Here is a 57671-nt window from a genome sequence, read left to right on the forward strand (position 1 = left end):
AGGGGGAGCCAATCCCAAAAAGCCAGTCTCAGTTCGGATCGCAGGCTGCAACTCGCCTGCGTGAAGCCGGAATCGCTAGTAATCGCGGATCAGCATGCCGCGGTGAATACGTTCCCGGGCCTTGTACACACCGCCCGTCACACCACGAGAGTTTGCAACACCCGAAGTCGGTGAGGCAACCTTTTAGGAGCCAGCCGCCGAAGGTGGGGCAGATGATTGGGGTGAAGTCGTAACAAGGTATCCCTACCGGAAGGTGGGGATGGATCACCTCCTTTCTAAGGAGCTCATTTCGAGCAAAAACGTTTCAAAGAGTCATGTCTCACACTCTTTAGTTTTCAGGGAATACTGGAAAAATCCCCGCAGACCACGGTCTGCGGGGATTTTTGTTTGCGACGGTTGCATTTTGAAACAAAAAAGGGAAGATACCCCCTGAAACGGGGTATGCTAAAATGAAAAGATGCCGGGAAAATGATTGGAAGATGAGGTGTTTCAAATGGTCAGGAGGGCAAGAAGAGAAAAAAAAGAACAAGAAGAACAGAAAAAAAAGTTATCCCCGCGTCAATATCACGTCACTCAGGAAAATGGAACCGAACCTCCTTTTCAAAATGAATACTGGGATCATGAAGAAGAAGGAATCTATGTGGATGTGGTTTCGGGTGAACCGCTTTTCAGTTCATTGGACAAATTTGATGCCGGATGCGGTTGGCCCAGTTTTACCAAGCCGATTCACGAAGATCAGATTGTGGAAAAGGAAGATTACAGCCACAACATGATCCGTACCGAAGTGAGGAGCCGGGAAGGAGACTCTCATTTGGGGCATGTGTTTAATGACGGGCCGCTGCCGACAGGGCTCCGCTATTGCATCAACTCGGCGGCTTTAAGGTTTATCCCGAAAAAAGATTTGGAAAAAGAAGGTTATGGGGAATATCTGTCCCTGTTTGATAAAAAGGATTCATGACAAAGAGAAAAGCGTTTGCCGGGTCGGCAAACGCTTTTTTTATGGCAGGCATTAAGATTGGGCCAGAAGTTTTTCCAATTCATCCAGTTTCTCCTCAAAAACGTTCAGGGCTTGCTGAATCGGTTCCGGTGAAGTCATGTCGACGCCGGCTTTTTTCAATACTTCAATGGGATAGTCGGAACTTCCGGCTTTCAAGAAGGAAAGATAACGGGAGACGGCCGGTTTTCCTTCGCGCAGAATTTGTCCGGACAATGCCGCCGCGGCACTGAATCCTGTCGCATATTGGTAAACATAATAGTTGTAATAGAAGTGGGGGATGCGTGCCCATTCCAAACCGATTTCCGGATCGCTTATCATGTCGTTGCCGTGATACTTTTTGTTCAAATCATAGTACAACGAGGTGAGCAGTTCCGGTGTCAGCGCTTCTTTTGCCTGCGCTTTTTGATGAATGAGATGTTCAAATTCGGCAAACATGGTTTGGCGGAAAACCGTTGCCCGGAAGCCGTCGAGATAATGGTTCAAGAGATACAGACGCTTTTGTTTGTCGTCGGTTTGTTTGAGCAAATAATCATTGAGCAAGGCTTCATTGCAAGTCGATGCCACTTCCGCAACAAAAATGGAATAGTTGCCATAGACAAACGGTTGGTTTCTGTTGGTGTAATAACTGTGGAGGGAGTGCCCCAGTTCATGTACCAGTGTGAACAAGCTGTCAATGCTGTCCTGCCAGTTCATCAGGATGTAGGGGGCCGTTCCGTAAGCTCCTGAAGAATAGGCGCCGCTTCGTTTTCCTTTGTTCTCATAAACATCGATCCACCGATTGTCAAAAGCCTCTTTCAGGATGGATACATATTCCTCGCCCATGACACTTAACGCATCGAGCACAATTTTTTGTGCATCCGGGTAGGAAATTTTAAAAGAAGATTCTTCCACCAACGGGGTGTAAATGTCGTACATGTGCATTTCTTCCAAGCCCAGTGCTTTTTTGCGGATGCGCATATACCGGTGCAGCAAGGGCAAATTTTGGTTGACGGTATCCACCAATTGATCATAGACGGTTTCAGGTATGCTGTTCCGGCTTAAAGCGGCATGCCGTGCCGAATCATAGCCGCGGACTTCTGCATAAAAATTATTTTTCTTGATGGCCCCGCTTAAGGTGCTGGCAAAAGTGTTTTTATATTTGTCGTATGTGGAGTATACGGCATGAAACGCGTCTTTTCTGACGCGGCGGTCCGGGCTTTCCATCAATTTCGTGTACCGGCCGTGTGTCACTTTGACTTCTTCCCCGTTTTCATCCCGGATCGAGGGAAACTCCAAGTCTGCATTGTTCAGCATGCCGAAGGTGTTGGCGGAGGCCCCCAGGACTTCACCGGCTTGGGCTAGGAGTTTTTCTTCTTTTTCCGATAAAACATAGGGACGCTTTTTGTTTAACTCTTCCAGAGCGTGTTTGTATACCTGCAATTCTTCGTTTTCTTCCAAAAAACGCGTGATTTTCTCTTCGGGGATGGAAAGGATCTCCGGAGTGATGAAGGACAAGGCTCCGGAAACTTCCGTATACAAACTTTTTGCGCGGTCATTGAGGGCTTGATAAAAGGATTGGGTGGTGTCCTGATCAAACCGCATATGCGCATATGTATAAAGTTTGTCAAGTTTGTAGAGCAATTGATCCTGGAATTTCAGCGCTTTTAACAAATCCTCAGCAGACCGTCCGAGCTTCCCTTTGAACCGGCTGATCTCAGGGATCATTTGTTTGATGTTTTGATATTCTTCTTCCCATTTCTCATCGTTTTCAAAAATATCTTCAAGACGCCATTTATATTCATCCGGAATTTCTGAGCGAAGAGGAAGTTTGGATGAGGATTGGGTCATGATTATACCTCCTTAATCAGTTCTGTATTCTCCATTATACTACTCGGCCGGGGAATTCAGAAACCATTCCTTTTATTGGGTTGTGTATAATTTTTTTATTAATTTGCATAATATTGGGGTGATCATCATGAAAGGGAGGTACAAGAAGTGAGCAATCTGGAGCGTTTCAGAAGCCGGAGAAATCTTTACAACCCGGTACATCCTTTGTCACAAATCCATTCGGAAATCAACCGCACATTTGAACGTTTTTTTGAAAATCCGATCTGGAATGAGTCGATGCCAAAAATGCCCGCCATCAACATGAAAGAGGAAGGGAACCAGTATGTCATCGAGGCGGAAATGCCCGGCCTCAGGGATGAAGATGTTGAAATAGAGGTGCACGGCGGACAATTAACGATCAAAGGGGAACGGAAACAAGAATCGAAAAAAGAAGGAGAGCACATGTATATTGAAGAGAGGAGTTATGGTTCGTTTTACCGGACCGTCACCCTTCCGCAGGATGCCAACTTGGATCATATCACAGCCGATTATGAAAACGGGCTTCTCATAATCACGATTCCGAAGGATCCGGAAAAAGAACCGAAGAGAATTAAAATCAACCGGAAACCTTCTTCATGATCGTGCGGGAAAAATGAAAAAAACCAACGGGGCCGTATGGGACACGGCCCTTTTTTTTTGGAAAGAAGCCGGCACCGGGTTCCTCCTAATTTTTCCCGGATGGAGATGTGAGTAATCAGAGAAGGATGATCGCATACTATCACCAAATCCATTTCAATTTCAGGAAGGTGTAAGGATTATGCAAAATGTTGAAAACATGGAAAACGTTCTTTCCTACATTCATTCCGAGCTGAACCGCATTGAAACGATGGCGGGTACATTGGCCACAATTGAACAGGACCATTACCGGAAGCTGACGAATTTCGATCATCGCAAATTGGTGGATATTGCGGTCGAAGAACAGAATGCCGCCCGTCAGTTGGGAACGGTCAAGCAAATGTGCTTGTCGATGGCGCAAAAAATTGAAGAACTTCAAAATTCGTTGGGGCAGGGTGAAGCCAAGGAGCGTGTCCATCGTGCTGAAGTTCATTGAAAGGATGATCCGGTCCGCCATTGACCGGTCTGTCGATCAAGCGTTGACCAGGATGATCCGGGACCAATATACCGAGAATTTGTTTGAAATGGTGCCGGCCTCGAAAAAGGTGGGGGTGACCAACCTCATGGAAATCACCATGAGGGCCAATCAGGGCACACCCATCTCCCGACCCTTGGGAACCCCTGTTCCTATGTCCCCGTGGGAAAAAATCTTGTTCAATCCGGTTCACCTGTTCCGCTTTCCCACTCCGGAAAACGTCGGAATCAACACTTCGGTCACGATTGGACAGCGGGCCAAAAAACCATTGACGATTTCCATTCCGATCATGATTGCAGGCATGTCCTTCGGCGGTGCGTTAAGCAAAAAAACCAAAATTGCCCTCGCCAAAGCTGCCACCAAGGTGGGGACCGCGACCAATTCGGGGGAAGCGGGGCTCATGAAAGAGGAAAGGGAAGCGGCCGGTTTGTTTATCGGACAGTATAACCGGGGCGGATGGATGAACGATCCGAAAAAGTACAAAGCCTTGGATGCGATCGAGATTCAACTGGGGCAGGGGGCCCAAGGATCCGCTTCGCAGCGGACGGCCGCCCATAACATCGGCGAGGACTTCAGGGAAGTTTATGAGTTGCAACCCGGGGAAGATGCGGTGATCCATTCTCGGCTGCCCGGGGTCAATGGCAAGGAAGAGTTTGTCCAACTGGTCCGCAGACTGAAAGAGGAAACCGGGGTGCCGGTGGGACTGAAAATTGCTGCGACGCATCATCTTGAAAAAGAGTTGCAAATCGCCGTGGAAGCCGGAGTGGATTTTGTCACCGTTGACGGAGCCGAAGGCGGAACGCACGGGGGTGCACCCACTTTGCAGGATGATGTCGGATTGCCCACCCTCTTTGCCATTACAAGAGCATCCGAATTTCTTGCCCGAAAAAAGGTGAAACAGGATATTCAACTGATTGCCACAGGAGGATTGGTCACTCCCGGACGAATGCTGAAAGCCATCGCCTTGGGAGCCGATTGTGTGTATATCGGAACGGCGGCCTTGATGGCCTTGGCCAGCGAACAAATGGTCAAATCCGTACCCTTTGAACCTCCCACCAGCTTGTTGGTTTATTCGGGGAAAATGACCGACCAATTGGATGTGGACCAGGCGGCCATGAATCTGGTCCGTTATTTGAATGCTTGCGTGCGGGAAATGGAGCTCGTTTTGATATCGCTTGGAAAAACGGCTGTTGCCGATTTGACCAAATCGGATTTATGTACCATGGATCCTTTTATTGCCAAAGCAACGGGCATTGAGTTGGGCTATGTTGCCCCCGAAGACCAATCCCGCTTTTTTGAAGAAACCAACCCCTTGTTTTCCGTTCCACGGGACCGGGAGTTTGAAACCGGGCCGTTTGTCAGCCATTGAGAGATAAAAAATGCATCCCGGGGATACCGGCTTTTTCTGCCCCGGTCCCCGGGAAGAGGGACAAAAGCGGTTCGTTAAGGAAAAAGGAGCCGGCAAAGGCAATTGCTTCTTTTTTGGTGATTGTGTTATAATCACTTTGGCTATACTTATTGTAGATACATCTTGCGAGTGCAAAGAGTGGGTGGAAGCCCACTCTTTGCGTTTTGTTGCAGGTGTTTGAATTAGCCAAATAAGGAGGGTTGGCTTTGAGCCGACAAATTACAGAAGCCGTACAACAACTTGCCCGGCCGATTGTGGAAAAAGAAGGTTTGGAACTGGTCGATATCGAGTATAAAAAAGAAGGGCCAAATTGGTTTTTGCGCATTTTCATCGACCGGGAAGACGGGGGAGTTGATTTGGATGATTGCACCCGGATCAGTGAGATAGTGGGGGAAAAGCTGGACGAAGAAGACCCGGTGCCAGGGGCGTATATTCTGGAAGTGTCATCACCGGGTGCGGAAAGGCCGCTGACCAAGGAGAAGGATTTCCAAAAAGCTGTCGGTAAAAATGTATATATTACCACGTACGAACCCATTGAAGGCCAAAAAGTGTTTGAAGGGGTTTTGCACCAATTTGACGGTACCACCCTTACGGTCCATGAGAAGAAGAAGACATTTGAGATTCCACTCGAGAAGGTGGCCAAAGCACGATTAAGCGTCGTTTTTTAACGCGAAGGGAGGATTAGGCCGATGAATGCCGAGTTCATCGAGGCCCTTGATCAATTAGAAAAAGAAAAAGGGATCAGTAAAGATATTTTGATTGAAGCGATTGAAGCTGCATTGATATCTGGATATAAGCGCAACTTTCATTCTGCACAAAACGTACGGGTAGATGTGAACAGACAGACCGGACAGGTGCGTGTGTTTGCCCGCAAAACCGTCGTGGATGAAGTCGTCGACTCCCGCTTGGAAATTTCATTGGATGCGGCCCGGGAAATCGACCCCAATTATCAATTGGACGATATTGTGGAGATCGAAGTCACGCCGGCAGACTTTGGCCGGATTGCGGCTCAAACAGCGAAGCAGGTGGTGACGCAACGGATCCGGGAAGCGGAACGGTCAGCCATTTACGAAGATTTTGTTGACCGGGAAGAAGACATTGTCACCGGAATTGTGCAAAGAGCCGACAACCGTTACTATTACGTGGACCTTGGCCGGGTGGAAGCCTTGCTGCCCCACAATGAAGTCATCGCCGGAGAGCGGTTCAGCCACGGGGATCGCGTGAAGGTTTACATTACCCGGGTGGAAAAATCGACGAAAGGTCCGCAGATTTTCTTGTCCCGCACCCATCCCGGACTGTTGAAAAGGTTGTTTGAGTTGGAAGTTCCCGAAATTTATGATGGCGTTGTGGAAATTAAATCGATTGCCCGTGAAGCGGGTCAACGTTCCAAAATTGCCGTGGCTTCGCACAATCCGGATGTGGATCCGGTCGGAGCCTGTGTGGGTCACCGCGGATCCCGCGTGCAAACGGTGGTCAATGAACTGCGCGGTGAAAAAATCGATATCGTCCGTTGGTCTGACCGCATGGATGAATTGATTGCCAATGCGCTCAGCCCGTCCAAAGTGATTTCCGTCACCATTTATGAAGAAGAAAAAATGGCCCGGGTGATTGTTCCCGATCACCAATTGTCTCTGGCGATCGGAAAAGAAGGACAAAACGCACGGCTGGCTGCAAAGCTCACCAATTGGAAGATTGACATCAAAAGCGAATCGGAAGCCGAAGAATTGGAAGAAGAAGCTGAAGATGAAATTTTGGATGAAGTCGAAATTCCGGATGAAGATGCTTTATTCAATACCGATGGCAGTGAAGGGACCGAATAATTTCTTCCAAGGGGAGGGTTTTTGGCATAAGATGAAACGGCGAAAGGTACCGATGCGAAAATGTGTGGCATCACAAGAAATGTTTCCGAAAAAGGAACTGATCCGGATCGTGAGAACGCCGGAAAACGAACTGGTCATCGACCCGACCGGAAAGAAATCCGGGCGCGGAGCGTATTTGTGCGCAAAGATGGAATACATTGATTTGGCACAAAAAAAGAAAGCATTGGATCGCGCCCTCAAAGTGCAAGTTCCAACCGAATTGTATGATCAACTTCGTGATTATGTAAGAGAGCATCAGGGGAATGAATAAGTTTTTGCAACTGCTGGGGCTTGCGATGAGGGCCGGAAAAGTCGTTTCCGGAGAAGAATTGGTGATCCGGGAAATTCGCTCGGGAAAAGCGCAGTTGGTGATTCTGGCCGAAGATGCAAAAAAAAACACGGAAAAAAAGGTCAGTGACAAATGTGATTCTTACAACGTTCCTTTGTTGCGATACGGTGCCCGAAAAGAGTTGGGAAATGCGATTGGAAAAGAGACACGCGTGGTCATTGCAATCACGGACCGGGGGTTTGCCCGGTCATTCATGAAGCTCGGCAGTAAGTAACGGGGGTGAATGGATTTGGCGAAAATGCGTGTATATGAATACGCGAAAAAAGTGAATAAGAGTAGTAAAGAAATATTGCACAGTCTGAAAGACTTAGGCATTCAAGTGAATAACCATATGAGTGTGTTGGATGAAGGAATGATACAAAAATTGGATCAACGTTTAAATCAACAAGAAAAATCTGCAAAAATACAAGATCGTCCGAAAAGCGAAGAAAACAAGAAAGCGACGTCCAACGGAAATCATCGGAATAAACAAGAATCTTCCGCTCACAACAAAAAGCGTGCCTCTTCCGGATCAAACCGCAACAGGGGCGCCCGCGGGCAGGAAGAGCGGAAAGCAAACCATGAGACAAGCCAGCAGGATAAGCGCCAACGCAAAGGAAAGAAAGGAAAGGCCTTCCAGAAAGGAAAAGACGGCGCCCGCCGGGACAATGTGAACCGGAAAGGAAAAGGCCGTCAAAAAGGCGAGAAAAAGAAAGAGGCCAAAGAAAAACAAGCTCCGGTACTGCCAAAGGAAATCACCGTTTCCGGTCCCATGACCGTTGGGGATTTTGCCAAGCTGTTGCGCAGGGAATCTTCCGCTGTCATTAAAAAGCTGATCACGCTTGGAATCATGGCCACCATCAATCAGGAAATTGATGTGGAAACGATGACCATCTTGGCAGAAGAATTTGACGTTACCATCCATGTCAAAGAAGAAGTGGATGAAAGCAACTTTGAAGAGATCGAAGAAACGGACGCACCGGAGGATTTGGTTGAACGCCCGCCGGTGGTTACGATCATGGGACACGTGGACCATGGAAAAACCACGCTGCTTGACAAAATCCGCCAAAGTAAAATCACGGAAGAAGAAGCCGGAGGAATCACACAACACATCGGTGCTTATCAGATCGAAGCCAATGACAAAAAAATCACCTTTTTGGATACGCCGGGGCATGCTGCATTCACCACCATGCGTGCGCGGGGAGCCCAAGTGACGGATATCACGATTTTGGTGGTCGCCGCCGATGACGGCGTCATGCCGCAAACGGTCGAAGCCATCAACCATGCCAAAGCAGCCGATGTCCCGATTATTGTTGCCGTCAACAAGATGGATAAACCCGAGGCAAATCCGGACCGGGTGAAACAACAATTGACCGAATACGGATTGGTTCCGGAAGAATGGGGCGGGGACACCATTTTTGTCCCGGTATCGGCCTTGACAGGAGACGGCATTGACGAATTGCTGGAAATGATTCTGTTGGTGGCCGAAGTTCAGGAACTGAAAGCCAATCCGGATAAACGCGCCCGCGGGGTGGTCATTGAGGCGGAACTGGACAAAGGCCGCGGAGCTGTTGCCACCGTGCTGGTGCAAAACGGTACGCTGCATGTCGGAGATCCGGTGGTGGCCGGAAATTACTTTGGTAAAATTCGTGCCATGATCAACGATCAAGGGCGTCGTGTCAAAACGGCACCGCCATCGACACCGGTCGAAATTCTGGGGCTTTCTGATGTGCCGAATGCCGGCGATGCGTTCATGGTGTTTGAGGATGAGAAAAAAGCGCGTTCCATCGCCGAGAAACGCCAGACGAAACAAAAAGAACAAGAACGCGGAGCCCATTCCCGTGTATCGCTGGATGATTTGTTCAAACAAATTAAAGAAGGCGAAGTCAAAGAATTAAATGTTATTATTAAAGCAGACGTCCATGGTTCTGCAGAAGCCATGAAACACTCGCTTGAAAAAATTGATGTCGAAGGCGCACGCGTAAAAATCATCCATGCGGCTGTCGGAGCCATCACGGAATCGGACATCATTTTGGCTTCTGCCTCAAATGCCATTGTGATCGGGTTTAATGTCCGTCCCGAACCCAATGCCCGGGAGATGGCCAAACAGGAGAAAGTGGACATCCGCTTACACCGGGTCATTTATAAAGCGATTGAGGAAATCGAAGCGGCCATGAAAGGTCTTTTGGATCCCGAATATGAAGAGGTCATGGCAGGCATTGCAGAAGTTCGCCAAATCTTTAAAGTCTCCCGGATCGGAACCATTGCCGGTTGTTATGTCATCGAAGGGAAAGTGGTTCGTGACGGAAAAGCCCGGGTGATTCGTGACGGTGTCGTGATCCATGAAGGTGAAATTGACACGCTGAAACGTTACAAAGATGATGCCAAAGAAGTGGCACAAGGGTATGAATGCGGGATTACCTTGCAAAACTATAATGACATCAAAGAAGGAGACCAAATCGAAGTTTACACCATCCAGGAAGTGGAGCGGAAGTAACGTGCACATCGGTGTACTGGAGTTTAAGGGGCGGGTGATCGCCTCTTTCTCCCTCAAAGACAAACGCAGGGTGATTCAAAGCGTCCAGGCAAAAATCAGGAACCGGTTTAACCTTTCCATTGCAGAAGTGGCGGATCAAGACGATCGTCAGTTTGTTTCGCTTGCAGTCGTGGGGGTCGGAAGCAACCGGATGGTGGTGGAAAAAGAACTGGAACAAGCCCTTCGGCTGCTTGAACAAACGGATGGTTTGGAGATCATTGCGGCAGATATCACATTTTAGGTTGACGAGGAGGTTTGATCCGTGGCACGGATACGTAACAGTCGTGTGGGTGAACAGATCAAAAAGGAATTAAGCCAACTTATCCAGCAAGAGTTAAAAGATCCCCGTATCGGATTTGTGACGGTGACTGGTGTCGAAATGAGCGGAGATCTGCAAATTGCCAAAGTTTACATCAGCGTGATGGGAAGCAAGGAGCAAAAACAAGAAACTTTGACCGGACTGGAAAAAGCCAAAGGTTACCTTCGTTCTGAAATCGGGCATCGTGTTTCGTTGCGTCATGTTCCCGAACTCATTTTTTCGATTGATCAATCCCTTGATTACAGTGAAAACATTGAACGTCTGCTGCGGGATGTTCATGCACGGGAGAATGAGAAACAATGAGCCGTTTTGATGAGCTGCTTGCTTTTTTGGAAAAGGCCGACCGGATTTTGGTGGTATCTCATCTTCACCCGGATGGGGATGCGATCAGTTCCACTTTGGCGATGGGATATATGTTAAAACAATCCGGCAAGCAAGTGACGATGGTCAACGAAGACCCGGTTCCCCGGAAATTTTCTTTTCTGCCCGGAGTGGAAGAGATTCAGCCGGCGGAACAGGTTTCCGGCTCCTTCCAATATGTGATTGCTTTGGATTGCGCCGACAAAGAGCGGATGGGCGCCTGCCGTTTCCTGATCCGGGATGATGCGGTGATCGTCAACCTGGACCATCATGCGACCAATGACCGGTTTGGGGATATCAACATTGTGGTTCCGGAAGCGGCGGCAACCGTGGAAATTATTTTTGATTGGGCGGAAGAAAACAACTTCCCCATTTGCGAACCACTGGCGGCATGCCTTTACACCGGTTTGTTGACCGACACGGGGGGATTCCGCTATTCCAATACTTCCCCGAAAGTGTTGAGACAAGCCGCCAAGTTGGTGGAGACCGGCATCGAAGCGCATAAGATTGCCGACCGGGCTTTGGAAACCGTAACCATGGAGCAGTTAAAATTGCTGCAAGGGGCTTTGTCCACCTTGCAGAAATCAGACGACGGACTCATTGCATGGATGTTTTTAAGCAAAGAGGAAATGGAAAAAGCGGCGAATTCGTACGAAGCTTTGGATGGCATCGTCAATTATGCGCGAAATATTTACGGGGTGGATGTCGGCATTTTGTACCGGGAAGAGGATGACGGAACCATCAAAGTCAGTTTCCGTTCCAGAGAACAGGTTGATGTGGGCCGGGTGGCCAAGGAATTTGGCGGAGGCGGCCATGCCCGTGCGGCGGGATGCAGCATGCCCGGGACACTCCGCGAAGTTCACGAGCGCGTTTTCAAAGCAGTTCAGTCCAGGTTGAAGCAGGGGTGTGAAGTTTAAATGGGGTGCCATGGGATTTTGCCCGTTTTTAAACCAAAAAACTATACATCCCATGATATTGTCGCCATCGTCCGCCGCTTGACAAAGCAAAAAAAGGCTGGTCATACAGGCACGCTGGATCCGGAAGTGGAAGGCGTGCTGCCTGTTTGTCTGGGACAAGCCACCCGGTTGGTGGAATATTTGCAGGACCGCCCCAAGCGTTATCAAGGAACCTTGAAATTGGGGATTGCCACCGAAACGGAAGATCAGACCGGCGCCGTCATTGCAGAGGCCGAACGGGTGGAACCGGTGGAGCCGGCACAAGTGGAGGAGGTTTTCTCCCGGTTTGTCGGGGAGATTACGCAGGTTCCACCCATGTATTCGGCCGTGAAAGTGAACGGACGCCGTTTATATGAGTGGGCCCGCGAAGGAAAGGAGATCGACCGGCCGAAAAGGAAGGTCCACATTTATGAATTAAAATGGACGGGGATGACGCCGGGGGAATATCCGGAAATTCATTTTGAAGTTCTTTGTTCCAAAGGGACTTATATCCGCACCTTGTGTGTGGACATCGGAAAAGCTTTGGGGTATCCGGCGCATATGGCTTCTCTGGTGCGGGTGCAAAGTGGCCCGTTTCACCTGGAAGATTGTTACACGTTGGATGAGTTGAAGCAAATCGGGGAGCAAGATGCTTGGGAAAATCATGTCACCCGGTTGGATGAGGGGATTTCGTTCATGCCCGGCATGATGGTGAATCATGAAGATCTTCAAAAAGTTTATGATGGTTGGAAAATAGAGATTCCTGTTGATGATCAATTGTTCAATGAGAATCAACTGGTTCGTGTGTATACGGACACCGGTGTTTTTTGCGCTGTATACCGGGTGATTGAAAAGGGCTTGGCGAAACCAGAAAAAGTATTTCGGGATGTGGAGTAGATGGAAACGATACATTTAACCTATCCGATGATCGATCAACCAACCGATCAGGAACCGATTGCACTGGCGATTGGTTTTTTTGACGGTGTCCATTTGGGGCATCAAGCCGTGATCCGAAAGGCGATGGATTTGGCCCGGGAACTGAAGGCGGTTCCGGCGGTCATGACTTTTGATCCGCATCCACGGGAAGTGTTGGGGCAAGAGGCGATTCACCGTTATCTGACCCCGTATCCCGACAAGTTGGAGCAGTTTGCCCGTTTGGGGGTCAGGAAAGTTTATGTTGTCCGGTTTGACCGGAATTTCGCTTCTTTGTCAAAAGAAGAATTTGTCACCGACATATTATTGCCGCTTGGTGTCAAAGGCGTGGTGACAGGGTACAATTTTACGTTTGGACACAAAGCGGAGGGGAAAGCAGAAGACCTGACCGAATTGGGAAAAGGGCATTTCGTCACCGAAATCGTCTCTTTGATCCAACAGGATCAGGGAGTGATCAGCAGCACCAGGTTGCGGCGGGCGTTGGCCGAAGGGGATGTCAAAACCGCCCGGGACATCCTGGGGCGCCCGTATTCGCTGCAAGGAGAGGTGGTCCGGGGAGATCAGCGGGGGCGGTTGATGGGGTTTCCCACAGCCAATCTGGACCTGAAGGCTCCGTATTTTGTTCCCGCCCGAGGCGTCTATGTGGTCAAAGCAACCATTGATGAGGTTTCTTCCTATGGCATCATGAATATCGGAGTGCGTCCCACTTTTAAAAGCGATCAACCGAGTGAAAGGTTGGAAGTGCACCTGCTCGGGCAATCCGGCAACTATTACGGCAAGAAATGCAAAGTGGAGTTTTATCATTTCTTGCGCGAAGAGAAAAAGTTTCCGAGCGTGGAGGCGTTAATTCAGCAGATTGAAAAAGACCGGCAAGAAGCAGAGCGTTGGTTGAAGTTATTTGCACAATAAGGCTTGTTGTACTCATCTTTTTCTTATGGTATACTGATTCGGTAACAACCCTGGCTCGGATCACCGATGCCTCGACGGTGTTCTGGGTTATGGGCGATTGAGCAAAAGGAGGATTTTTCGATGGCATTAACCAATGAACGCAAAAGAGAAATCATCAATGAATTTAAAACACACGATAATGACACGGGTTCCCCCGAAGTGCAAATCGCGATTTTGACTCATCGGATCAATGAGTTAAACGAGCACTTAAAAGATCATAAAAAAGATCATCATTCTCGCCGTGGTCTTTTGAAAATGGTTGGTCAACGCCGGAACTTGTTGAACTACTTGAAGAAGAAAGACATTGTTCGTTATCGTGAACTGATCAAAAAACTCGGATTGCGTCGATAAGAAAAGCGGGGCGGCATGCCCCGCTTTTTTATCATCTCATCTTTTAAAAGAGAAGTGGAAGGAACATACTGTAAATGTGGAGAAGTATGCTATATTTGTGTTTTTGAGAGGAGGAAATGATTGAAGATGGAACCTCAAACATTTGAGACAGATCTGGCTGGACGAAAATTAAAGCTGGAAATCGGAAAATATGCCAATCAAGCCAATGGTGCGGTGATGGTGAGATATGGAGACACTTCGGTGCTGGCTACCGCGGTTGCATCCAAGGAGCCGAAAGACACGGACTTTTTTCCGTTGACGGTAAATTATGAAGAACGTTTGTATGCGGTTGGGAAAATCCCGGGAGGCTTTATCAAGCGTGAAGGCCGCCCGAGCGACAAAGCCATTTTGGCTTCCAGGCTCATTGACCGCCCCATTCGCCCGCTGTTTGATGAAGGGTTTCGCAATGAAGTGCAAGTGGTGACCACTGTCATGTCGGTGGATCAGGATTGCTCTTCGGAAATTGCCGCCATGATCGGCGCATCCGTGGCACTTTCCATTTCGGACATTCCTTTCAAAGGACCCATCGGAGGCGTGGTGGTTGGCCGGGTTGATGGTCAATTGGTCATTAATCCGACGGTGGAACAAATGGAAAAATCCGATCTGCATCTGGTGGTGGCTGGTACGAAACACGGGGTGAACATGGTGGAAGCGGGTTCGGATGAAGTGCCGGAAGAAACGATGCTGGAAGCGATTTTGTTTGGCCACGAAGTGATCAAGGAGCTGGTGGCTTTTCAGGAACAGATCGTGGAAAAAGTGGGACTGCCCAAAATGGAGCCCGAATTGCATCAGGTCGATCCCGGACTGGAAAAACGCGTGCGGGAACTTGCTACCGATTCTTTGATCCAAGCCGTTCAGGTCATTGACAAACAAGAGCGCCAGGATGCGATCGATCAGGTGAAGGAAGAAGTCTTGGCACAGATGGCCGGGGAACTGACGGAAGAAGAATGGGCCGAGCAAGAAAAAGACATGAATACCGTCTTGGATCAAATCGTGAAAGAAGAAGTGCGCCGGTTGATATTGGAAGAGGGCAAACGTCCGGATGGACGGGCTGTCGATGAAATCCGCCCGCTTTCCAGCGAAATTGATGTCCTGCCGCGGACACACGGTTCCGGATTGTTCCGACGCGGACAAACCCAGGTGTTAAGCGTTTGTACGTTGGGGGCACTCGGCGATGTGCAAATCCTGGATGGTTTGGATTTGGAGGAATCCAAACGCTTTATGCACCACTATAATTTCCCTCCGTTCAGCGTCGGTGAAGCAAGACCGATCCGGTCACCGGGACGCCGGGAAATCGGACACGGGGCTTTGGGGGAAAGAGCACTCGAACCGGTGATTCCTTCCGAAGATGTTTTCCCGTACACCATCCGGTTGGTCTCCGAAGTGCTTGAGTCCAACGGTTCCACTTCGCAAGCAAGTATTTGCGCGTCGACGCTTGCCTTGATGAATGCGGGGGTTCCGATCAAAGCACCCGTTGCAGGCATCGCGATGGGACTGGTCAAAGAAGAGGATAATGTTGTCGTGTTAACCGATATCCAAGGCATGGAAGACCATCTTGGAGATATGGATTTTAAAGTGGCCGGTACACGAAAAGGAGTTACCGCCCTTCAAATGGATATCAAAATCGAAGACATTGACCGGAACATTCTCCAAAGAGCATTGGAACAAGCGCGGAAAGCCAGAATGGTGATCCTGGACAACATGGAAGCCACCATCAAGGAACCGCGAAAACAATTGTCCCCATATGCTCCGAAGATTACCACCTTACGGATTCATCCGGATAAAATCCGTGATGTGATCGGACCGAGCGGACGAGTCATCAATAAAATCATCGAAGAAACCGGAGTCAAAATCGATATCGAACAAGATGGCCGCATTTTCATCGCTTCTCCGGAAACGGAACAAAACGAACGGGCGAAAAAAATCATCGAAGATTTGGTTCGTGAAGTGGTGGTTGGCGAAACGTATCTCGGAACGGTCAAACGGATTGAAAAATACGGAGCATTTGTGGAAATCATTCCGGGCAAAGAAGGACTTGTTCATATCTCTCAACTGGATTTAAACCGGGTCGGAAAAGTCAGCGACGTGGTGAAAGTCGGAGACTCGATCATGGTAAAAGTGACGGAGATTGATGACCAAGGACGGATTAATTTGTCCCGCAAAGCTGTGTTAAAAGATGAAGCAGCGAAGAAAAAAGAAAAAATTTAAAGGAAGAGGCAAAGGAAAAGAGTCAGAGCGAATCTGCCTCTTTTTTATATTTATACGACGGTCATAGGGAGTTGTCCGGGAGCATATGGTAGGAAGGAAAGGAGGCGGCAAACTTTGTTTCCCGTTCGTATGGCGACACTGTTCTTATCGGTTTGTTTTATTGTTTTGCTGGTCCAACTTCCCACCATTGAAGCTTATGTGACGGCCGTGAAGAGCGGAGCGGAGGTGTCGGTGATCTCTTCCGGCTTCAAGACAGACTCCCCGATTGTCGAAAAGATCAAAAAAGAGGCGCCCAAACATCAGATTGCCCCCATCGATGCACGGCTGGATCCGGTTTGGAAAGCCATTCCGGGGCTGAACGGGCGAAAAGTCGACCTGGAAGCAACGATCGAAAGCACACTCAAGCAAAAAGACAAGCACCGGATTCATTGGGTGTATCAGGAAATTCCCCCGAAAATACAACTGGAAGATCTGGGACAGGCACCGGTTTACCGGGGGAACGAAAAAAAACCGGCGGCCGCGCTGATGGTGAATGTGGCTTGGGGAACGGAATACATACCGGAAATGCTCAAGATTTTCAAACAGGAAAAGGTGAAAGCGACCTTTTTTTTGGATGGTTCCTGGCTGAAAAAGAATCCCGAAATGGCCAGGCAGTTGGTGAAAGAAGGGCATGAAGTGGGAAATCATGCTTATTCCCATCCTTTGATGAGCCGGATCGGCACCGGGCAAATCGAAGCCGAGATCGGAAAGACGGAGTCTTTAATCCAAGAAACCTTACAGGTCAAAAGCAGGTGGTTTGCCCCGCCGGCCGGCGATTTTGACAACCGCGTATTAAAAATAGCCGAACAATTTCAAATGAAAACCATATTATGGACATTGGATACCGTCGATTGGAAAAAGTCCGTTTCGCCGGAGATGATGGTGAACAAGGTGGAAAAAGGGATTGCACCCGGCACCTTGTTGTTGACTCATCCGACGGACCGGACGGTCAAAGCGTTGCCGGGGATGATCCGTGCAGGGAAAAACAAGGGCTTGAAGTGGATGACGGTCAGCGAAATGCTCTCTTCAAAACGAGTGGATTCCATTGAGCAATGATTTATGATTTGATATAGTAGTGTTGCTTTTTTGTAGTTTATCAGAGAATTAAGGAGGATCTTATTTGATCGTTAAACATACGCTGGAGAATGGTGTTCGGTTGGTTGCTGAAAAAATCCCCCACGTCCGTTCAGTCGCTTTGGGGATTTGGGTGGGAACCGGTTCTGAAAATGAATCGCTTGCCAATAACGGGATTTCCCATTTTATCGAACACATGATGTTTAAAGGAACCAAAACGCGCACCGCGAAACAGGTTGCGGAATCCTTTGACGCAATCGGCGGACACGTGAATGCCTTCACCTCCAAAGAAATCACTTGTTATTATGCCAAAGTGCTGGACGAACATTTTTTAACGGCACTGGATGTATTATCGGATATGTTTTTTGAATCGGTGTTTGATGAAGGCGAGATCGAAAAAGAGAAAAAAGTGGTCTTGGAGGAAATTTACATGGTGGAAGACACGCCGGATGACCTGGTTCATGACATGCTTTCCGAAGTGTCGTCAGGCGGCCACCCCTTGGGATACCCTGTATTGGGCAATGCCGAAACCGTGACCGGTTTCCGCCGGGAGGATTTGTTCCGCTATAAAAATCAATTTTATGTCCCTTCCAATGTCGTGATTGCCATTGCCGGCAATTTGCCGGATGATTACAAGGAAAGGGTCGAGGAAGCTTTTTCCGGCCATCAGGGCGAGATGCCGGTACGAAGCAGGGAGGTTCCGGTTTTTACGCCGGATGTCAAAGTGAAACAAAAAGAAACCGAACAAACCCATTTATGTTTCGGATTGCCGGGACTGGCCGTCGGTGATGAAGATTTTTACACATTGGTTTTGTTGAATAATGTGCTTGGCGGCAACATGAGCTCCCGTTTGTTCCAGGAAATCCGCGAAGAGCGCGGGCTTGCCTATTCGGTGTTTTCTTATCATTCCGCCCATCGTGACACCGGCCTTTTTGCCATCTATGCCGGAACGAAACACGGGCAGGAGAATGAAGTGGTTGAATACATTTATCAAATTTTGGATGATCTCAAAACCAAAGGATTGACGACGGACGAATTGCACAAAGCCAAAGAACAATTGAAAGGGAGCTTAATGCTTGGACTGGAAAGCACCAACAACCGCATGAGCCGGTTGGGGCGCAATGAATTGTTGTTAAATCGTCAGTTCACTTTGGATGAAATCATCGAAAAGGTGGATAGAATCACTTTGGATGGCGTGAATCGTCTGGCGCGGAAAATTTTTTCATCACCCATGTCGTTGGCGCTGATTTCGCCAGACGGAAAAATCCCTTCCAGTTTTAGGAGGAACTCCATTGCATAATGTCAAAGTTTTTCACATGCCAGGAAACGAAGATCTGCCTCTTCCAGTGAAAATGTCGACGGGTTCCAGTGGTTTTGACCTCCATGCCGCAGTGATGGATCCAGTGGAAATCAAACCGGGCCGGTGGAAGTTGATTCCTTCCGGAATTGCCTTGTCGATGCCGGCAGGGCTGGAGGCCCAAGTGCGTCCGAGAAGCGGTCTTGCTTTAAAACACGGAATCACCGTGCTCAACACACCAGGGACAATCGATGCAGATTACCGTGGAGAAATCGGGGTGATTTTGCTGAACCTGGGGGAACGGCCTTTTCGGGTTGAGCGGGGAGACCGTATTGCACAGTTGGTGTTTATGCAAGTCCCTGCGGTTTCCCTCAAAGTTACGGATTCGTTGGATGAAACGGAACGTGGGTCTGGAGGCTTTGGTCATACGGGTAAATAGGAGAGGTGATCTTCATGTCCGAGCGGCATCGGATCAGAAGGTTACAGGAGGAAATGGAACATCTCCGCAAGGAATTGTACCAATTGGTGAACGGTGAACCCGAACGATTGATGGATGCCCGTGTTTTGCCTTTATCCGAGCAATTGGATGTACTGATTTTGGAAATGCAAAGGATCCGATTGGAACATCGTTAAATAAAGAGGATGAACGCCAAATCCGAAAGTCCGGCAAAGCCTGCCGGGCTTTTTGTTTTTTATAAAAGTGTTGACTGAATCATATGGATAAAGGGAGAGAAAAAATGGAACGTCGGGGGGGAAGGATGTTGCGCTGGAGTGAACTGGCAGAAAAGGAATGCATCGATTTGGTGGGAGGAGAACGGTTGGGGGATTTGTTGCATGCAGACATGTCGTTTGATCCGCAAACCGGAAAAATCCATGCCATCTTGTTACCGACGGAATCTTCCTGGTTTAAAAAGAAGCACAGGTTTATGGAATTGACGTGGAGCATGATCCGGAAAGTCGGGCCGGAAATGTTGATCGTGGATTCGTTGGACCGGAAATCTTCCAAAAAACAATTTTGACAGAAGGGAACCGAATTTCATTTTTTTTCATATGATGCAAACAGATGTTGATCATGGTAAGGATTCTTCCGGGGAAAGGAGTGAAGAAAATGCTGACAGGCAAACATGTTGTCTTCCTCGGTGGAGATGCACGGCAATTAGAGGTGATTAAAAGCTGTACAGAGATGGGAGCCCGGGTTTCATTGGTCGGATTTGACAATTTGCAAAGTCCGGTCAGCGGGGCTTCGTTAAAGGAGCTTTCGTCTGATTTGTTAGAGACGGCGGATGTTTTGGTGCTCCCGATCATTGGGACCGATGAAAAAGGGCAAATCAGCAGTGTTTTTACGTCCAAAAAATTGTTTCTGACCCCGGAGTTGTTTCAATCTCTTCCAAAACATTGCCTCGTTTTTGCCGGGATGGCCAAGGAGTATTTGCGAAAGTTGTGCCGGGATTTCGGGCTTCAACTTATTGAACTCTTAAACCGGGATGATGTGGCCATTTACAACTCCATCCCGACAGTGGAAGGTGCGCTGATGATGGCCATCCAACACACCGACATCACCATTCACGGTTCCGAAAGCATTGTGCTGGGCATGGGAAGATGCGGATTGTCGCTGGCCCGTGTGCTTCATGCGATTGGAGCCCGGGTGAAAGTCGGGGTGAGAAGTTCCGAGCATAAAGCCCGCGCATTTGAAATGGGGATTCAGGCGTTTGATACATCCGAATTAAAAGACCATGTGAAAAATGCGGATTTGATTTTTAACACCGTTCCGTCCTTGATCATTGATTCAACCGTTTTGGCCAACGTGCCTCATGATGTGGTCATCATTGATCTGGCATCCAAACCGGGAGGCGTGGATTATCCGTTCGCTGAAAAAAGAGGAATCAAAGCCATCTTGGCACCCAGTCTGCCGGGAATCGTGGCTCCGAAAACAGCCGGACAAATTTTGGCGGAGACCATCACCCGGATCATGAAAAATGAGTTATTCAGGGAGGGAACCGTTCAGTGAATTTTCAAAACTTGACGATCGGCTTCGGCATGACGGCATCCCACTGTACGCATGATGAAGTGCTCCCGCAAATGAAAAGATTGGTGGAACTGGGGGCAAACGTGATTCCGGTGATTTCCCATACGGTGGCGACGGTGGACAGCCGGTTCGGCACCGCGGAAGATTGGAAGAAAAAAATTAAAGAAATCACCGGTCGGACCCCGTTGATGACCATACCGGAAGTGGAACCGTTCGGTCCTGAAAAAAGTTTGGATTGTTATGTGATTGCTCCCTGCACCGGCAATTCCCTGGCGAAACTTGCCAATGCATTGACAGACAGCCCGGTTTTGATGGCGGCAAAAGCGCAAATGCGCAATCACCGGCCGGTGGTGGTGGCCATTTCCACGAACGACGCACTCGGCTTAAATGCCGTCAACCTGGCAAAATTGCTGGCAGCCAAAGACATTTATTTTGTTCCGTTTGGCCAAGATGCTCCCGAAAAAAAACCCAAGTCCATGGTCGCACGAATGGAATTGATCCCGGAAACCTGTCTTGCCGCCATCGAAGGGAAACAGTTGCAACCATTAATAGTTGAAAAATACCGCGACTTGACTTCATAATAGAAAAGAGCTCGGATAGATGATTCATTCGTCCCCCGTTGATGAGATACAGGGGGCTCACTTCATATGGGAGGGGACTTCATGAGTGCAAAGAAATATCATGTCGCAGTGGTAGGAGCAACCGGAGCTGTCGGGCAAGAAATATTGAACACCCTCGATGCAAGAAATTTTCCTGTCGAAGAATTGCGCTTGCTTTCTTCCAAACGTTCCGCAGGCAAAAAAATCACATTCCGCGGTCGGGAAATCACGGTTCAGGAAGCAGTGCCGGAAGCATTTGAAGGCGTCGATTTCGCTTTATTCAGCGCCGGCGGCAGTGTGAGCAAGGCATTGGCAAAAGAAGCGGTGAAACGCGGGGCGGTTGTTGTGGATAATACCAACGCCTTTCGAATGGATCCGGAAGTCCCGTTGGTGGTTCCGGAAGTGAATCCGGAAGCGTTGGATCAGCATAAAGGAATTATTGCTAATCCCAACTGTTCCACCATTCAAATGGTTGTTGCATTAAAACCGTTGGCGGATCGGTACGGAATCGAAAGAATCATTGTCTCGACATACCAAGCCGTCTCCGGTGCGGGATGGAAAGCGATCAACGAATTGGAAGAACAGACGAAAGCCGCGATGGCCGGTGAAGAAGTCCAAAAAAATGTTCTTCCCGTGGGCAAACTTGACAAACATTATCAGCAAGCGTTCAATGTGATTCCGCAAGTGGATGTGGCGGAAGAAAACGGATTTACACTTGAAGAAATGAAAATGGTGCGCGAAACGAAAAAAATCTTCGCGGATGATTCCATCGGCGTGACCGCCACTTGTGTACGGGTCCCGGTTGTACGGGGGCACAGTGAATCGGTTTATGTGGAATTAAAATCGGATTATGATCTTGATGAAGTCCGAACCCTCTTAAATGATGCACCGGGTGTGGTGGTGCAGGATGCGATTGAGGAGCAGATTTATCCCATGCCGTTGGATGCATCCGGCCGGACGGAAGTGTTTGTCGGACGTCTCCGTCGCGATTTGACCCATCCGCGCGCGCTCAATATGTGGGTGGTTTCGGATAATCTTTTGAAAGGAGCCGCAACCAACACGGTTCAAATTGCAGAAACTTTGATTGAAAGAGAATGATCATAAAGAGAAGGGATAGGCATGAGCATTATTGTACAGAAGTTCGGAGGAACCTCCGTGGCAACCGCTGAACGGCGTCAACGTGTCCTTCGTCATATTTCCAACGAGCTGGAGAAAGGAAACAAACTGGTTGTCGTTGTTTCAGCGATGGGAAGAAAAGGGGAACCATACGCAACCGATACATTGCTCGGTTTGATTGATCAATATGATCAGCAGATCCTTCCCCGTGAAAAAGATTTGTTGTTAAGCTGTGGAGAGATCATCTCTGCAGCTACCCTGTCCAGCATGCTGACCCAGGCAGGGATCCGGAGCTGTGTATTGACCGGTGGACAAGCGGGGATCATTACGAACGATCAGCATACCAATGCCCAGATTATCACCGTCAATCCCAAACGCATTTTGCATGAACTGGAAAACAACCGGGTCGTTGTCGTGGCCGGTTTCCAAGGGCAAACAACCGATGGGGAAATCACCACATTGGGACGCGGCGGCAGCGATACCACCGCAACGGCGTTGGGAGCGGCTCTTGATGCCGAATATGTAGATATTTTTACAGATGTAGAAGGGATTATGACGGCTGATCCAAGAATTGTCGAGGATGCCGCCCAATTGGAGCAGGTCACCTATGTTGAAATGTGCAATCTCGCTTTTCAAGGAGCCAAGGTGATTCATCCCCGGGCCGTGGAGATTGCCATGCAAAACAGCACCCCGATTCGGATCCGTTCGACCATGTCAGATCATCCGGGAACGTTGGTGACACACCGGAGCGAAATTGACCGGTTGGTTCGGGAAGTGCGGGAAAACACCATCATCGGGGTGACCCAGATGCCCAATGTGACTCAGGTGAAAATCCGGCTGAGACAAGGGCAATACCATACACAGTTGAAAGTTTTCAAAGCGATGGCGGATCATGGGATCAGTGTCGATTTTATCAGCGTCAACCCGAGCGAAATTGCCTATACGGTTTATGATGATCTGGCGGATCAGGCGGAACAAATATTATATGATCTGGGACTGGAACCGGAATTATCCAGAGGTTGCAGCAAGGTATCCGTTGTCGGTGCAGGCATCGCCGGCGTTCCGGGCGTGATGGCCAAAATTTCGGAAGCACTGACGGAAGAGGATATTCAAGTGTTGCAATCAGCGGATTCCCATACGACCATTTGGGTGCTGGTCCATGGAAAAGACATGGAGAAAGCTGTGCGTGCTTTGCATAAAAAATTTCATCTGAATAAACTCTACTGTTCATAAAGGAGGGAAGTGAGGATGTTGTTTGGCCGATTAATCACGGCGCTGTTTACGCCGTTTACCGAAAAAAACGAGATTGATTGGCCCTGTTTGGAAGCCAATATCGAGCGTTTGATCGAGGACGGGAATGATTCAATTGTTGTTTCCGGAACGACCGGAGAGTCTCCCACCCTGACCCTCTCCGAAAAGCTGGAATTATATCGTTTTGCCAAAGAAAAAGCAAACGGCCGGATCAAAGTGATCGCAGGGACCGGAAGCAATAACACCCTGCAAAGCCTGGAATTGACCAAGAAAGCGGAGGAAATCGGCGTCGACGGGGTGATGCTGGTCGCCCCCTATTACAACAAACCGTCGCAGGAAGGGTTGTATCAGCATTTCAAAACGATTGCCGAATCGACTTCACTGCCGGTGATGCTGTACAATGTCCCCGGACGCACCAGTGTCAATATGACGGCTGAAACCATGGCCCGGCTCGCTCAATTGGATAATGTGGTCGCTATCAAAGAGGCAAGCGGGGATCTCAATCAAATCGGGCGGCTGATTTCGGCGGTTCCCGGCGATGTGGCGGTATACAGCGGAGATGACGGGCTCACTTTGCCGATTTTGTCAATTGGCGGAGCCGGGGTTGTCAGTGTGGCCAGCCACCTGGTCAGCCGGGAAATGAAAGAAATGATGGAAGCTTTCTTCTCGGGGGATGTGAAGAAAGCGCAAAGCTTGCACATTCGTCTGCTTCCTGTCTTCCACGGCGTGTTTTTGACGACGAGCCCGGCACCATTGAAATATGCGATGTCGCAAAAAGGCTGGTCGAAACCTTACGTGCGCCTTCCGATTGTGGAATTGTCGGAAGAAGAAAAAAGGAAAACGGATGAATGGTTGAAAGAACTGTGACGGGAACGGACCTGCCTGTGAAAAAACAGGCAGGTTTTTTGTTTGTCATTGACTTTTTTCAACAAAAGATCCGGTTGCATATCCATTTTTTCATCGTATATAATAAGGGACAAGTGGTAATTGTGCGGTTTCAGTTAAAGACAACAGAATATAGGAGGTAAACAGTTTGACAAAAAACCAGCGAGGCAAATTATCCATTTTTGCACTCGGTGGGTTGGATGAAATCGGAAAAAACATGTATGTGGTGCAGTATGAGAACGACATTGTTGTGATTGATGCGGGCTTGATGTTCCCGGAAGAGGAAATGCTGGGAATCGATATCGTGATACCTGACATCACATACTTGGTTGAGAATAAGGATAAAGTACGCGGGATTCTTTTGACGCATGGTCATGAGGACCATATCGGCGGGTTGCCGTATATTTTGCGTCAGCTCAATGTTCCCGTCTACGCCACGAAATTGACGATGGGACTGGTTGAGCATAAATTGCGCGAGGCTCATCTGTTAAATGACACGAGACGGTACATCATCAACGGTAAATCGGAAATCAAACTGGGTTCTACACTGAAAGCGACCTTTTTTTATACAAATCACAGTATTCCTGATTCCGTCGGTATTTGCATTCATACACCGGAAGGAGCCGTTGTTCACACGGGAGATTTTAAATTTGACATGACCCCGGTGAATGGACACGCTGCGGATATCCATAAAATGGCTGAGATTGGAAGAAAAGGGGTATTGTGTTTATTATCTGACAGCACCAATGCGGAGCGCAGCGGATTTACCGGATCGGAAAGTTCGGTCGGTGAAGGGATTAACGAAGTTTTCCGTAAAGCAAAGCAACGGGTGATTGTAGCTACTTTTGCGTCCAATATTCACCGCATCCAGCAAGTGGTGAACGCATGCCATATGTACGGTCGAAAGCTGGCTGTGGTGGGACGCAGCATGGTCAATGTGGTCAATATTGCATCGGAGTTGGGGTATTTGCATGTGCCCTCTGATTTGATCATTGACCCGGATGAGATCAATCGTTTGCCTGCCAATCGGGTGGCGGTGATTTCCACAGGAAGTCAGGGGGAATCGATGTCAGCGCTGACACGCATGGCGAACGCATCTCATCGCAAAGTGGAAATTTTACCCGGTGATACCGTGATCATTGCCGCCACACCCATTCCGGGCAACGAAAAATTGATCGGCCGCACCGTCGATCAATTATTCCGGATTGGGGCGGATGTTGTGTATAGCACGACTTCGCATGTACACGTCTCGGGGCATGGGTCTCAGGAAGACCTGAAGCTCATGCTGAATTTAATGAAACCCAAATACTTTATTCCGATTCATGGTGAGTATCGTATGTTGCGTGCTCACGCCCAACTTGCCGAATCTGTAGGAGTAAGCCCGGAAAACATTTTTATCTGTGACAACGGAGATATGGTTGAAATTTCAGGTGGTCGTGCCCGATACGGGCCCAAGGTTCAGACCGGGAAAGTATTGGTTGACGGTTTGGGCGTTGGTGATGTTGGCAATATTGTATTAAGAGACCGCAAATTACTATCTCAGGACGGAATTTTGGTCGTGGTGCTGACCTTAAGCAAAGAAAACGGCACCATCGTATCAGGGCCGGATATCATTTCGCGAGGCTTTGTTTATGTTCGGGAATCCGAACAGTTATTGGATGAAGCGAACCGGATTGTGGCATTGACCATGGAAAAATGCATGAGAGAACATGTCAGCGAATGGGCTTCGCTCAAAACGAGCATCCGGGATGCATTAAGCAAATTTCTGTTTGAGCGGACCCGTCGTCGTCCGATGATTTTGCCAATTATCATGGAAGTTTAACCGGAGCTAAACCGCACAGAAAACCGCAGCTTTTGAATTTTCAAGGCTGCGGTTTTTTTATCATGTGAAAGAGAAACCGTCTGGTCGAAGTTCATTTATTGTGGATGGGGCGGCGAGCCTTTTTGAAAAATAAACGGGTTGAAAGAAGGGGACGAATGAAATTTGTTTTGATATTCGGGCCGCAGGCCGTCGGCAAAATGACAGTCGGTCAAGAGCTGGAAAAAATCACAAAACTGAAGCTTTTTCATAATCATATGACACTGGAGTTGCTTTATCCGTTTTTTGGCTTTGGTCCTGAAACATGGAGATTATCGGACCGGTTTCGCCAAGAGATCTTTGAAGCGGCGTTGGAAAGTGATTTATACGGAATCATTTTCACGTATGTCTGGGCGTTTGATCAACAAAGAGACTGGGATTATGTTGATCACATTTGTTCCATTTTCGAATCCAAGGGCGGGATTGTTTATTTTGTGGAACTGGAAGCGGATCTTGAAGTAAGGCTTGAACGGAAGAAAACGCCCCACAGACTTGAACAGAAACCGTCGAAAAAAAATATAACCCAATCGGAACTTGATTTAAAACAGACTGCTGAAAAACATCGTCTGAACTCTCTGAAAGGAGAGATCAGAAAGAAAAACTACATTAGAATAAACAATCCAAATTTGGAAGCTGAAAAAGTCGCCAAAATGATTAAAGACAAGTTTCGGTTATGAGCATGATGCAGCTTTCTTTTCAAAGTATATTTTTATCGGGAGATGATCCCAAAAAGCATCCCGGTTTTCTTATGCAAAAACCGGGATGCTGAAGCCGGTTATTAGCCTATTATTCTTTGATATGGATAAAATTGTCAATCCGGTCGACCGGAACTTGGCGTGTTCCGTAGCCGTGACGGATGTCCCAGTTATACTCTTCGACCGTTACCGTTTTCTGGTCGCTGCTCACTTCGGCGACAAAGGCCACATGGTTGAGGTTTCCTTTGTTCCATTGGGCAACGGCTCCGACTTTTGGAGTACGGGTCACTTTGTAACCGATCTGTCTTGCGTTTTCATCCCAATGCCTGCCGTCTCCCCAATGTCCTTTTTTCCCGTTGGGACCGGTCATGTCATTGGTGAACGGAATCCCGAGATTGTTATTGATGCGCCAAGCGACAAAGGAGACGCATTCCCTGTAATAAAAACCCCATGGGTCCACATCGCCGGGATTGTTGTTCTTAAAAGGGTAATCATCGATCATTTCGTGCTTGGGTTCCGGTTCCGTGTCGGGATCGGGTTCCGGTTCCGGGGAAGGTGCGGGTTCTTTGTCTGAATTTCCTTTTTTGAATTGGAAGCTGATATTGACAGATCCTGAACCGGAGGCGATCAGTTCAACGTGCCAGTCTTTGTCGTCTTCCGGGGATTGTGGCGGGTTGGGCGGTTCTTCCGGCGGGGGGTTGTCCGATCCTTTTTTGCTTTTCAGTGCTTTGAGCGATTTGGCTCTATCCATATCCACGTCCCCCATGATTCCCGAAACACTCCCTTTGTCCGTATACTGCCAGCAGGTGATTTCTTCCCAGCCGCCTGTTGAGGGCAACTTTGGATTGTCCACTCTCCAATGCGCCAACCATAACGGCATGTCCTTCAAACGGTTGTTAAAGCCGTTAAACCGGTTGATATAATCGGGGAAAGTATATAACAGAACTTGTTCGCCCGTTTCTTTTTTGACATGCTCAGCGAAGGCAAGCACCCAATCGGCGATTTCGTCCGCTGTCATATCGGTGTTTTTTTCTTCCAGGTCGAGAACAGGCATGAGATCCAGTTGGTGTTGTTTCAGTTTATCAACAAAGTTCTGCGCTTCTTTCTCTGCTTTTCCTCTTAACAACTTGGCGTAATGATAAGCACCCGCTTGGATTCCTGCGGCCTGCGCCCCTTTTACATTATTGGAGAATTGTGAATCGGTGAATGTTTCTCCCTCGGAGGCTTTGATGAAAGCGAATTGAATGTTTTGAGGATCTTCTTTGACTTTCTGCCAATCAATGACCGATTGATGATGGGAAACATCAATCCCGGTGACACTGCCAAATTGATCAGACATGCCATCCACCCCTTAAAGATGATGATCAAAGTCCCCCGGGTTCCGGTTGAAAAACGGTTTTGGATGTGGCGGTTGAACCCCCCTTTTTTTCATATTCCACATTTAATTATACCAAAAATAGAGAAAATTCTATATATTTTTATATTCGTTCGGCGCCGGAATATGGGGAATTTTGTTTGGAAGTGCCGGCCGATGCGATCTTTAATCATTAAAAATTGGTGAACTTATTCAAACGGATTATGTAAAAGGGATGAGATTTGATATAATATCCATCAATTCTTGTGATTGATGTTCGATTGGGAGGGTAAAAATTGCTGCAAGAACCAGATTTGATGAACTCACTCGTCATACCAGTGGCTGTTGAATTGTTGATTTTCATTATCAAGGCATTGGTGGTGACACTGTTTGCCGGTTTCTTTGTAAAACGATACCTGGCACCGCTGGTAAGAAAGGATCAAAAACCGGCTGAGCCGCGTGTTCCGGCCGGTGAAGACAAGGAAAGCAATGAAGAAGAAGTGTATGACAAAAAAGAAAGCTGATTAACGGAGTGAATAAAAAACCGTATCCTGTTCAAGGATAACGGTTTTTTTATTTTGCGCGGCTAAGAAAAAACGGCTTTTTGCTATGAACCGGCGGATGTCACTTTCAAGCCGACGATTCCGGTCAGAATCAGGAACAAAAAAAATAAACGCATCCAGTCATGGGGTTCATCAAACAAAAAGATCCCCATCACTGCCGTGCCCAAAGCGCCGATCCCTGTCCAGACCGCATAGGCGGTGCCGATGGGCAGAGCTTTGAGGGCGAGGGACAAAAAATAAAAACTGAAGATCATTCCCGCAATGGTGACAAGGGATGGAAACCACCGGGTGAATCCTTGAGTGTATTTAAGTCCGATGGCCCATACCACTTCAAAGATTCCGGCGATGATCAAATAAGCCCATGCCATGGAATCTCCTCCTCCCGTCAAAACGGAATGTCTGGATTCATACTCAATTAGTATAACAATTTTCAAATCAAAAGCAATCTCTTTCGATATCCGGAGTGCAATGAGAAATTTGTATGAATCAGGAAGGAGAATTCAAAGTGATGGAAAAGAATTAGTATGATATTTCATAATCCCCAAATGCTGTATATTTAAAAATATAAGTATACCATTTTTTAAAGGATACATACCTCGGTATTATAAGTGAAATACCTGCATCTTATCCTAAAAAAACATTTTTTATTAATATAATTTTATATTATATTTTGTAATTTCATGATTGTCTCATTGACAAGAGGTGGATGTTTGGATAAAATGAGTTTTGCCTTTTTAAAATAATTGAAATAGATTATAAGTTTTATATAAATTGGAGGTTAATCATGACAAAGGCAAATGTTAAGGAACGATGGAGTGAGCACAGGAAGTATTATGATGAATGGTTAAGCGGCTATGACGGGGGCGTGTTCATTCCCGCCAGGAAAACATGGGCCGGCAAAGAAAACATGGGGGACAAGACCGAAGCAACGGAGCATTATGAAATCAGACTGAGCCGGTCCGTCACGGAAAGTTTTTATGCGTTATCCAGAAGGTATCAAGGGGCTTTGTCTTCGTTGCTTCAAGGGGTATGGGGCAGTTTGTTGTTGAGATACAGCGGAGAGAAAGAAGTTTTGTTTGCATTTGCCGACCATTCCGGAAAGAAGGTTTCTGCTTGCGATCCGGAAATCCGATTGCTCCGTGTCAAAGATGATTTTCAAACCTTTCACCAGCTCTTTCAACATTTATCTGAAACGAATGTCCATTCTGATTTTTATTTATTTCCGCTTTCCAAGTTTCATGAAGCGACGGGGATGGAAGAAAAAGCCTTGGACCATCTGGTGGTGGTCGCTGACCGTTCCTATTCCAAGCACGATTTTGAATACCAAAAATGGATCAAAAAATATAAAAGCCACGTTTATGAAATCAAAAAGCATTCGCCCTGGCTTGGATTGATTGTCACCTTTATTCCTGCCAAATACCTGACCATCCGGATATCATATGATCCGAACCGGTATGATGGCGGGTTGGTCCAAGCGACCGGTCATCATCTGAAACAAATCATTGAAAGTGTCACCAGCCAGCCCCGTTTGGAAATTTCCAAGCTGCAAATTGTAACGGCACAAGAAAAGAAATTGTTGAAAAAGTTTAATGAAACAACCCGGGCGTTTCCGGACGGCCAAACGGTACACTGGCTGATTGAGCAGAGGGTCATGAAGTCGCCGAACCGGACCGCCGTTGAATTCAAAGGGGTCAGCCTGACTTATCAGGAGTTGAACAGGCGTGCGGATCTGTTGGCGATGGCATTAAGGGATCACGGGATTGAAAAAGGGGATATTGTGGCCATCATGGTCCCGCCTTCTTTGGAAATGATCGTGGGGGTTTTGGGGATTTTGAAAACCGGAGCCGCTTATTTGCCGGTGGACCCCAATTATCCCCCGGAGCGGGTTTCGTATATGTTAAGCGACAGCCATGCCAAAATGTTACTGTCTTTGAAAACGGCGTCCGGCGATTTGGCGGCGGATGTCCCGGTATTTGATTTGGCGGGAATGGATTGGAGTGTAACCAGGGAAGTGCGCCCCTTGCCATCGACGGTCCGGCCCGATGATTTGGCTTATGTGATTTATACATCGGGTTCCACTGGAAAACCCAAAGGTGTGATGATCGAACATTCTTCCTTGGTTAACTTGGTTTATTGGCATAATCAACAATTTCACATCACCGAAAAAGACCGGTGCACCAAATATGCCGGTTTTGGATTTGATGCTTCCGTGTGGGAGATTTTCCCGCCGTTGGTGGCCGGGGCGACGTTATATGTCATTGAAGAGGAATTGCGTTACGACATCCGGCAGCTCAATGATTTTATGCAGGAAAAAGGCGTAACGGTAAGTTTTCTGCCGACGCAGGTGGCAGAGCAATTTATGGAGCTCAAAAACCATTGCTTAAAAACCCTGCTGGTCGGTGGAGACCGGCTGCAAAAAGTGGTTCCGCAAACGTATCAAATCGTGAATAACTACGGGCCGACGGAAAACACCGTTGTCACCACCAGCGGGACCGTCCGTCACGGCGAACCGGTCATGATTGGAAAACCCATTGCCAATCACCGTGTTTATGTCTTGGATCAAAATCACGAGTTGCAACCGATTGGCGTCCCCGGGGAGTTATGCATCAGCGGGGCCGGTTTGGCACGCGGTTATTTGAACCGGGACGACCTGACATGGGAAAAGTTTGTCCCCAATCCCCATGAACCTGGTGAAATCATGTACAAAACCGGCGATTTGGTCCGTTGGCTTCCGGACGGGAGGCTCGAGTTTTTGGGGCGGTTGGATGATCAGGTGAAGATCCGTGGATTCAGGATTGAGCTGGGGGAAATCACACAACGCCTCATGGAATATCCTTTGATTCAAGATGCATTGGTCTTGGTGCAAAAGGATGAATACGGCGAAAATCGGCTGGTCGGCTATTTCACGGCGCGGGAAGGATGGGAGGAAGAAGACATCCGCAAACACTTGGCGCAGGAATTGCCCGACTTCATGATTCCATCCCATCTGATTCATTTGGAAGCTTTTCCGCTGACTCCCAACGGAAAAGTGGATAAAACAGCCTTGCCGTTGCCGGAAGCGGAGGTCGCCGCCACCCGGGAGATGGTGAAAACCACCGATGAGACTGAACAAACGTTGATCCGGCTTTGGAGAGAGATTTTGCACGTGGAGCCCGGAACCGGGGACCATTTCTTCCATTTGGGAGGGGATTCCCTCAAGTTAATGCGCCTGGTGTCAAGAATCCGGGAAGAGTTTCAGATTCAGCTTTCGATTCAGGCTTTGTTTGAAAATCCGGTTTTACGGGAAATGGCCGTTCAAATCCGGAAAGCGGAAGGGAGAATCCCGGATGAATGGGAGGGGGCAGAGGAAAAAGAGTATTATCCGGTGTCTTCCGTCCAAAAACGCTTGTATGCAGTGGAACAGATGGAAAACATCGGCACCACTTACCACACACCGGTGCTGTTGGAATGGAAGGGAAATGTTGACACAAAGCGGTTAAAATCGGCGGTGGAACAATTGGTTCAGCGGCATGAGGCGTTGCGGACTTCTTTTCACTGGGTGGATGAAGAACTGGTGCAGAAAGTTCATGCCGAAGCAGAGATAACGTGGGAGATGTTCCACGCGGATTCGGAGGAAGAAGTCAAACGGATTGCCGCAGATTTTATCAGGCCGTTCGACTTGGGACAAGCTCCTTTGCTTCGTGCTGCCCTGATTCATGCCAAAGAGAGCTGTTACCTGTTGTTGGATATGCACCACATCGTTTCGGACGGAATCTCGGTGGAAGAAATCTTGTACCGTGAACTGGGTGCGCTGTATCAAGGACAGGAGCTTCCGCCGCTTTCCAAACAATACAAGGATTATGCCTTGTGGCAACAACAATGGCTAGGTTCGGAAGAGTGCCTTCGCCGCAAAGAGTATTGGCTCAAGCAGCTGGAAGGAGAGATTCCGGTCCTTGAATTGCCGGCCGATTATCCGAGGCCCCCGGTTCAGGAGTTTGCCGGAGATAAAGTTTCTTTTGAAGTGAAACCGGCATTGGTGGAACGCCTGAAGCAAATCGGGCAAAGAGAAAATGCCACCTTGTTTATGATGCTGTTTTCGGCATACAAGGTGTTGATTTCCAAACTGTCAGGACAAGAAGACATCATTGTCGGAATCCCGGTGGCCGGACGTGCAAAATCCTGGATGGAACCGGTTTTCGGAATGTTTGTCAATACCTTGCCGCTTCGTTCACAGCCCAAAAAGGAACTTTCTTTTGCCGGTTACATGCAACAAGTCAGAACCCGGGTGCTGGGAGCTTATGAAAACGGCGATTATCCGTTGGAAGAAATCATCGGGGCGTTGCAATTGGAGCGGGACCGGAGCCGCAATCCGCTCTTTGACACCGCGTTTGTTTTGCAAAACATGGAGGAAGCCGCCGTCCGGATTCCCGGAGCGGACGTGAAAAGTGTGCCGTTGCCCTGGAAACAATCGATGTTTGACATGACATGGGAAGCAAAGGAAGAAGCTGACACCGTCCGCTTTCATGTGGAGTATTGCACGCGTCTTTTTGAACGGAAAACGATTCAACGATATATCCGATCCTTTTTATACATTTTGGAACAAATCGCCAAGGATCCGGGGCAGTGCCTAGCAGACGTGGAATTGCTCCCGCCGGAAGACCGCCATCAGCTTGTCACCGAATTTAATCGGACGGATGCTCCTTATCCCGGAACGAAGACCATTCAGCAGTTGTTTGAGGAGCAAGTGCTGAAAACGCCGGATCGGCCGGCGGTCAAAATGGGCGATCAAGTCCTGACTTATCAAGCGTTGAATGCAGAAGCCAACCGGATGGCCCGTTGGTTGCGGAAACAAGGGGTCACCAGGGGAAGTGTCGTCGGTTTGATGGTGAACCGTTCCCCCTTGATGATGGTCAGCCTGTTGGCGATTGTAAAGGCGGGAGGAACTTATTTGCCGATTGATCCCGAATATCCGGATGAGCGGATCCGGTTTATGCTGGAAGACAGTCAGGCATCCATGTTGTTGGTGGAACCCGGGATTTCCGCTCCCGTTTCTTATCAAGGGACGGTGGCCGGATTGTCTCCGGACGTTTGGAAAGATGAGGATCCCGGAAATTTGCCGAATATCAACGCCCCGGAAGACGTCCTGTATATCATCTACACTTCCGGTTCCACGGGTACGCCCAAAGGCATCGAAACCATGCACTATAACGTGATCCGGACCATGTTTAATAACGGATATATCGAAATGGATCCTTCGGATCGCGTGTTGCAATTGTCCAATTATGCTTTCGACGGATCGACTTTTGACATTTACATTTCGTTGTTGCACGGAGCGCAACTCACCTTGGTCTCCACAGAAGCTTTATTGGATTTGAATCAATTATCCCGGCTGATCCGGGAAGAACAAATCACGGTCACTTTTATCACGACGGCGTTGTTTAACACCCTGGTTGACTTGGATTTGGAATGTTTGCGAAACGTCCGGAAAATTTTGTTTGGCGGGGAAAAAGTCTCCTTTTCCCATGTGAAAAGAGCGGTGGAGTTTTTGGGTGAGGACCGCGTTGTTCATGTGTACGGGCCGACAGAAACCACCGTGTTCGCTACCTATTGTCCGGTTGGGTTCAAGCATATCGAGCGGGGAATTATTCCGATCGGGAAACCTCTCCATAACACCCGGCTTTATGTGCTGAATTCCGAGAACCAATTGCAGCCGGTCGGGGTGCCCGGCGAACTGTGCATCAGCGGAGACGGGGTGGCCAAAGGATATTTGAACCGCCCCGAACTGACGGAAGAGCGGTTTGTACGGGAGCCTTTCGCACCGTACGGGCGCATGTACAAAACCGGCGATTTGGTGCGTTGGTTGCCGGATGGCACGATTGAGTATTTGGACCGTTTGGATGATCAGGTCAAAATCCGGGGACATCGCATTGAATTGGGCGAGATCCAACGGAAGTTGCTGGAGGAAGAAGCGGTCCGGGAAGCCTTTGTGATGATGGACCGGGATGAAAAAGGGCAATCTTACTTATGCGCTTATTGCGTGGCCGAAGGTGAAATCGATGTTTCCAAACTGCGGCAAAACTTGCAGAAAAAACTGCCGGATTACATGGTGCCCGGATATTTTGTCCAAATGGATTCGCTGCCGTTAAATGCCAATGGGAAAGTCGACAAACGCGCATTGCCAAAACCGGATTTGCGCAAGGCAGTTTCGGCCGGATATGTGGAGCCTTCAACGGAAACCGAAGCCTTGTTGGCCGAAGTGTGGAAGGAAGTTTTGGGGGCCGAACGGGTCGGAATCCATGACAATTTCTTTGAGCTGGGCGGTGATTCAATCAAGGCGATCCGGATTGCGGCCCGGTTGAACCAGCAGCAAATGAAACTGGAAACCAAGCAGTTGTTCCGTCATCCCACGATCGCGGAACTCGCTCCTTCTATCCGGCGCGGTGTCTCCCGGATGGAGGAAGAGGAAGTGGTTTCCGGCGACGTCCGGTTGACTCCGATTCAAAAATGGTTCTTCTCCCTTCAATCCGAGGAGCCGCACCACTTTAACCAAGCCATGATGCTCTTCTCCGGTGAAGGATGGAACCCGGCTTGGGTCGGTCAGGCATTCCAGGGGTTGGTCCGGCATCATGATGCGCTCCGGATGACGTATGATTTCACAAACGGTGAAATTAAACAGACGAATCAACCCTTGGAACATCAGGCGTTTACCTTGGATGTATTCGATTTGACCGGATCGGAACCGGCAAACATCGAAGCATATGCGAACAAGCTGCAGAAGGGGATCGATCTAAAAAACGGCCCGCTGGTCCGGTTGGGGGTTTTTCACACCCGTGAAGGGGATTACTTGCTGATGGTGATTCATCATTTGGTGGTGGACGGCGTCTCCTGGCGCATTCTGTTGGAAGATTTCCAAACGGCTTATGATCTGGCATCCAAACATGAGGAGATCCGGTTGCCCCAAAAAACCAGTTCCTTTAAAACTTGGGCAAAACAACTCTTTCAATTTGCAAACAGTAAAAAGATGTTGAAAGAAAAAAGTTATTGGAAGCGGGTTTGTTCACAAACCGTGCCGGCTTTGCCCAAAGATGAGGAATGGACCGGGGAAAAACTCCATCGGGACATGCGGGAGATCGAATTGGAGCTGGATGAAGAGCTCACCAGGAAACTGCTGACCCAAGCACATCAGGCTTATCACACGGAAATGAACGACCTGTTGTTGACCGGACTTGCGTTGGCTGTTCATGAATGGACGGGACAATCGAAAGTGGCGCTTCATCTGGAAGGACATGGCCGGGAAGAATTGTTTGACGGTGTGGATTTAAACCGGACAGTGGGTTGGTTTACCACCATGTATCCCGTTGTTTTCGAGCTGAATGAGACGGAGTTGTCCCGTGTGATTCCAAGCGTCAAGGAAACGTTGCGCCATGTTCCGGAAAAGGGAATCGGTTACGGAATCCTGCGTTATCTGACCTCTTTGGACCACAAACAAGACTTGTCCTTTGCGCTCGAACCGGAGATCAGCTTTAACTATCTCGGGCAGTTTGAAAAAGAAGGATTGGGATTTGGCTCCATATCCACTGGAGACTGGTTCAGCCCGCTGACGCCGGAACCGCATGTGCTTACGTTTAACAGTATGGTGGCAGACGGCAAATTCAAAGTCCGGGTGGGATACAATCACCGTTTCTTCCGCAGGGAAACCATTGAGACGGTGGGACGCCGCTTTTTGGAACATTTGACCCGGTGTGTCCGTCACTGTTTAAAGCAAGCTGAACCGGTTCGCACACCAAGTGATTTCAGCGCCAGGGATCTGTCGATTCGTGAACTGGAACAGATTTGTTCGGTGTTGGATCCGAAGAACATTCATGATATTTATCCGCTCTCTTCTTTGCAAAAAGGGATTTTGTTTCATGCGATCCAAACACGGATCCAATATTTTGAGCAGTTTTACATCGATTTGGACGGAGAAGTGGACTTTGCCGCTTTTGAAAAGAGCTTGGATGATTTGGTTCAAAAGCATGATGTGTTGCGAACGGTTTTCTTGTACCAAAAATTGAATCAACCGTTCCAGACCGTGTTGAAAGAGGTTGAAGTTCCGTTCCGGTTTGTGGATTTAAGCCATCAATCCAAAGAGGAACAAGAAGCTTTCTTAACCCGGTTTAAACGGGAGGACCGGAAAAAAGGGTTTGCCACCTTGCATGAGCCGTTGATCCGCTTTGCGTTGTTCAAATTGGGCGATCGACGTTACCACTTTGTGTGGAGTTTTCACCACATCTTGTTTGACGGCTGGTGCATCGGCCTGTTGTTGGAAGATTGGCTGGACATGTACCGGGCGCGGATGAAGCATGCCACGCTCAAAGTGGAAAAAATGGCTCCTTACCGGGATTATATCCGGTGGCTGGAAGAACAAGACCATGAAGAAGCCAAAGCGTTCTGGAGAGATTATTTGCACGGTTATGAACAGACAGCCAGCGTTTTGAGCAAAGGCATCGGGAGGAAGACCGATTTTGAACTGGAAAAGAAAGAGGTCAGTTTCCGCCTTCCCCGCCATTTGAGCGACCGGTTGTCGATGTTGGCGCAAAAATATCATGTGACACCGAGTACGTTCTTCCAGGCGATCTGGGGAGTGTTGTTGCAGAAATACAACAATACGGATGATGTTGTGTTCGGAACCGTGGTATCCGGAAGGCCGTCGGACCTGCCGCAAGTGGAAAAAATGGTCGGGCTGTTTATCAATACGGTCCCGGTGCGGATCCGCCGGCAGGAAAACGAACCGTTCTCCGAATTGTTGGTGCGGACCCAACGCGAAATTCTGGAGGCGGAAAAAGCCCATTATGCGTCGTTGGCGGAGATTCAGGCCAACACCCCATTGTTTAATCAGCTGTTCGATCACATTATGGCCTTTGAAAACTATCCGCTGGACATGGAGGCTTTAAAAAGCAAAGAGAAAGATCTCGGATTTTCCATCGCCGGTTTGGATGCGTTTGAACAGGACAGCTATGGGTTGGGATTGATCATTTACCCCGGGGACGAATGGTTGATCAAGCTGAAGTATGATACGGAAGTGTATACAGAGTCCGACATGCAGCATGTGATTTTGCATCTGCAAACCTTGATGGAACAAATCATGGAGAATCCGGAAACGCCTTTGGACCGGTTGGAAATTGTCTCGGAAAAAGAGAAACAGCAATTGCTTGTGGACTTTAACCGCACAAAGACGGACTATCCGAAACAAGCCGTGATTCAGCAGTTGTTCGAACAACAGGTGAATAAAACCCCCGATCACCCGGCGCTGGTTTACAAAGAAGAAGTCTGGACTTACAAAAAGTTGAATGAACAAGCCAACCAACTGGCGAGAAATCTCCGCAACAAAGGAATCGGCCGCGAACAGATTGTCGGGATCATGATGAACCGGTCGCCGGAGTTGATCGTCTCCATTTTGGCGGTATTAAAAGCCGGTGGCGCATATCTCCCCGTGGATCCGGATTATCCGGCCGGGCGAATTCAGTATATGTTGGAGGACAGCCAGGCCAAATTGTTGTTGGTGCAGCCGGGATTGCAAGTGCCGGCCGGTTACCGGGGGAATGTTTTGGTGATCAGCCCGTCACTGATGAGGGGAGACGCCTCCGATTTGCCGGTCATCAACCAGCCGGGCGATCTGGCTTACATGATCTATACCTCCGGCTCGACGGGAAAACCCAAAGGGGTGATGATTGAGCACCGCAACCTTTGCAATCTGGTGCAAATTGCCCAACCTTACGAGATCCGTGAGCACAGCCGTGTTTTACAGTTTGCATCCATCAGTTTTGATGCATCGGTTGCCGAAATCTTCCCCACCTTAACCGTCGGGGCGACCCTGTATCTGGAAGAAAAAATGGTGCTCTTGAATGACCTGGTGAAATATTTGAAAGAAAAAAGGATCAGCAATGTGACATTGCCGCCGTCGGTATTGCAGTCCGTCCCGCATGAAGAATTGCCGGATCTGGAAACGATCATCAGTGCAGGCGAAGCATGCAGCCCGGGGGTGGCTGGTAAATGGGGAGCCGGCCGCACATTTATCAATGCCTACGGGCCGACGGAAGCGACGGTATGCACGACCTACGCCAAGCTTGACGATTCTTCGGATAAAACACCGATTGGAAAGCCTTTTTTCAATCAGCAGGTGTACATTGTCAACAAAGACCATCAACTGCAGCCGGTCGGGGTTCCCGGTGAACTTTGCATCAGCGGGGAAGGGCTGGCCAGAGGTTACTGGAACCGTCCGGAGTTAACTGCGGAAAAGTTTGTGGAAAATCCGTTTGTCCCCGGGACGAAAATGTATAAGACGGGGGACATGGCAAGGTGGCTGGCGGATGGAAACATCGAGTATCTGGGCCGGTTTGATGAACAGGTGAAAATTCGCGGACACCGGGTGGAACTGGGCGAAATTACAGACCGGTTGCTGAAACACCCGAGTGTGGAGAAAGCCGCGGTGGTGGCGCAGACCAATGAAAACGGGACGTCGTATTTGTGTGCTTACTTCACGGCCAAGGATTCCTGGTCGGTTCCGGAATTGCGCCGGTATATGATGGAAGAGTTGCCTGAGTACATGGTTCCTGCGTTTTTTGTGGAACTGGAACAACTCCCGCTGACCCCCAATGGAAAAATTGACAAGAAAGCGTTGCCCAAACCGGACGGGATGGTTCAAACCGGTAAGAAACACACTTCACCCACCAATGAAGCGGAGAAAAAGCTGGTTCAAATCTGGAAAGAAGTGCTCGGTTTGGAAAGGATCGGGATTCATGATGACTTCTTTGAACTGGGCGGGGATTCGATCAAAGCCATTCAGATTGTATCCCGGTTGCATCAATGGGATTACAAACTGAAAATCAACGACCTGTTCGACCATCCCACCATTTATGAACTGGCACCGTATGTACAAACGGTCGAATCGGCGGATGATGAGGGGATCGTCGAGGGGGAAGTCCCGCTGACCCCGATCCAGCATTGGTTCTTCGAGCAGGAGTTTATGAATGCCCATCATTGGAATCAATCGATGATGCTTTATCATCCGGATGGCTGGCAAAAAGACCGGGTGCATCAAGCTTTCTCCAAGCTGGTGGAACATCATGACGCGCTGAGAATGCGCTTTGAGCAGGATGGCGAAAAATGGGTGCAGATCAACCGGGGTTTGGCAGAAGGGGAGTCTTTCAACCTTTATGAATTTGATTTGCGGCATGTCAACGATCCGGAATCGCACATTAAGTCCATGGCCAATGAATTGCAGCGGAACCATGATTTCAACCAGGGCAAATTGATCCAATTGGGATTGTTTAAAACCTGCCAAGGGGATCATTTGTTGATCATTCTTCACCATTTGCTGGTGGACGGTGTGTCGTGGCGTATTCTGCTGGAGGATTTTGCAACCGCCTATCAACAGGTTTCCGCAAACCAGGAGGTTGTTTTGCCCAAGAAAACCACATCTTTTAAAAAATGGAGCAAAAAGTTAACCGACTATGCCGATTCACCACAAGCCTTGTCCGAACTGAATTATTGGAAGCAGGTGGAAAATACGGATGTTCCGGCCCTGCCGAGGGATTTCACCCTGCCGACAGAGCGGCGCCTCATGGATCACGCCACCATCAAAGTGGAACTGACCGAAGAAGAAACGAAACAATTGCTTACCGAAGTGCACCATGCATACCATACCGAAATCAATGACCTGTTGTTGACCGCACTGGTCTTGGCTGTCCGCAAGTGGACGGGGCAGGAACGGGTGGCCGTCAATCTGGAAGGGCACGGCCGGGAAGAGATTGTGCAAGATGTGGATTTAAGCCGCACCATCGGTTGGTTTACGACGGCGTTTCCGGTTGTTTTTGATCTGGATACAGACCATGAAGGGGATGCCATCAAGCAGGTGAAAGAGCAATTGCGGAAGATTCCCAATAAAGGAATTGGTTACGGGATTTTGAAATACCTGACTTCCCCCGTAAAAAAAGAAGGGATGACCTGGAACCTGAAACCGGAGATCAGTTTCAACTATTTGGGGCAGTTCGATCAGGAAAATGAAGACCAAGGGTTCCAAATTTCCCCGATGCCGACGGGCGATGAGTTCAGTCCGTTGTCGACCAGCCCTTATCTGCTGAATATTTACGGTAAAGTGATGGATCAACGATTGGAGATGAACTTCCAGTATCATCAGCATGTTTACCGTTTCGAAACCGTGGCCCGTTTGGCGGAAGAGTTTGTTCGTCAGTTGCGCCGGCTCATCGGGCATTGCGTATCCAAAGAAGAAGAAGAATGGACCCCCAGTGACTTTAGTTCCAAAGATTTGACGTTTGAGGAGCTGGAGGATATTTCCGACTTGCTTTCCGATTTGTAAACGCCATGCCAAGAGTCCTTTGCACGAAGGGCTCTTGGCTTAACATCCTTGTCTGACTATTGGAGGAGATCGGTTATGGATAAAAAACAGGTGGACATCTATTCTTTGTCTCCCATGCAAGAGGCCATGCTGTTTCACTCGTTATATGACCAGGGGAATTCTTATTTCAAACAATTGTTGATCCAGGTGGAGGGGGATTTTGATCCCGGACTGTTTGAAAAGAGTTTAAATGTTTTGATTGAACGATATGACATTTTCCGGACTGTGTTTATTTATAAAAAGCTGAAAAAACCACGTCAGGTGGTTTTGCAAGAGCGCGAAGCAAAGATTCAGTATCAGGATTTTTCCCATCTTCCGGAAGATGAGCGGAATCAAAAGGTTGAAGCATGGATCCGAAAAGATCAAACCAAACCGTTTGATTTGTCCAAAGATTTGTTATTGCGTGTTTCCGTGTTGAAAACAGGGTCCCAACAGTATCAAATCGTGTTCAGCAGCCACCACATCCTTTTGGACGGATGGTGCATGGGGATCGTGTTTGAAGATTTGTTCGAAATTTATGGGAAGCTGAAAAATCACGAGCCCGTTCCCCACAAAAAAGTGACGCAATATCGTGAATTGATCCGTTGGCTGGAAAAGCAGGATCCCAAAGAAACAGAACAATATTGGAAACAGTATTTGGCCGGGTATGAAGGACATGCCAAAATTCCGGGAGCGAAGACCGCCCGCGGCGATGATTACAAGTTGGAGGAAGTCCGTTGTTCACTGGATGAAACGTTGACCAGGCAATTCAATCAATTTGCCCGTGAACATCATCTCACCCTGAACAATGTATTCCAAACAATCTGGGGATTGATGTTGCAACGGTACAATCACACGGACGATGTGGTGTTCGGTTCCGTGGTCTCCGGAAGGAACAAAGACATTCCCCGGATCCAGGAGATCGTCGGTTTGTTCATCAACACCATTCCCGTGCGGGTCAAAGCAAGTGGCGATGACCGTTTTACAGACCTGGCCAAACAAGTTCAACAAGCGGCGCTGGCCTCGGAGCCGTATGATTATGCTTCGTTGACCGATATTCAGAAAGCGGCGCAATGCGGCGATTCATTGGTTGACCATATTGTTGTGTTTGAAAACTATGTGTTTGATTCGAATATTTTCCATAAATACCGGCATCAATTGGGGTTTGTCGTGACGGATGCCAAGAGCACGTTTGAAAAAACCAACTATGACTTTAATGTGATTGTGGTGCCCTGTGAGAAATTCACCATTTTGTTTCAATACAACGGACATGTTTACCAAAGAGAAGACGTGGAATCCTGTTTCCGCCACTTTGAACGGATTGTCCGCCAAGTCATTGGAAATCCGGATTGCCGCTTGAAAGACATTGAACTGGTTTCCCCTTCGGAAAAGCAGCAGTGGTTTGCATGGAATCAAACGGATGCGGATTATCCGCGCGATAAAACCGTTCAGGAGATTTTTGAAGAACAGGCGGAAAAATCCCCGCAGCAAATCGCCTTGAAATTCCGGGGAAATACGATGACTTACAAAGAGTTGAATGAACAAGCCAATCAGCTGGCGAGAGTGTTGAGGAAACAAGGCGTCCGGCGCGGGGACATTGTCGGATTGATGACGGAACGCTCCTTTGAAATGATGATCGGCATGCTGGCGGCCGTCAAAGCCGGTGGGGCTTATATGCCGATTGATCCGGAATATCCCGCTGGACGGAAGGAATTTATGCTGGAAGATGCCGGTGCTCCGGTTCTCATGGTGCAGCCGGGACTGAAAGTGCCTGCCGGTTATAAAGGGCGAGTGGTTGAACTGGCTCCCGGCGAATGGGCGGGGGAGGAAAAAAGCAACCCGGAGAATGTCAATCAGCCGGATGATCTTCTTTACGTCATGTATACTTCCGGATCGACCGGCAAGCCCAAAGGCATTTTGACCATGCATTACAATGTGATGCGGACGGTCATCAACAACGGGTACATACAGGTGCATGCCGGGGACCGGCTGTTGCAGTTGTCAAACTATTGTTTTGACGGATCCACGTTTGATATCTACAATGCCTTGTTGAACGGAGCGACGCTGGTTTTGGTGCCCAAAGAGGCTTCCAAAGACTTTGCGGAGCTGACCAAATTGATCCGAGAGGAAGAGATTACCGTCACCTTTATGACCACTTCCCTGTTTAACACGGTTGTGGATTTGGATCTTGATTGTTTAAAGAGCTTGCGCAAAATTGTCTTTGGCGGGGAAAAGGCTTCGGTCAAACATGTTCAAAAGGCAGTGCAAGCACTGGGCGGAAACCGACTGATCAACGGGTACGGACCGACGGAAACCACGGTTTTTGCCGCGACTTATTCCATTGATCCGTCAGTGTTGGCCACCCATCGTGTACCGATTGGAAAGCCGCTGAACAACACCAAGCTGTATGTGTTGGACCCATGGGGAAATCTTCAACCGCCCGGCATTCCCGGTGAACTTTGCGTCAGTGGCGACGGAGTGGCCAAAGCGTATTTAAACCGTCCCGAATTAAATGAAACCCGCTTTGTTCCGGATCCGTTCCATCCCGGTCAACGCATGTACCGCACCGGGGATTTGGTTCGCCTGTTGCCGGATGGCCATTTGGAATATTTGGAGCGGATGGATAATCAGGTGAAAATCCGGGGACACCGCATTGAGACCGGTGAAGTGGAAAAGAGGTTGTTTGCCCATCCCGATGTGCTGAATGCGGTGGTTTTGGCCGATAAAGATCAGAACGGGCATTCCTATTTGTGTGCTTATGTTGTGTTGAAAAAGGATGTTTCACCTTCTGCATTGCGTGAGCACATGACCAAAGCGTTGCCGGAATACATGATCCCCGATTACTTTGTAAAATTGGATCAACTTCCGTTTACGCCCAATGGAAAAGTGGACTTGCGGGCGCTTCCCAAACCGGCCGAAGCGTTGGAGAACAAAAGGGATTATGTTGCCCCCACGAACCCCGTGGAAGAAAAGCTGGTAAAAGTCTGGCAGGTAGTTTTGGATGCGGACCAAGTCGGGATTCATGACAACTTCTTTGACCTGGGGGGACACTCCCTGAAAGCGATGATGCTTTCTTCGCGGGTGAGCAAGGAATTGAATGCAGACTTGCCGCTAAGAGAGATTTTTGCCCGGCCGACGGTGCAGCAACAAGCGGCCTTTTTGCAGAATAAGGGCAAAAAAGAATACACCGGGATTGCCCCGGCACCGGAGATGAAGGATTATCCGGTGACTTCCGCGCAGAAGCGCTTATATATGGTCAGCCAACTGGAAGGAAGCGGCACCAGTTACAATATGCCTTATGTATTCCGGATTCACGGCGATTTGTCCGTTCCCGGTTTAAAGAGCGTCTTGCAATCTTTGGTGGACCGGCATGAATCGTTGAGAACGTCTTTCCACATGATTAACGGGGAATTAAGGCAGAAAATTCATCCCGATGCCCGATTGGTCGTCGAGCAGTACCAAGCCGGCGGGAAACGGCAAGAAAAACGTGTCATTCAAGAATTTATCCGCCCGTTTGATTTGCAAAAGGCGCCGTTGATGCGTGCCGGGGTGTTGGAACGTACGGACACCCGCGAGAAGTATCTGTTATTGGATTTTCATCATATCGTGGCTGATGGTGTTTCGATCCGGCAATGGTTTTCCGATTTTTCGCGGCGGATGCAAGGTGAAGAGTTGCCTTCGCTTCCATTGCAATACAAGGATTATGCTTATTGGCAACAACATGAGAAACAAAAAGACCGTTGGAAAAAACATGAGGAGTACTGGTTGAATGAACTTTCCGGCGAGTTGCCCGTTTTGCAATTGCCGACCGACTTTCCGCGCCCGAAAGTTCAGCGTTTTGACGGGGATCAGCTTCCTTTTGAAATGGATGCGGGATTGTCGGATCAATTAAGGCAGCTGGCCGATGAGCAGAATGCAACGATGTATATGGTGTTGTTTGCCGCTTATCATGTCCTGCTCTCCAAGTACGCGGGGCAAGAGGATTTGATTGTCGGGTCCCCCATCGCCGGAAGGCCGCATGCGGACCTGGAGACCATGGTGGGCATGTTTGCCAACACGCTGGCGGTCCGAACCCGGCCGACACCGGATGTATCGTTTGCCCGGTTTCTCGCGCAATTGAAAGAACAAATCCTGGAGATGGCAGAGCATCAGGATTATCCCTTTGAAGAACTGGTGGAAAAATTGGGGGCAGAACGGGATTTAAGCCGGAATCCTCTTTTTGACACCATGTTTTCTTTGCAAAAGAATGAATTGCCGGCCCTTCAGTTCCGGGATTTTTCGCTGGAACTGGTTGAATGGGATTGGAAAAAATCCAAGTTTGATATGAGCTGGATCCTGATTGAAGATGAGAAAATCAAAGGGATCGTGGAATTTGCCACGCATCTGTTCAAGCCGGAAACGGTAAAAAGAATGGTTCGCCATTATCTTCATATTTTGAAGCAAATCACGGAGAATCCGGACCTTCGCCTGTCTGACATCAAATTGATCACGCCGGATGAAGAGCATCAGGTGTTAAACAATTTCAATGCGTATCGTCTGGAGTATCCGCGGGGAAGAACGATTCCGTCCTGGTTTGAAGAACGGGTGGAAAAGCAACCGGACCGGGTGGCGGTGGTTTGCGGCGAAGAACGATGGACTTATGAAGAGTTAAACCGGCAGGCCAACCGCCTGGCCCATGCACTGAGGAAGAAAGGGATCGGCCGCGAGCAACTGGTCGGCATCCTGATGTCCCCGTCCAAAGAGATGATGGCGGCGGTTCTCGGTGTCTTGAAAGCAGGGGCGGCGTACGTTCCGATTGATCCGCAATATCCGGCGGACCGGATCCAATATATGTTGAAAGACAGCGGGGCTTCCCTGCTTCTTACGGATCGTCCGGCCGTTCCCGGCAGTTCCGGCGTGGAAGTTTGGGATATGAAAACCAAAGATTTCCGGGGCGAATCCGATGACAACCCCGCACCGGTGAACAAAGAACGGGATTTGGCCTACGTGATCTATACGTCCGGTTCCACCGGAAAACCCAAAGGCGTGATGGTGGAACACGCCTCCCTGATCAATTTGTGCGAGTGGCATATCCGTGAATTTCAGGTGACACCGGAAGATAAGAGCATCAAATACGCAGGGGTCGGATTTGATGCCTCGGTATGGGAGATTTTCCCGACTTGGATGGCGGGAGCGTCGCTTCACATCATTGAAGAGGCCATGCGTTATGATCTGGAGGCACTGAACCGGTACATGGAGGAACAAGGGATCACGGTTGCTTTTCTGCCGACGCCGGTGGCGGAGCAATTTATGCAGCTGGAAAACCGCAGCCTGAGAGTGTTGCTGACCGGAGGGGACCGGTTGGGCCGGGTGTTGCCGCAGAACTACACGGTGGTCAACAATTACGGTCCGACGGAGAACACGGTGGTGACGACGAGCACCCCGGTGCGTCCGGATGAACCCGTCACGATTGGAAAACCGGTGGCCAATAACCAAGTGTATGTGTTGAATGAACATCAGCAATTGCAGCCAATCGGCGTGCCGGGCGAGCTGTGCGTCAGCGGGGAAAGTCTGGCCCGGGGATATTTGAACCGGCCGGAGCTGACGGCGGAGAAGTTTGTGCCCAACCCTTATGTGCCGGGGCAAAAGATGTACCGGACCGGAGACCTGGTGCGGTGGCTGCCGGACGGGCGCTTGGAGTTTCTGGGGCGGATGGATGAACAGGTGAAAATCCGCGGTTACCGCATTGAGCCCGGGGAAGTGGCCGACAAGTTGTTAAGTTACCCGACCGTGAAAGAAGCCGTGGTGGTGGCGCAAACCGACGAACAAAATCAGTTGCATTTGTGTGCATATTTCACGGCATCGGAGTCCTGTTCCATTCCTGCATTGCGGCAGTACCTGGGGAAAGAATTGCCTGATTACATGATTCCGGCTTACTTCATGCAGATGGAGCAACTGCCGTTGAATGCCAACGGTAAAGTGGACAAAAACATGCTTCCCAAACCCAAACAGATGCAAACCGGCGTGGAATATGCGGCGCCCCGCAATGAAAAGGAACGCATCCTGGCGGAGCTGTGGCAGGAAATTTTGCATCTGGACCGGGTGGGGATCCATGATCAGTTTTTTGAGCTTGGTGGCGATTCCATCAAAGCGATGCAAATTGCTTCCCGCTTGAAACCGTACCGGCTGAAAATGAGATTGAAAGATTTGTTCCAACATCCGACCATTGAAGAATTGGCACCGCATGTTTTCCCCATCGATGAAGACCGGGAAGATGAAGTGGTGACGGGGGAAGTTGCGCTGACCCCGATTCAGCGTTGGATGTTTGAGCAGACGGATTATCCGGATCAATGGAACATGGCCATTGTCCTGTACCGGAAACAAGGATGGGATGCCGACGTGTTAAAACCGGTTTTCCATGCATTGGTGACCCATCACGACGCCTTGAGGATGTCGTTTAAGCGGGAAGATCACCAGGTGAAGGCATGGAACCGGGATGTGGAAGGGGAATTTTTCTCCATCCACGAGTTTGATGTCAACAGCGAAGACCTTTCGGAAGTGATGAAAAGAGAAGCCAACCGTTTGCATCAATCGCTTCGCATCCATGGCGGGCCGTTGATCCGCCTGGGGATTTTCCATACCGGCGAAGGGGATTACTTGCTGATCATTATCCACCATTTGGTGATGGATGCCGTTTCCTGGAGGGTGCTGTCCGAAGATCTCCATACTGCGTACCGGCAACAATTGGACGGGGAACCCTTGGCTTTGCCGCAAAAAACGACTTCGTTTCAATCATGGAGCCATCAATTGCAAGAGTTTGCGAACAGTCCGGCGTTGCTTGCTGAAATTCCGTATTGGAAAGCGACCGACCGCCTCCAGGTTCCAAAACTTCCGGTCGATAAAAAAGAAACGTCGGATTATGCCAATCAGCATATCGGCATCGTTTGGGGACGCCTCCCGAAAGAGGAAACCGGTGACTTGTTGTCCGGGGCGCATCGCGCTTACCAGACGGAGATGAATGATTTGTTGTTGTCGGGCTTGGTGATGACCTTGAACAGTTGGACCCATGGCAAGGTGGCGGTCCAATTGGAAGGGCACGGCCGGGAGGAAGTGATTGACGGGGTGGATTTGACCCGGACCGTCGGATGGTTTACATCCATGTATCCGGTCGTGTTTGAACAAGATTCCAAAAATCCGGCCGAAGTCATTCCGTATGTGAAAGAAGTCTTGCGGCGGGTTCCCAATAAAGGAATCGGATACGGGATTCTCAAATATTTAACCCGTCCCGAAAACAAACAAGATCTTTCGTTCCGGCTCAAACCTGAGATCAACTTCAACTATCAAGGGGAGTTTGTCCGGGATGTGGAGAAGGAGGACATCCAAATCGTGTCCCTGCCGGTGGGAGAAGGGGTTCATCCCCTGGCTCAGTGGCCGTATAAACTGGATTTCAGTTTGTTTGTTGAAAACGGGGAACTGGTCACGCTGATTCGCTACCACCAAACGCTGTATCATCGGGAGACGATTGAACAACTGAAAAACCTCTATCTCCATCATCTGAAAAGAATTGTGGACTTTTGCCGGGAAGAAGTCTTGGTGAAATAAAGACAATACATCCTGTCAGGGTGTCCAGGCAGGATGTATTGTCATTTACAGAGCCGGAGTTGGCGTCGGTTCGGCAAAATCGTTGCCATATTTTTGGTCGATAAATTCGCGGATTTTTTGATCAGACGTTCCGGATTTTTTCATTTGTATGGATTCTTTGGCAATCTCCAGACAAACCCCGCAAGTGGTGGCATGGGAATCCCATGTGATTTGGTCTTTGGATTGTTGGTGGATAAAGCAATCAAGATTATTGCGATGCCCCACACTTTGTCCGCATCCGCAGAAACACGGGATCCGGGCCAGCAAATCACGGTGTTTGGAGACTTCTTGATAAGTTTGAGCCACCTCCGCGGGATGATCCCGCAAAAAAGAGGGTAATTCATGGGGCGCGGTGGTCTCCCGGACATCTCCCGTTACATGGGAGGATTCACCGGGACCGGCCTCCTGATGCGGATCCGGCTGGCAACCGGCTGTAAATGACAAGCCAAACAGAAACAGAAAGACGGAAAAAAATCGAATCGTTTTTTGATGCATGATCATATGCCCCCCCCTTTTTCCCCACTCATCATAGCAGAAAAAAATGATTTGGTGTGGAGAAGGGGAAATCCGTTTCAAAAAGATAAAAAAAGAGACCGTGTAAACGGTCTCATAGATCCGGGGAACAAAATGATAAAACCACTTGATTGAGATAGCTTGCGTAAGCCAGAGTGGCTATCTCATTTATTATTATAAAGCAATTTGTGAGTTTTTGTTAAGGAAATAAAAGGGAGAAAAAACTTTATTTGGGTGACTTATTCCGTTTTTTAAGTGTTTTATTTTTTTAGATATAATGAAGTGTGAAAAACCATTCTTTACCCGATGGATTATCTGAATGATCCGGCTTGAAAAAGTGGCGATTTTTGCAAAAGGGAGATGAGAGAAAGTTGAAAAAATTGATCAATCATCCTGATGAGGTAGTGGATGAAATGTTGGAGGGCATGGTGGCCGCGTATCCAAAGAGATTGTCCAGGATTCCGGATTATTCCGTCATCGTCCGCAATGAAGCGCCTGTTCAAGGAAAAGTGGGGTTGGTCAGCGGCGGCGGTTCCGGGCATGAACCGGCTCATGCCGGGTATGTGGGAAAAGGCATGCTGGATGCCGCCGTGCTTGGCGAGGTGTTTACCTCCCCCGCGCCCGATCAGATCTTAAGAGCGATCCAGGCAGCCGACGGAGGCAAGGGTGTCTTGTTGATCATCAAAAATTATGCCGGGGACGTCATGAATTTTGAGATGGCGGCAGATATGGCGATAATGGGAGGAATCCCCGTGAAATGCGTGGTGGTCAACGATGATGTGGCCGTTGATGATCCGTCCCGGAGAAGGGGAATTGCCGGAACGGTTTTCGTCCATAAAATTGCCGGAGCTTGGGCCGAAGCGGGGGCGGGTTTGGAGGAGGTTCACCGGATTGCGGAAAAAACCGTGCGAAATATGCGGAGCATGGGAGTGGCTTTAACCGCCTGCACGGTGCCAGCCGTCGGAAAGCCAGGCTTTGAGATCCAAGAGGATGAAATGGAAATCGGAATGGGGATTCATGGGGAACCCGGCATCCAAAGAACGGATCACTTGTCCGCAGATGAAACTGCTGGTGTGTTGTTGGATGCCATTTTTAAGGATTTGCCACTCCAAAAAGGGGACGAGGTTGCGGTCATGTTGAATGGTTTGGGGGCCACGCCGCTGATGGAGTTGTATATTTTGAACAGGAAAGTATCGGAATATTTACAAGATAAGGGGATCCGTGTGTTCTCCACCAGTGTCGGCGAATACATGACTTCGTTGGAGATGGCCGGTTGTTCACTCACCCTCTTGAAACTGGATGATGAATTAAAAAAAGGATTGAAAGAACCATCCGACACCGTATCATGGGTTCAAGCCGAAGGAGGAAGATAAGATGGAATGGACGGTTTTGCAGGTGAAGCATTGGTTATCGGATTTAAGCCGGATCATGCAAGAAAAAAAGGAAGAGCTTTCCCGGTATGATCAGGCGATTGGAGACGGGGATCACGGTGTGAATATGGCTCGCGGCTTTAAGGAAGTGGAGAAGGTCCTGGCGCAAGAACATGATCCTCACGATATCGGGTGGTGGTTCCAAACGGTTTCCCGGATTCTGTTAAGCAAAGTGGGCGGGGCATCCGGCCCGTTGTACGGCACTGTTTTTCTGAAAATGGCTTCGGTTTGCAAAGGAAAAAGCGTGTTGACGCATGAAGAATGGGTAACGGCTTTTTCCGAGGCTCGTCAGGGATTAAAAATGAGAGGAAAAGCGGAGCCCGGCGACAAGACCATGTTGGATGTCTGGGAACCCGTTGTCCGGTACATGGAACAGGCGAAAGAGCAAATCTCCTGGCAAATGGTCAAAGACATTGCCGAACAATCCATGATCGACACCCGGGCGATGGTGGCAAAGAAAGGGCGTGCTTCTTACCTTGGGGAACGCTCGAGAGGTCACTTGGATCCGGGGGCGGTGTCTTCTTATTACTTCTTTTGGACATGGGCAGAACAACCTTGGAAGGGGGACGGACAATGAGCTGTGTCGGATTGGTGCTGGTCTCGCACAGTGAAAAGCTTGTTGAAGGATTGGCGGAATTTCTCTCGCAAATACAAAAAGGCGTACCGGTCGCCATTGCCGGCGGAACGGATGATGGAGAGCTGGGAACCAGCCCGTTTAAGATCAAAGAAGCCATCGAACGCGTTTATTCAGATTGCGGCGTTTTGGTTTTATTTGATATCGGAAGTGCGGCTATGTCCGTCGAAATGGCCATCGAGATGTTGGGGGACGAAAAGAAGATACGCGTGGCGGACGCGCCGTTGGTGGAAGGTGCCTATGCCGCCGCCGTGGAAGCTTCGGTCCGAAGCGATTTGGATAAAGTGGCGGCATCGGCGCAAAAAGCAAGAAATTGGCGCAAATAGGAACATAAAATTCTCCCGGGTTCCTCACAATAAAAAAAGAGAGATGCGCATACTAACTCGTAGTCCATACAAAAGGAGTGAACCCGGTGAAAGAGGATCGAAATGTCCGACCCGATACAGAATCGAATGAAAAAAAGAAGAATGCTGCCGCCCAGATGATCCAGCAGTTGGGGCAAACCAATGTGCCTCAACTGGAAAGCAATATTTTTTGTTTGAGCATCATCGGGCAAATCGAAGGCCATCTGGTGATGCCTCCCCAAAATAAAACGACGAAATATGAACATGTGATTCCGCAGATCGTCGCGGTGGAACAAAACCCGAAGATTGAAGGAATGGTGATTGTTTTAAATACCGTGGGCGGTGATGTGGAAGCCGGTTTGGCCATTGCGGAAATGATTGCGACGATGCGAAAGCCGACGGTTTCGATTGTTCTCGGGGGAGGCCACAGCATCGGGGTTCCCATTGCGGTTGCGGCGGATAAATCCTTCATAGCCGAAACAGCCACCATGACGATTCATCCGGTCCGTCTGAGCGGATTGGTCATCGGCGTGCCCCAAACCTTTGAATATATGGAAAAAATGCAAGATCGGGTGATTCATTTCATTTCCACCCATTCGAACATCACGGAAGAAAAGATCCGTGAGCTCATGTTCCAGACCGGGGATCTGGCCCGGGACATTGGAACCAATGTGATTGGAAAAGATGCGGTGAAATACGGATTGATTGATGAAGTGGGCGGCATTTCCGAAGCGCTTGCCGAATTGAACAAAATGGTGGAGGCCAACAAGCAAAAGGAGATTTTGCAATGATTTACTATTCCACGATCCCGATCGAAATGGCTTTTTACCGCCCGGATGAGTTGAAGCTGAAACAAATTCAAGTGGATGGCGTGAAGATGATTGTCCATGAAGGAGAGGAAGGAGAAGCGACCATTGTCCAAGTGCTGAGCGGAGATCCCGGTCATTTTTTGGATCCTCGTTTTCAGCCGGGAAACACCATCAAAAACGTTCCGACCGTGACAGAGTAAACTGCCGGCCATTGCCGGCAGTTTTTTTGGAGCCGGAAGAAGAACAAAAAGAAAAAATCTTTAAAATCCGGTAGGAGACTTTATGTTGTTTTGGGAAATAAATATCGATAAGATAATACCGACTGGTTATCATTTCCATTATTTACTTTCGGAACGGATGGGTTGAAAAGGTGGTTTCAATGACAAAAAAGAGAAATAAGAAAAAACAGTCGATTGGAACAAAAAAAGAAATTTTGTTTGAGATTTACGGCATTGTCTTATTGGCGTTGTCTTTGGTGACGATTGCCAGTTATGGAGCCATTGGCAGAAATTTGACGTATCTGGCCCGTTTTGTGGTGGGGACATGGGATTTTATCATTCCGCTTTTGGGAATGGGATTGTCCGTGTATGTGATGGCGCATCACCGGTGGCCGGATCATTGGTCGTCGAGGTGGACGGGAGTCGCTTTGGTGTTCATGGCGCTGATCACTTTTAATCATTACTTGACCTTTCACACCATTCAAACGGACAAAGGAATCATTGATCAGACATGGTACATGTTGTTGGAGGAAAGAAATTCAGCGGTTCCACTGGATGTCGGCAGCGGGATGCTGGGGGCTTTTTCCTATGCTTTGCTCCATTTTTTATTCGATGACACTGGCGCTTTGATTGTGCTGGCTGCCGTCGTGTGTTGCGGTTTTTTGCTGATCGCCGACTTTTCATTTACCAAAGCTGCGCTGATCTCTAAGGCCGTTTACAAAAAAGCAAAACAGAAGGGAAAAGATTGCCTGATCGATTGGATCAGGCAATATGACCGCCGCCGGAAGCGGCCATCGAAGCAAAGACGTGTGCAGAAAAAAACCGTCCCTGATGTGGAAGTGAGCAAAGAGCCCATCGATCCGGTGGTTTATGACTTTGAAGATGTGGCTTACCAAGACAGCCGGGAGCAACCGGAGGACGGGGAAAAGCCGGTCCATGAACAAATGAAATTGAAATTGCAGCCATCGGAGCCGGATAGGAAACGACCGAAACAACCCGAACAGGAAGAAGGTTCCGACGAGCCGATTGAAGTCCATTTTCAATCGCAACAAAAGATGGATCACTATGTATTGCCACCGGCCACCTTGTTGAATCCGACAAAGAAAAGGCAGGGCCGGGAGCAGGAAAACGTCCATGAAAAAGCAAAAACGCTGCAGGACAAACTGGAAAGCTTCGGAGTCAAAGCAACGGTGGGGGAAATCCACCGGGGACCGGCTGTCACCCGTTATGAAATCCGTCCGGAAAAAGGGGTGAAAGTGAGCCGGATTGTCAACCTGGCGGATGACATTGCCCTGGCGCTGGCGGCCAAGGATATCCGGATTGAAGCCCCGATCCCGGGAAAATCGGCGGTCGGGATCGAAATCCCCAATTCCAAAGTCGCGCTGGTGGGGTTAAGAGATGTATTGGAGAGTGCGGAATATTTGGGATCGCAATCCAAGTTGAGCATTGCCCTGGGGCGTGATGTGTACGGCAAACCCATTGTGGATAATCTGGCCAAGATGCCGCATCTGCTGGTGGCGGGTGCAACCGGATCGGGAAAAAGCGTTTGCATCAACGGGATCATTGTCAGCCTGCTGTACAAAGCGCGTCCGGACGAAGTGAAATTGATGATGATTGATCCCAAAATGGTTGAATTGAATGTATACAACGGAATTCCCCATTTATTGATTCCGGTTGTCACGGAGCCGCGCAAAGCGGCCATGGCATTGAAAAAAGTGGTGGCGGAAATGGAAAAGCGCTATGAATTGTTTGCCAAGCACGGGGCCCGCGACATCGAACGCTTCAATCAATTGGTGAAAGAAAAGGGATTGGAAGATACAGACCCTCTCCCTTACATTGTTGTCATTGTGGATGAGTTGGCGGATTTGATGATGGTCGCCCCGGCCGATGTGGAAGATGCGATTTGCCGGCTGGCGCAGATGGCCAGGGCTGCCGGGATTCATTTGATCATCGCCACTCAGCGTCCATCGGTCGATGTGATTACCGGCGTGATCAAGTCCAATATCCCGACCCGGATTGCTTTTGCCGTTTCATCTCAGGCCGATTCCCGCACCATCCTGGACATGGGGGGAGCCGAGAAATTGCTCGGACGCGGGGATATGTTGTATCTGCCGACGGGAGCATCCAAACCGACCCGGATCCAAGGGGCTTTCCTTTCGGATGAAGAAGTGGAGCGGGTGGTGAAATTTGTCAAGGAACAACAAGAACCGGATTACCAGGAAGAAATGATTCCCCAATCCCCTGACAAAAATAAATCATCCGTCGACGACGAATTGTTTCCGCAAGCGAAAAAACTGGTCATTGAAGCGCAAACAGCCTCTGTGTCTTTGTTGCAGCGCCGGTTGCGGATCGGTTACACCAGGGCGGCCCGCCTGATTGACATGCTGGAGGCCAAAGGGATTGTCGGCCCTTATGAAGGGAGCAAGCCCCGCGAAGTGTTGGTTTCATCCTTTGACAATGAAACCGGGGAGAGAAAAAAAGAAGCTGTGAAGTAGTCGCGAAGAGGGAAGCCGCCGAGTTTTCAAAGAAAAGAATTTTTTTGCCGGGCAGACGATCATAATAAATGGTGAACATTTCTAACCGGTGCCGTATTCGTCTATAATAGGGGTAATTGACTTGATGAAAAAAGAGGTGAATACTTTGGGTTTTGCTCAGTTTGAAACAGGCTCGATCGGGAATATCCGTGTCCATGTTTGTAACAGCGAAAAGTTTAAAACCACGATGCTGATGGCATTTATTCAACAGGAGTTGTCCCCGGAAACCGTAACCAAAACCGCATTGCTCCCTCAAGTGTTGCAGAGGGGGACACAGTCCCATCCGACCACCCTTTCCTTCCGTCAGAAATTGGATGAGTTGTATGGGGCCATTTTGTTCGGGGATGTATTCAAGCGGGGAGAACGGCATATCATGCAATTTGGCATGGAACTGGCCAATGAACAATATCTCAAGGAATCCCCTTCCCTGCTTGCGGAAGGAATCCGGTTTTTCAGCGAGGTGTTATTAAAACCGGCGCTGGAAAATCAAGCATTCAAGCCGTCCTATTTGGAAGCGGAAAAGAAAAATTTAAAACAGAAAATTGAAAGCTTAAAAGACGATAAAATCCGCTATGCTTCCCATCGCCTGATTGAGGCCATGTGTCAGGGAGAGCCGTATGCGTTGTTTAACCATGGACGTCTCGAAGACTTGCCAAACATTGACCCGCCATCGTTGTATACATATTATCAAGAGGTCTTGTCCGATTGCCCGGTGGATTTTTATTGCGTGGGCAATGTATCGGTGGACGAAGTGCTGAAATTGCTTGAAAAAGAATTTTCGTCCATTGCGGACAAAACGCGGAAAACGGTACAGACAAAAACGGCTTCCCTTCCGGTGAAGGAAGAACGGATCGTGACCGAACGGATGAATGTCAAACAAGGGAAATTGAACATCGGTTGCCGGACCCAAACCACAATAAAAGATCCGGATTATCCGGCGCTCATGATGTATAACGGCATCCTGGGCGGCTTCCCGCATTCCAAGCTGTTCAGGAATGTGCGCGAAAAAGCGAGCCTCGCTTACTATTGTTCTTCCCGCTTGGAAAGTCATAAAGGCCTGTTGCTCATTCAATCCGGAATTGAAATCGCCAACTATGAGCAAGCGGTTCAAATCATCAAAGAGCAGTTGGAGGAAATCCGGCAAGGAAACATCAGCGATCAGGAACTGGAGCAGACCAAGGCGACGTTGTCCAACCAGCTGCGCTCTCAAATGGACCGGTCTTATGAGATGATCCATTTCCATTACCAATCCGTTTTGAACGGAAAAGATTTGCCGCTGGAAAAATTATTGGAGCAAGTGAATGCGGTGCAAAAGGAAGACGTGCAAAAAATAGCGGAGAAAATCCGGTTGGATGTGATTTATTTCTTACGGGACCGGGGAGGGAATGAACATGCAAAAAGTGGAGTTTGATCAAATTCAAGAATCTCTGTTCTTTGAAGAGCTTCCCAACGGCTTGAGTGTTTATGTCCTGCCGAAGAAGAATTTCTTTAAAACGTACGCCACGTTTACAACCAAATACGGATCCATTGACAACACCTTCCGGGTAAAGGGGAAAGAAAAGCATGAGGTTCCCGACGGAATTGCGCATTTCTTGGAACACAAAATGTTTGAGCAGGCATCGGGGGAAGACGTGTTCCAGGAGTTTTCGCGGCAGGGGGCTTCGGCCAATGCGTTTACCAGCTTTACCCGGACGGCCTATTTGTTTTCCAGCACGGGCCAGGTGGAAAAAAACCTGACAACCTTGCTTGATTTTGTGCAATCGCCGTATTTCACGGAGCAAAATGTGGAGAAAGAAAAAGGGATCATCGGACAGGAAATCCGGATGTACGATGACAACCCGGACTGGCGTGCTTATTTTGGCTTGTTTGAAGCCATGTATCACCATCACCCCGTTAAGATTGACATCGCCGGAACCGTGGAGTCCATATCGAAGATTACCAAAGACTTGTTGTACACTTGCTATGAAACTTTTTACCATCCGAACAACATGGTCCTGTTCATTGTCGGGCCGGTGGATCCGGAAGCCATCATCCAATTGGTGAAAGAAAACCAAAAGAACAAGTCTTTCCCGGATCAGCCGGAGATTGAACGCTTTTTCCCGGATGAGCCAGAGGAGGTGGCCGAAGCCTTCAAGGAAATCGAGTTGAGTGTCGGGATTTCCAAATGCATGTTTGGATTTAAAGAAAAAGCGGACAAGGTGAACGTAAAGGGAAACGAGTTTCTCAAACAAGAAATGGCCACCCAGATCGCTTTGGAAGCATTGCTCGGCCCGGCTTCCA

At 48.8% G+C, this 57671-nt stretch carries 43 protein-coding genes and 1 rRNA gene (1 of these 44 running past the window's edge); 40 read left to right on the top strand and 4 right to left on the bottom strand.

The annotated features are described in order from the left end of the window. Both ATH33_RS10495 and msrB read left to right on the top strand, forming a co-directional pair. Positions 1 to 275 (top strand): 16S ribosomal RNA (locus tag ATH33_RS10495); the annotation flags it as partial. Between the two features lie 218 nt (positions 276 to 493). Continuing rightward, on the top strand, positions 494 to 958 hold the full coding sequence (gene msrB, locus ATH33_RS10500) for a peptide-methionine (R)-S-oxide reductase MsrB (protein WP_037996491.1): 465 nt from the start codon (positions 494 to 496) through the stop codon (positions 956 to 958). 51 nt (positions 959 to 1009) lie between these two features. Here msrB and pepF read toward each other — a convergent pair whose 3' ends face one another. Continuing rightward, positions 1010 to 2827 carry an oligoendopeptidase F gene (gene pepF / locus ATH33_RS10505; RefSeq protein ID WP_181729209.1) on the bottom strand — a complete coding sequence of 606 codons (1818 nt, stop codon included), beginning with the start codon at positions 2825 to 2827 and terminating at the stop codon, positions 1010 to 1012. 144 nt (positions 2828 to 2971) lie between these two features. On the opposite strand from pepF, the gene ATH33_RS10510 reads away from it, so the two are divergent. The 27 genes from ATH33_RS10510 to ATH33_RS10640 all read left to right on the top strand — a co-directional run bounded on the left by ATH33_RS10510 (position 2972) and on the right by ATH33_RS10640 (position 26999). Then, positions 2972 to 3442, top strand: a complete 471-nt coding sequence (locus ATH33_RS10510; RefSeq protein WP_062843312.1) for an Hsp20/alpha crystallin family protein — start codon at positions 2972 to 2974, stop codon at positions 3440 to 3442. Between the two features lie 178 nt (positions 3443 to 3620). After that, the gene (locus ATH33_RS10515) at positions 3621 to 3914 is read left to right on the top strand and encodes a hypothetical protein (RefSeq protein WP_037996415.1); all 294 of its coding nucleotides are present in this window, start codon (positions 3621 to 3623) and stop codon (positions 3912 to 3914) included. Then, positions 3898 to 5322: an FMN-binding glutamate synthase family protein gene (locus tag ATH33_RS10520; RefSeq protein WP_121874389.1), complete on the top strand. Its 1425-nt coding sequence runs from the start codon at positions 3898 to 3900 to the stop codon at positions 5320 to 5322. The genes ATH33_RS10515 and ATH33_RS10520 overlap by 17 nt, the downstream gene beginning before the upstream one ends. 245 nt (positions 5323 to 5567) lie before the next feature. After that, the gene (gene rimP / locus ATH33_RS10525; protein WP_049720218.1) at positions 5568 to 6029 is read left to right on the top strand and encodes a ribosome maturation factor RimP; all 462 of its coding nucleotides are present in this window, start codon (positions 5568 to 5570) and stop codon (positions 6027 to 6029) included. A 21-nt stretch (positions 6030 to 6050) separates the two neighbouring features. Next, the gene (gene nusA / locus ATH33_RS10530; RefSeq protein ID WP_121874390.1) at positions 6051 to 7181 is read left to right on the top strand and encodes a transcription termination factor NusA; all 1131 of its coding nucleotides are present in this window, start codon (positions 6051 to 6053) and stop codon (positions 7179 to 7181) included. Positions 7182 to 7212: 31 nt separating this feature from the next. Next, entirely contained in the window at positions 7213 to 7491 is a 279-nt protein-coding gene (rnpM, locus tag ATH33_RS10535; RefSeq protein WP_037996423.1) for an RNase P modulator RnpM, read from the top strand. Then, on the top strand, positions 7484 to 7783 hold the full coding sequence (locus ATH33_RS10540) for a YlxQ family RNA-binding protein (RefSeq protein ID WP_037996425.1): 300 nt from the start codon (positions 7484 to 7486) through the stop codon (positions 7781 to 7783). Before rnpM ends, ATH33_RS10540 begins: the two co-directional genes overlap by 8 nt. 15 nt (positions 7784 to 7798) lie before the next feature. Then, entirely contained in the window at positions 7799 to 10045 is a 2247-nt protein-coding gene (infB, locus tag ATH33_RS10545; RefSeq protein ID WP_121874433.1) for a translation initiation factor IF-2, read from the top strand. A 1-nt stretch (position 10046) separates the two neighbouring features. Beyond that, complete coding sequence (locus tag ATH33_RS10550; protein WP_049720217.1) at positions 10047 to 10325, top strand: DUF503 domain-containing protein; 279 nt, start codon at positions 10047 to 10049, stop codon at positions 10323 to 10325. A 21-nt stretch (positions 10326 to 10346) separates the two neighbouring features. Next, complete coding sequence (rbfA, locus tag ATH33_RS10555) at positions 10347 to 10706, top strand: 30S ribosome-binding factor RbfA (protein ID WP_037996427.1); 360 nt, start codon at positions 10347 to 10349, stop codon at positions 10704 to 10706. Next, positions 10703 to 11680, top strand: a complete 978-nt coding sequence (locus tag ATH33_RS10560) for a DHH family phosphoesterase (protein ID WP_037996429.1) — start codon at positions 10703 to 10705, stop codon at positions 11678 to 11680. Before rbfA ends, ATH33_RS10560 begins: the two co-directional genes overlap by 4 nt. Beyond that, complete coding sequence (gene truB, locus ATH33_RS10565; protein WP_037996431.1) at positions 11681 to 12595, top strand: tRNA pseudouridine(55) synthase TruB; 915 nt, start codon at positions 11681 to 11683, stop codon at positions 12593 to 12595. Continuing rightward, on the top strand, positions 12596 to 13540 hold the full coding sequence (locus ATH33_RS10570; RefSeq protein ID WP_037996433.1) for a bifunctional riboflavin kinase/FAD synthetase: 945 nt from the start codon (positions 12596 to 12598) through the stop codon (positions 13538 to 13540). It abuts the gene before it with no gap. 120 nt (positions 13541 to 13660) lie between these two features. Further along, positions 13661 to 13930, top strand: a complete 270-nt coding sequence (gene rpsO, locus ATH33_RS10575) for a 30S ribosomal protein S15 (protein ID WP_037996435.1) — start codon at positions 13661 to 13663, stop codon at positions 13928 to 13930. A 126-nt stretch (positions 13931 to 14056) separates the two neighbouring features. Then, positions 14057 to 16177, top strand: coding sequence for a polyribonucleotide nucleotidyltransferase (gene pnp / locus ATH33_RS10580; protein WP_082813564.1), 2121 nt, complete (start codon positions 14057 to 14059; stop codon positions 16175 to 16177). Between the two features lie 114 nt (positions 16178 to 16291). After that, the gene (locus ATH33_RS10585) at positions 16292 to 17272 is read left to right on the top strand and encodes a polysaccharide deacetylase family protein (RefSeq protein WP_231564621.1); all 981 of its coding nucleotides are present in this window, start codon (positions 16292 to 16294) and stop codon (positions 17270 to 17272) included. A 64-nt stretch (positions 17273 to 17336) separates the two neighbouring features. Next, complete coding sequence (locus ATH33_RS10590) at positions 17337 to 18590, top strand: M16 family metallopeptidase (RefSeq protein WP_037996440.1); 1254 nt, start codon at positions 17337 to 17339, stop codon at positions 18588 to 18590. Beyond that, positions 18583 to 19026: a dUTP diphosphatase gene (gene dut, locus ATH33_RS10595; protein WP_037996441.1), complete on the top strand. Its 444-nt coding sequence runs from the start codon at positions 18583 to 18585 to the stop codon at positions 19024 to 19026. Before ATH33_RS10590 ends, dut begins: the two co-directional genes overlap by 8 nt. Positions 19027 to 19040: 14 nt before the next feature. Continuing rightward, positions 19041 to 19220 (top strand): aspartyl-phosphate phosphatase Spo0E family protein, encoded by a 180-nt coding sequence (locus ATH33_RS10600; protein ID WP_037996443.1) that lies wholly within the window; start codon positions 19041 to 19043, stop codon positions 19218 to 19220. A gap of 125 nt (positions 19221 to 19345) precedes the next feature. Continuing rightward, positions 19346 to 19606 carry a YlmC/YmxH family sporulation protein gene (locus ATH33_RS10605; RefSeq protein ID WP_231564622.1) on the top strand — a complete coding sequence of 87 codons (261 nt, stop codon included), beginning with the start codon at positions 19346 to 19348 and terminating at the stop codon, positions 19604 to 19606. Positions 19607 to 19695: 89 nt separating this feature from the next. Continuing rightward, positions 19696 to 20595: a dipicolinate synthase subunit DpsA gene (dpsA, locus tag ATH33_RS10610; RefSeq protein WP_121874434.1), complete on the top strand. Its 900-nt coding sequence runs from the start codon at positions 19696 to 19698 to the stop codon at positions 20593 to 20595. Beyond that, a complete protein-coding gene (locus tag ATH33_RS10615) occupies positions 20592 to 21194 on the top strand; it encodes a dipicolinate synthase subunit B (protein WP_037996444.1) in 603 nt (200 codons plus the stop codon). Before dpsA ends, ATH33_RS10615 begins: the two co-directional genes overlap by 4 nt. An 81-nt stretch (positions 21195 to 21275) precedes the next feature. Further along, the gene (locus ATH33_RS10620) at positions 21276 to 22310 is read left to right on the top strand and encodes an aspartate-semialdehyde dehydrogenase (RefSeq protein WP_037996505.1); all 1035 of its coding nucleotides are present in this window, start codon (positions 21276 to 21278) and stop codon (positions 22308 to 22310) included. Positions 22311 to 22331: 21 nt separating this feature from the next. Further along, positions 22332 to 23561 carry an aspartate kinase gene (dapG, locus tag ATH33_RS10625; RefSeq protein WP_037996446.1) on the top strand — a complete coding sequence of 410 codons (1230 nt, stop codon included), beginning with the start codon at positions 22332 to 22334 and terminating at the stop codon, positions 23559 to 23561. A gap of 15 nt (positions 23562 to 23576) precedes the next feature. Further along, positions 23577 to 24446 carry a 4-hydroxy-tetrahydrodipicolinate synthase gene (dapA, locus tag ATH33_RS10630; RefSeq protein WP_049720212.1) on the top strand — a complete coding sequence of 290 codons (870 nt, stop codon included), beginning with the start codon at positions 23577 to 23579 and terminating at the stop codon, positions 24444 to 24446. A 166-nt stretch (positions 24447 to 24612) separates the two neighbouring features. Continuing rightward, positions 24613 to 26286 carry a ribonuclease J gene (locus ATH33_RS10635; RefSeq protein ID WP_037996450.1) on the top strand — a complete coding sequence of 558 codons (1674 nt, stop codon included), beginning with the start codon at positions 24613 to 24615 and terminating at the stop codon, positions 26284 to 26286. A 155-nt stretch (positions 26287 to 26441) separates the two neighbouring features. Further along, positions 26442 to 26999 carry an AAA family ATPase gene (locus tag ATH33_RS10640; RefSeq protein WP_037996506.1) on the top strand — a complete coding sequence of 186 codons (558 nt, stop codon included), beginning with the start codon at positions 26442 to 26444 and terminating at the stop codon, positions 26997 to 26999. A 109-nt stretch (positions 27000 to 27108) separates the two neighbouring features. On the opposite strand, the gene ATH33_RS10645 is transcribed toward ATH33_RS10640, so the two are convergent. Further along, entirely contained in the window at positions 27109 to 28356 is a 1248-nt protein-coding gene (locus ATH33_RS10645) for a GH25 family lysozyme (protein ID WP_052186787.1), read from the bottom strand. Positions 28357 to 28667: 311 nt separating this feature from the next. Between ATH33_RS10645 and ATH33_RS10650 the strand changes: the two genes are divergently transcribed. Beyond that, the gene (locus ATH33_RS10650) at positions 28668 to 28895 is read left to right on the top strand and encodes a hypothetical protein (protein ID WP_037996451.1); all 228 of its coding nucleotides are present in this window, start codon (positions 28668 to 28670) and stop codon (positions 28893 to 28895) included. An 83-nt stretch (positions 28896 to 28978) separates the two neighbouring features. Here the strand turns inward: ATH33_RS10650 and sugE are convergent, their stop codons facing one another. Further along, positions 28979 to 29302: a quaternary ammonium compound efflux SMR transporter SugE gene (sugE, locus tag ATH33_RS10655; RefSeq protein WP_037996453.1), complete on the bottom strand. Its 324-nt coding sequence runs from the start codon at positions 29300 to 29302 to the stop codon at positions 28979 to 28981. 380 nt (positions 29303 to 29682) lie between these two features. On the opposite strand from sugE, the gene ATH33_RS10660 reads away from it, so the two are divergent. Continuing rightward, on the top strand, positions 29683 to 41271 hold the full coding sequence (locus ATH33_RS10660) for a non-ribosomal peptide synthetase (RefSeq protein WP_282957133.1): 11589 nt from the start codon (positions 29683 to 29685) through the stop codon (positions 41269 to 41271). 75 nt (positions 41272 to 41346) lie between these two features. After that, positions 41347 to 48870 carry a non-ribosomal peptide synthetase gene (locus ATH33_RS10665; RefSeq protein ID WP_121874393.1) on the top strand — a complete coding sequence of 2508 codons (7524 nt, stop codon included), beginning with the start codon at positions 41347 to 41349 and terminating at the stop codon, positions 48868 to 48870. A 45-nt stretch (positions 48871 to 48915) separates the two neighbouring features. Here ATH33_RS10665 and ATH33_RS10670 read toward each other — a convergent pair whose 3' ends face one another. Further along, positions 48916 to 49410: a PCYCGC motif-containing (lipo)protein gene (locus ATH33_RS10670; RefSeq protein WP_121874394.1), complete on the bottom strand. Its 495-nt coding sequence runs from the start codon at positions 49408 to 49410 to the stop codon at positions 48916 to 48918. 383 nt (positions 49411 to 49793) lie between these two features. Between ATH33_RS10670 and dhaK the strand changes: the two genes are divergently transcribed. The 8 genes from dhaK to yfmH form a co-directional block, all read left to right on the top strand. After that, positions 49794 to 50795, top strand: coding sequence for a dihydroxyacetone kinase subunit DhaK (gene dhaK, locus ATH33_RS10675; RefSeq protein ID WP_037996514.1), 1002 nt, complete (start codon positions 49794 to 49796; stop codon positions 50793 to 50795). 1 nt (position 50796) lies between these two features. Next, a complete protein-coding gene (gene dhaL / locus ATH33_RS10680; RefSeq protein WP_037996459.1) occupies positions 50797 to 51429 on the top strand; it encodes a dihydroxyacetone kinase subunit DhaL in 633 nt (210 codons plus the stop codon). Continuing rightward, positions 51426 to 51812 carry a dihydroxyacetone kinase phosphoryl donor subunit DhaM gene (gene dhaM / locus ATH33_RS10685; RefSeq protein ID WP_037996461.1) on the top strand — a complete coding sequence of 129 codons (387 nt, stop codon included), beginning with the start codon at positions 51426 to 51428 and terminating at the stop codon, positions 51810 to 51812. Before dhaL ends, dhaM begins: the two co-directional genes overlap by 4 nt. A gap of 86 nt (positions 51813 to 51898) precedes the next feature. Beyond that, the gene (locus tag ATH33_RS10690) at positions 51899 to 52621 is read left to right on the top strand and encodes a ClpP family protease (protein WP_037996464.1); all 723 of its coding nucleotides are present in this window, start codon (positions 51899 to 51901) and stop codon (positions 52619 to 52621) included. Then, positions 52618 to 52839 (top strand): YlzJ-like family protein, encoded by a 222-nt coding sequence (locus ATH33_RS10695; RefSeq protein WP_037996465.1) that lies wholly within the window; start codon positions 52618 to 52620, stop codon positions 52837 to 52839. Before ATH33_RS10690 ends, ATH33_RS10695 begins: the two co-directional genes overlap by 4 nt. Positions 52840 to 53018: 179 nt before the next feature. Continuing rightward, entirely contained in the window at positions 53019 to 55352 is a 2334-nt protein-coding gene (locus ATH33_RS10700) for an FtsK/SpoIIIE family DNA translocase (protein ID WP_037996468.1), read from the top strand. A 124-nt stretch (positions 55353 to 55476) separates the two neighbouring features. Next, complete coding sequence (yfmF, locus tag ATH33_RS10705; protein WP_121874395.1) at positions 55477 to 56802, top strand: EF-P 5-aminopentanol modification-associated protein YfmF; 1326 nt, start codon at positions 55477 to 55479, stop codon at positions 56800 to 56802. Next, a protein-coding gene (gene yfmH / locus ATH33_RS10710) for an EF-P 5-aminopentanol modification-associated protein YfmH (protein WP_037996473.1) crosses the window boundary here: on the top strand, positions 56783 to 57671 show its 5' portion. The gene runs 407 nt beyond the window's last position; only the first 889 of its 1296 coding nucleotides appear in the window; the start codon lies at positions 56783 to 56785; its stop codon lies off the right edge, out of view. The genes yfmF and yfmH overlap by 20 nt, the downstream gene beginning before the upstream one ends.

It is taken from the genome of Thermoactinomyces vulgaris, assembly GCF_003688725.1.
Taxonomy (GTDB): domain Bacteria; phylum Bacillota; class Bacilli; order Thermoactinomycetales; family Thermoactinomycetaceae; genus Thermoactinomyces; species Thermoactinomyces vulgaris.

What these genes read in the sequence shown, in the direction of transcription:
- msrB (WP_037996491.1), top strand. Translation starts at nt 494, where the DNA reads ATGGTCAGGAGGGCAAGAAGAGAAAAAAAAGAACAAGAAGAACAGAAA.
- ATH33_RS10515 (WP_037996415.1), top strand. Translation starts at nt 3,621, where the DNA reads ATGCAAAATGTTGAAAACATGGAAAACGTTCTTTCCTACATTCATTCC.
- nusA (WP_121874390.1), top strand. Translation starts at nt 6,051, where the DNA reads ATGAATGCCGAGTTCATCGAGGCCCTTGATCAATTAGAAAAAGAAAAA.
- rnpM (WP_037996423.1), top strand. Translation starts at nt 7,213, where the DNA reads ATGAAACGGCGAAAGGTACCGATGCGAAAATGTGTGGCATCACAAGAA.
- ATH33_RS10540 (WP_037996425.1), top strand. Translation starts at nt 7,484, where the DNA reads ATGAATAAGTTTTTGCAACTGCTGGGGCTTGCGATGAGGGCCGGAAAA.
- ATH33_RS10560 (WP_037996429.1), top strand. Translation starts at nt 10,703, where the DNA reads ATGAGCCGTTTTGATGAGCTGCTTGCTTTTTTGGAAAAGGCCGACCGG.
- truB (WP_037996431.1), top strand. Translation starts at nt 11,681, where the DNA reads ATGGGGTGCCATGGGATTTTGCCCGTTTTTAAACCAAAAAACTATACA.
- ATH33_RS10570 (WP_037996433.1), top strand. Translation starts at nt 12,596, where the DNA reads ATGGAAACGATACATTTAACCTATCCGATGATCGATCAACCAACCGAT.
- rpsO (WP_037996435.1), top strand. Translation starts at nt 13,661, where the DNA reads ATGGCATTAACCAATGAACGCAAAAGAGAAATCATCAATGAATTTAAA.
- pnp (WP_082813564.1), top strand. Translation starts at nt 14,057, where the DNA reads ATGGAACCTCAAACATTTGAGACAGATCTGGCTGGACGAAAATTAAAG.
- ATH33_RS10600 (WP_037996443.1), top strand. Translation starts at nt 19,041, where the DNA reads ATGTCCGAGCGGCATCGGATCAGAAGGTTACAGGAGGAAATGGAACAT.
- ATH33_RS10605 (WP_231564622.1), top strand. Translation starts at nt 19,346, where the DNA reads ATGTTGCGCTGGAGTGAACTGGCAGAAAAGGAATGCATCGATTTGGTG.
- dpsA (WP_121874434.1), top strand. Translation starts at nt 19,696, where the DNA reads ATGCTGACAGGCAAACATGTTGTCTTCCTCGGTGGAGATGCACGGCAA.
- ATH33_RS10620 (WP_037996505.1), top strand. Translation starts at nt 21,276, where the DNA reads ATGAGTGCAAAGAAATATCATGTCGCAGTGGTAGGAGCAACCGGAGCT.
- dapG (WP_037996446.1), top strand. Translation starts at nt 22,332, where the DNA reads ATGAGCATTATTGTACAGAAGTTCGGAGGAACCTCCGTGGCAACCGCT.
- dapA (WP_049720212.1), top strand. Translation starts at nt 23,577, where the DNA reads ATGTTGTTTGGCCGATTAATCACGGCGCTGTTTACGCCGTTTACCGAA.
- ATH33_RS10640 (WP_037996506.1), top strand. Translation starts at nt 26,442, where the DNA reads ATGAAATTTGTTTTGATATTCGGGCCGCAGGCCGTCGGCAAAATGACA.
- ATH33_RS10645 (WP_052186787.1), bottom strand. Translation starts at nt 28,356, where the DNA reads ATGTCTGATCAATTTGGCAGTGTCACCGGGATTGATGTTTCCCATCAT.
- sugE (WP_037996453.1), bottom strand. Translation starts at nt 29,302, where the DNA reads ATGGCATGGGCTTATTTGATCATCGCCGGAATCTTTGAAGTGGTATGG.
- ATH33_RS10665 (WP_121874393.1), top strand. Translation starts at nt 41,347, where the DNA reads ATGGATAAAAAACAGGTGGACATCTATTCTTTGTCTCCCATGCAAGAG.
- ATH33_RS10670 (WP_121874394.1), bottom strand. Translation starts at nt 49,410, where the DNA reads ATGATCATGCATCAAAAAACGATTCGATTTTTTTCCGTCTTTCTGTTT.
- dhaL (WP_037996459.1), top strand. Translation starts at nt 50,797, where the DNA reads ATGGAATGGACGGTTTTGCAGGTGAAGCATTGGTTATCGGATTTAAGC.
- dhaM (WP_037996461.1), top strand. Translation starts at nt 51,426, where the DNA reads ATGAGCTGTGTCGGATTGGTGCTGGTCTCGCACAGTGAAAAGCTTGTT.
- ATH33_RS10695 (WP_037996465.1), top strand. Translation starts at nt 52,618, where the DNA reads ATGATTTACTATTCCACGATCCCGATCGAAATGGCTTTTTACCGCCCG.
- ATH33_RS10700 (WP_037996468.1), top strand. Translation starts at nt 53,019, where the DNA reads ATGACAAAAAAGAGAAATAAGAAAAAACAGTCGATTGGAACAAAAAAA.
- yfmF (WP_121874395.1), top strand. Translation starts at nt 55,477, where the DNA reads ATGAAAAAAGAGGTGAATACTTTGGGTTTTGCTCAGTTTGAAACAGGC.